Consider the following 57,671-nt stretch of genomic DNA (forward strand, 5'->3'; position numbering starts at 1 on the left):
ACAAACTTGGCACACTATTGAGTTCTCAAACAACAGACACACCCGGCACCACCACAACCACAAGGCCATGGATCGCTCCGGAGCAACTTCCCAAACTTACCCGGTCAACCGGAACTTTGCAAATCAGCGTCTCCGCGATCCAAAACCCCACCAACCCGGGCCCCCGCCCACAAACAGCACGCACAAAAACACGAACCATTTTCAGGATGTTTGTCAGGGGGTCGGTCGCAATCTCTCCGCATCAGCGGCGGCGACTCGAACTACTTTACACACCCCACCGACCACACACAAATCCACCCCCAACCCACCCCCCACACCCCCAAAAACCCCGCCACCACACCAAATTCCGGCAGCCCGGCGCCACGCATCGCACCCAGAGCATGGAATGTCTTACCTATGGAGTGGGTCACACGCCCGCTTCAGCTGGGACCCGGCGACGAACCCCGGTGGCGACGAGGGCACCGTCAAGCGCACCAGGCCAGCTCATCCATGGTGCGCGTGACGATCCTGAAGACGGAGCGGTTACCGCATCCACGCCCCCGGCAGATACCAGGCGTTGGACGTCGAGTACGGTTCGCTGGGCAAATTGCCTGCTTTCCAGGGCTCGGTGGACCGCACCTTGGGGGCGTGGCCGCGGCCGTCCTTCAGGACGGAGCGGAGCGTTCCCGGAATGGCGACGAGCATCGTTCCGGCAAGCAGGGCGATCAGGACTTCCATTGGTGATTCACCTCAAGGTGGTGGGCGGGTTGGTGAACCCAGTGTCGTCAGCCGCCGTGTGAGCAATCGTGTGAGCAAGCAGAAGCCGGATCTGCCGTTTCGGGGCTATTCTCATGGCAGGCCACACTGCTACTTTGGCTGGATGGAACGATCTCTGATGAGGCCAAGGAACCGCAAGATCCTCGCGGGCGTCTGCGCAGCCATCGCTGGCCGCTTCGGCATCTCCGTGACGCTGGTCCGCCTCGGATTCGTGTTCTTCGGCTTTTTCGGCGTCGGTGAACTCGTCTACATCGCGTTGTGGATCCTCATCCCCAAAGCCCGGTAGCTGCCCGGCTCCATGGCGGCTGAGTGCCGGCGCAGGAAACTCCCCTTGAATCCCTCCGGGCCGCGCGTATCGTTTTTTCATGGGACCGATTCGGGCGGTACTTCTTCCTGGCGCTGTTCTTCCCGCGCAGCCGGCGTACAGCGCACTCATCGAGGCCCTCGGACAAGACGTCCAGCACACTGCGGGGCGGTGAGCCGCCGGCCCACCGCCCCGCAAATGTTCGCCGCACCGGCGATGTGGACTGCCTGAAAATTGGCTGGGTCACCGCCTACTGGGCCCGCGAGCCCGGCAGGTACCAGGCCAGGGCCGACGTGAAGGGTTCGCTGGGCAGGCTCCCGGCGCTCCATGACTCCGTGGACCGCACCTTGGGGGTGTGTCCGTGGCCGTCCTTGAGCACGGTGCGGACCGTGGCGGTGCCAGCAATAATCACGAGTCCGAACAGCAGGACTACGAGCAGTTCCATTTTTGATTCCTCGGGGTGGGGCGGATTGGATGACTCCAGTGTCTGCAGCCGCCGTGTGAGCAACCGTGTGAATCCCCGGGACTGAATTTCCCGGGACTCGGGAGGGCACCGCGGCGTAAAATTACTCCTATGGCCGAGACCTGGATCCGCCTGCTCGGTCCGCCAAAGATCGAGTCCCCAGGCACCACTCCCCCACAGCCCAAGGGCCGCAAAGCCTGGGCTGTGCTGGCCTACCTCGCCCTGCAGCCGGACGGCGTCAGCCGCTCCCGGACCGCCACCCTGCTGTTCCCGGACGCCGCTGATCCGCTGGGCGCCCTGCGCTGGAACCTTTCCGAGCTGCGCCGGACCCTGGACGGCGTCTCCATCGCCGGCGACCCGCTTCGGCTGACCCTCCTGCAGTCCTGGCGCTGCGATGCCGTGGAGCTGGTCGGCTCGGCCACCGGCAACGGGATGGACCCGCGGCGGTTCGACGGCCAACTGCTGGAGGGACTCTCCTTCGCGGACAGCCCGGTCTTTGACTCCTGGCTGGCGGAGCAGCGGTACCGGCTGGAGAACTGCATCCAGTCGCTGCTGTATGAGGCGTCGCTGGCCGCCCTCGCCTCGGGCACCCCCGCGGAGGCCGTCGAGCTGGCCTCGCTTGCGCTGCGCCGGGATCCCTTCCAGGCGGACTGCACCGCCGTGCTGGTCAAAGCGCTCGTTGCCCTGGGCGAGCACCGGCGGGCCCGGGAGGAGGTCACCAAATGCGCGGAGCTGTACCACCGGGAGCTGGGCCTGCCGCTGCCGGCGGAGGTCCGGCATGCCCTGTCCGACGTTGCGCCCGCCGCCGACCCCGAGCTCCACGCCACCGCGTCCACCGTCCGGTCCTATCTCGACGCCGGCAGCACCTCCCTGTCGGCGGGCGCCGTGGACCGGGGCCTCGACCAGCTGCGGCTCGCCGTCGTCCTCGCCCAGCGCACCGCCGACCGCCACTTGGTGGCCGAGTCGCTGGTGACGCTAGCCGGGGCGCTGATCCACCAGGCCGGCGGCCGCGGCGCCGAGGTCGCCGATTTCCTGCACCGTGCGCTGTCGGCGGAAGCGCCCGACGGCGTCTCCCGCACTGCCGCCGCGGCCTTCCGCGAGCTGGGCTACCTGTCCGTGCAGCGCGGTGTCCCGGACCGCGCGGCCGGCTGGCTGGCGCGGGCCATGCAGGCGGCGCGGGGCATCCCCGAGGAGCAGGCACGGATCCTTGCGATCCAGGGCATGCTGGCCTCGGACACCGCGCACTACGGGGACGCGGTGGCCGCCTTCGCGGAATCCCGGAGACTGGCCCGGACGGTGCGGAACCGCCGTCAGCAGGCGTTCAGCGAGGCGTTGCTGGGGCGCGTGCATCTGCTGCGCGGGGACCTGGAGCTCGCGGCCGCCGCTCTGGACCGGGCGCTCGACGGGGTGGCGGCGGAGCACTGGACGGCGTTCGAGCCGTTCGTCGCCGGAGTGCGGGGCGAAACCTACCTTGCCGCCGGTCGGCTGGACGCCGCGGCGGACCTGATCGACCGGTCCTGGGTGATGGCCGAGCTGGCCGGCGACCACTGCTACCTGGCTTTGGCCGCCGGCGCCGAGGCCCGGCTGTTCCTGGCGCACGGCGACCTCGCCGCCGCCGAGCACTGGATCGACCGGGGCCTGGAGCCCAGGCCCTGGTATCTCTGGTACACGGCCCGGCTGCTGGATGTCGCGGCGGAAGTCACCATCGCCACGGGCTCGCCACGGGCGTCACAGTTCGTGGAGCGGCTGGCCGCGCTGGCCAGTAAGAGCGGCATGCGGGAGTTCGTGGTCCGGGCGCAGTCGCACCGGGCGGCGCTCGGCGACGAGGCCGCAGCCCAGGCCGTGCCCTGGCTGGCGAAGGAGATCGACAACCCCGCGCTGACGGCGTTCCTGGCCCGGCGGCACAGCGTCTCCCTCTGAGCCTTCCGCGGGTGAGCGGTCCGCAGCCGGGCGGGTCTGCAGCCGATTCCGGTAGCCCTGTCCCGCCGTCGTCCGCGGGACTACCATGCAGCTGTACCGATGGGATTGCCACCTTGCTCACTATTGCGTGGAAGGACATCTGTCATGGAATGCATTACGTGGTTCGCGCCGATTCTGCCCGGGAAACTCGGGGAGTGGAAGGCGAACGTCGAGGAAATAACGGGAGCACGGCGGGAAGAACACGAAGCCTCGCGGGCCCGCATGGGCCTGGTGCGGGAAGTCGCCAGCCTGATGCAGACCCCGCAGGGGGACTTCACGTGCATCTTTCACGAGGCCGAGGATCTGGCCAAGGCCTACCAGGCGCTTGCCGCGTCGGAGCATCCCTACGATGTCTGGTTCAAAGAGCATCTGGCGAGTGTGCACGGGATGAGCACGGAGATGCTGATGGGGCCCATCCCGGCCACGCTGTTCTTCGACTACCGCGCCGCCGGCTGAGCGCTGGCCCGCCCCAACTGACTGGCAGCAGGGGCCGTTCTGAAGGCTCAGAACGTCCACAGCTGCGAGCTACTTGGGACACAGCACAGCTAAGTTAAACAAAAGCAGGGCCCGTCAAAGACGGACCCTGCTCGAAACCTGTAAGGTTCCGGACTCAGAAGAGTTAGCTGAAAGCTAAGTCTTAGAGAGCCTGGATGTTTACGGCCTGGGGACCCTTGGGGCCCTGCTCGGTTTCGAAGGAGACCTTCTGGTTCTCTTCGAGTGAGCGGAAGCCGGAAGAGGCGATCGCGGAGTAGTGTGCGAAGACGTCCTGTGAGGAGTCATCGGGGGAAATGAAGCCGAAGCCCTTTTCAGCGTTAAACCATTTGACGGTACCAGTAGCCATTATTTTTTGTCCTTCGTGAAGGTGGAGGAAAAGTCCCGACTTTCGGGTCCTCCTGTGTGGGGTGCTCAAAACCGCTGCTTCAGAAGAACAAGGTCTTGCAACCTTGCGTACTGCCTGAACTACGAACTGCATAAACACAACAACAGGATCAACACTACAGGAGAAATCCGCGGCGTTTTACCACCGGAGCGGGCACGGTGCCTCCGGCGCCCTTTTTTGGGTCCCTCCGCCGGGATCTCAGCGGACCTAGAATGGCGGCATGACACCGCAGGAATTGGCCAACCTGGCGCACCTGCGCCGGGCCCGGGACCTGATCGACCGCAACTATGCAAGGCCCCTCGATGTGCCCGCGATGGCCGCCGGTGCCCTGATGTCCCCGGCGCACTTCTCCCGCCAGTTCAAGGCGGCCTACGGCGAGACGCCCTACAACTACCTGATGACCCGGCGGATCGAACGCGCCATGGCGCTGCTGCGGGCCGGTGCCAGCGTGACGGATGCCTGCATGGAGGTCGGCTGTACCTCGCTGGGATCGTTCAGCTCGCGGTTCACCGAGATCGTCGGCATGACGCCCAGCGCGTACCGGGCCCGGGAGCACTCCGCGGTGCAGGCCATGCCGCCGTGCATCGCCCGGCTGCGCACCCGGCCGCCCCGCAAACCGAGCAGGATTGAAGAAGCGCCGCCGCAGCCGCTGCAATAGCGTGAGTGACATGAACATTTCACTGCAATACGCACAAATCACCGTCAACGACCTCGACGAGTCGCTCGCCTTCTACCGGGACGTGCTCGGCCTGGAGGTCCGCAACGACGTCGGCTCCGGCGGGCAGCGTTGGGTCACCCTCGGCAGCGCGGCCCAGCCCGACCTGGAGCTGGTGTTGTCCGTCCCGCACGCCGGCCGCTCCCAGGACGACGGCGACGCCCTCCAGCAACTGCTCGTCAAGGGCGCCCTCCCCATCCTCGTGTTCCGCACCGACGATCTCGACGCCACGTTCGAGACGGTCCGGGCCTCCGGCGCGGAGGTCCTCCAGGAACCCATCGTCCAGCCCTGGGGCCCGCGCGACTGCGCGTTCCGCGACCCGTCCGGGAACATGGTCCGCTTCAACCAGGCCTGACGGGAACGCGGCCGCGGACGACGCCGGAGGGGAGCTTGGGACGGCCCCGGCACCGGCCTGACTTATCCCCTGCGCGTCAGTCCGGGCCGAACCTCAGTGACCCCGCCCTCTGCAGGTGCTGTGTCGACGAAATTCCCTGACGAGATCTACCGCTTGACCTGCTCAAGCTCTTCTTTGAGCAGGTCAACGGTGGCACGGTATTTGTCGAAGTCCGCCGTCCGGCGCCTGGCCACGGCGTAACTGCGGCCGGCGGCGAGAATGGCAAGCGGGAACGCCGCCAGCAGGGCCCAGCCGGGCACGGCAAGGAAGTCCAGCGCGATGGGAAGTGCCTGCTTGAATGCCAGGAACTCGTTCACCCCGCCGACCACTCCGTTCAGAGCGGAGTCCAGGGCGCCCAAAAACTGCCCGACTAAAGGCGTTCCGGAAAACGACGGAGCGCTCAGCGGCGGTTCTCCTCCGGCTGACCAGCGCGAATCACCGAAATGGTTCAGGACATAGATCCCGGCACCGGCGTTGAGGGCCGCGAAGAGCAGGACGGAACCCAGCGCAGTCCAATGCAGCCTGCGCGGACGCCAGACGCCGGCCACAAGCGCGAAGACGGCGGCCGCAACCCAAGAATAGATGCGGAGTTCGTCGCGGCTCATGCCGCCCAGTAGATCCACGGAAATTCCCTGCGCCTTCAGTTGGAGTCAATGCTTGTCCGGTCGCAGGCGAGCCTATCCCAGCCGCCCCGGCATGCCGTGGCACATACTGGCGCAGGCTGCTGAAGTCGGCATGTGTCAGCGACGCCTAATTCCCGTAGGTGTAGCGAGTATCAGGCCACCGTTGCCGGAGCATCGGGCTCGCGCAGCGGCCAGGGGCTCCACCCGCCGGCCACGTCCCGCAGCCGAAGCTCCGCGTCGTGAAGGCGCCCGGGGCTGGTGGGGGCGGGTTCGCCTTGACCGCTTTCCGAACCGGAACCGTCAAACGCGGCCAGGGCGTATTCGCTCCACCGCTTGCGGCCCACCGGGTAGCGTTCGCTGTACCCGCCGGCCGCGACCGAGAGCACCAGCCGCTCCAGCCGGTCCGCCGTTGTCTCCACCGTTTCGTCGCACGCATCGCAGCCGCAGACCGGAAACGGGAAGTCATGCAGCACCCCGGCGTGCACCACCACCCCCGGATACCCGGTCAGCACAAACGTCAGTGGCGCTGCTCCGGAAGCTCGCGGCGTGACTTTGACCGCCTGCAGCACGTCCTCACGCTCCCTCAGCAGCACCGCGGCATGGGCTGGATCGTCCTGGACCTCGACGTCGTACACGGCCGTGAGATGGTCGATCAGGGCACGGGCGACGACGTGAATCCCGGCGAACCGCTCGGGGTGGCTATCCACGCTGTAGGATTCCGGGTCGGGTCCTCCCTCGCCCCATTGCCGACCGTAGGGAATGGGCTCCCCGTGGCGGGAGTAGTAGGTTGCCGCCGGCAGGTCCGGCCGTACATAGCGGGGCTGTCCTGCCGCCGGTGGCACCGGAAGGGGCGCCCGTGCCGGAGGCCCGGGCGGCTCTTCCTGCACCCAGTCCGACAGCACGGACACCAGGCCGCGGACCGCATCGTCGTCGGCGCTGCGCAGTGCCTCGAGGAGGCGGTCCACTTCGAACCCCTTGTCCCGGTTTCCCACCGTGGGAGGGGCCCCTTCGTAGGCGGTCCACTCCGCGTCCGGCCGCAGCCCGGCGATGGAGTTTCCGATAAAAACGGCCACCGCGGCACGGAGCGTACTGCTGGCCGCGAGCTCGGCGCCGACCGTGCGCAGGAACCAGATGAGCCGTTCAGGGTCCGCGGCGAGTTCTTCGGCCGACACTCCCTGGGCCGTGCAGAAGTCAAGGAACGGCGCATAGCCGCCCAGGTGCCGGATAACGGCGGGGCCGGGACCTTCCCGGTACAGCGCGGTGCCGCGCGGCATCGGCTCCGGCAATCCGGCGGGCGGCCCTTCAAACATGTCCTCTGCTGTCCCCATACCGCGATCCTAAACCGCGCGGCAGCGCGCGCCGCGGATTCCTTGTGATGCAGGTCAAGAAGCTCAAGGTCGCGGAAAGGCGATGGGCGGCAACTACCTAACCGCGTTGTTGGCGTTCACGCGGCCATGCGCCCAGTAGGTGCCTGTGCCGGGCATAACTTTGTCGGCAGTTGATTCGATGTTTGCGCGGACTGACGTGTTCGTGGCGCCTGCATGAGAGCTCCAGGCGAGCGCGGCAGTGGCCGCGACGATGGGTGAGGACATGGAGGTCCCGTTGCCGACGTCGTAACCGAAGGAGCGATTGTTCTGCGTCCCGAGGACAAACGTGTGGTTCGGGAATGTTGAGTAGATATTGACTCCGGGTGCTGCGACGTCCACCCAGCTGGCTCCGTAGGTTGAGAACGATGCTTTGGCGTCGGTGTTGTCGGTGGCGGCGACGGCAATGACGTTGGGGTAGGCCCCCGGGTAGATCTTGGTCTGGTTGCTGCCGTTGCCTGCTGCGGCAACGAGAACCACGCCCTTATTCCAGGCGTTGTTGACGGCAGTTTCGAGGGTGCGGGATGCCCGCACGCCGAGGCTCATGTTGATAACTTTCGCCCCGTTATTCACGGCCCAATTGATGCCGTTCGCAAGGCTCGAGCTGGAGCCGACTCCGCTGTCATTGAGGACCTTGCCGTCCAGGATGGTGCATCCGGGACACACGCCGGCAACGCCAACCGTGTTGTTAGCGGTGGCGGCGACGATGCCGGCCACGTGCGTGCCGTGCCCGTAGTTGTCTTCACCGGTTTTCCCGTTGGTGAAGTTGGCGCGGGCCACAACCTTGGGGGTGATGTCGGCGTTGTCGCTGGCGACACCTGAATCGAGAACGGCGACTTTGATGCCGCTACCTGTCGTGACGCCCCACGCCTCGACGGCGTCGACATCGGCGTCCGCTGTGCCCCCGGATACAGCCAGGGTGCCGGCAGTGTTGGTGAATTGCTGGCCAATGTTGTGCAGAGCGTACTGGCGGGGGAAATACTCGTCAGCCGATGCGGCGGTAACGGGCTCGTCCGGCTCGGCGTACTCAACTGCGGCGTTCCGGCTCAAGCTCTCTAGCAGCTGGGCTTCCTTGCCGGCCGGTACCTTGACGAGCTGGGCGCCACTGCTGCCGATTCCGGAGCCCTCCGTTAGGCCGTGCTGGCCCAGTACGCCGGCTGCCGAGCCATTGTCGCGGAATTTGACCATGATGTGCCCCGCGCCGGGTGATGTCTGCGTCGCCGCGCTGGTCGTAGTCGCCGCGTTGCTGGGGGCTGCCAACGTGATTGAGCCGCAGCCTATGACGAACGCCGCGAAGCTAGCTATAACGGTTCTTTTCATGGGGAGTATCCTGCTTCAATCTGCACCGGCTAGATAGGGCCTGCCGGCACATTACGTGCAGGCTTCCCCCGGGGGTGACGCCCTGATTCCCCCTCTACTCCAGTTCAGGTGCCCGCGTGGCTCTCTACCCGCGGCGCCCCGACCCCGCCTCAGCCAGAACGCGGACGGGCGGGCTGTCCAGCCTGTCCGGGGCGGCCTGGGTGTCGGAAATGTTCGGGGCGTCGCGGCGGATCCGGCGCCCCACCGCGCGCCCCACGGCCATCGACAGCCGGTGCGACGGCTGTTCCACGTAGCGGTAGAACAGCTCGGCGATCACGAACGAAGCGGCCACGGAGACGGCGAGCGCCAGGGGAAGCGAGATGGATCGGAGCAGAGTGACGCCGGCCAGGATGATCGGAAGGTGCACCAAGTAGAGGCTGAAGGACACGCGTCCCAGCCATTGCGCAGCGGCCGTGTCGCCGAGCCTCTTGGCCGAGCGGCAGGACACGAACAGCAGGACGATCAGGGTCGCTCCCACGGTGACAACGGCCTCGACGGCGGGGATCGGCTGCGCGGGGCTGATCCATTCCGCGTTGGCCAGGAAAATGCCTGCAGCGGCCACGAGGAACCAGACGAAGCCGGGCCAGGACCGGGTCAGTTCGCGGATCCGTTCGCGTTCAACGCCCAGGACGGCCCCGATGGCGAAGATCGGGAGATAGGACAGCCCGTCCAGGTTCTGCAGGGCCCCCACTACGGCCAGCAGAAGCGCAACGCCGATTTTCACGTGCCAGAAGCGCCGCCAGCACAGGGCGATGACCACGTAGGCCGGGAGCAGGAGGGAGAACAGGACTTCCCACTTCAGCGACCACAGCGGGGTGTTGATGGTGCTGGCGTTCAGCAGGAGCAGGCCGTCCTTGAGGACCTGGCCCACGCTGGGGTCGGTCACGTAGATGTCCGCCCAGGGGCTCTGCAGCGGCGACGCCGACCGGGGAATCGCGGTCATCAACGCCACAGCCACCGCCAGGGACGCCCAGGCCGGCAGGTAGAGGCGGAAGAAACGCTTGGCGTAGTACTGCGCCCAGCTCCTGGCCGCGCCCGGCCGGGTGAACGGCAGGACCAGGACGAAGCCGGAGAGCACAAAAAAGACGTGGACAGCCGGGGTGCCGTTCCAGAGGACGTGCAGGGGCGAGAAGACGGCCCACTCCTGCGCGGTGCTGAGCCCCGCGGACCGGTTGCCACTGACTGCACTCCCGATTCCCGGGATCGTCGACACGACGTGGCAGGCGACAACCACCAGGGCGGCGAGCCCCCTGAGGCCATCCAGCTGCGTGACTCTTGTTTGACCAGAATTAGACGGCATCAGCCCAATGTTACCAGTTTGTTACCTTGCGCTCCTGCCCTTCCCGGCGGATTCCGCCGTTGCTACACTTGCTACGGAGGCAGCCATGGCAACCATTCCGCACCGCGAACTGCGCAACCAGAGCAGCAAGATTCTTGAGCGCGTGAAGAACGGCGAAACCATCGATGTCACGAACAACGGCGAGGTAGCTGCCACGCTGATCCCTCCGTCCTCCTCCCCCTTTGAGCGGTTGCGCCTGGCAGGACAGGTGCGGCCGGCCGCCGGCGTCGTTGACTTTCAGGCACTGCCGCGCGTCCGCCAGGCGGCCGGCACGGCCGAAATCCTGGCCGACCTTCGCGGGGACCGTTGATCATCTACGTGGACACGTCAGCCGTCCTCAAACTGGTGGTGGAGGAGAAGGAATCATCCGCCGCCGCCGGCTACCTCTCAACTGCGGCGGTCCGCGGTGACAAGCTAGTGGCGTCCATGCTGCTCCACACGGAAGTGCATTGCGCAGCGCACCGGCGCGGTCTGCCCGGCGGGCTGGTCAACGCCGTGCTTGGCGGGATCAACCTGGTGGATCTGGTGCGTTCTGACCTGATGTATGCCGCCGCCCTGCCCGGCGGTTTGCGGAGCGCGGATGCCATCCATCTCGCGGCGGCCATCCGGCTGCAGTCCGACGTCCTGGTGGCCTACGACGCCGAGCTGCTCGCCGCCGCGGTGGACGCCGGTCTCAACGTCCTGTCCCCGGGGAGCCCGGAATAACGTTTACCCGACGGTACGATCTCCCTAGCTGCAGCGCAGCAGGGTTTCGACCGAACTGAATATCGATGGGGGACGACTGAATGGTGGAACTGAAACGCATCTACTGGAGCCGCCAGGCTCTGCATGCGGCCTATTCGGCTGTGATTTTGTGGTTGAGCGCCTCCGTCTTCCTGGCACTCATGCCGAAGGCGGACCCGGCGGGCAGCCGCAGCGCAGCCACCGCCGCCGACGTCCTGCGCGGCATGGTCGACGGCGTTGTGGCTGCGGTCGCCGTCCCCGGGCTTTTCGTGGTGATCCTGACGATCGTTGCGGCCGTCATCCGCGCCAGAGACATAAAACGCAGGGACCCGGTCCGGCGTTTCAACCGCCAGCAGCGCCGGGAGGGCATGGCACGCGCCGGCGGCCAGTGCGAGATGGAGTCCGGCCTCCGGCAGCGGTGCCCACGGCCCGCTGAGCACGGTGACCATTTCTACCCGTGGTCCAAGGGCGGATCCACCAGCCTGCAAAACTTTGTCGCCGCCTGCGCCAGGTGCAACCGGACCAAGGGCGCGGGGGTTCCCTCGCCCGGTCAGCAGGCAAGGATGGAACGACGGCGGCAGGCGTACCTTGCGCCGGCCGGTCCCGTCAGCGTCGGCGCACGGCAGCCGCTGTCCTGAACGGCGGGGGTCGACGCGGGGGTTCCTTGCTGAAGTAGCTGAAGATCCGACGCCGGTTGTGTGAGGGAACCGGCGTGGAAGAGAAGGCGCTGCCGTTTGCCGGGCTTTCTGGGTTCTTGAGCGACTTCACGCGGCCAGGCTTCCGCCGGTTCAGGCCTTCGGGCGGAAAGACCCCGGCCAGTCCTTGAGCCGGATCCGCTTGAGGTCTTGGATGGTGCCCAGCGTGCCCCACTCGTCCAGGCCCAGCCGGGACAGCGGCTCCAACAGATCGATCCGAGGGTGGTTGCCGTCCAGAACCGTGTCACTCACGGCCGCGTGCGTCACTTCACCGAAAACCAGGACCGAGTCCCCCATCGGCAGTAACGAGTGGAGTCGGCATTCAAGTACCGCGAGCGCTTCCTTGACCCGCGGCGCAGCGACGGTGAGGCTCGGCTCCCGGGTGAGGCCGGCGGCGTCGAACTCACTGACATCGGGCGGAAAATTGGTGCCGGTAGCGTTAACCTCCTCCAGCAGCGCTGCCGGGGCGAGGTTCACCACGAATTCTTTGGACTCGGTGATGTTGCGGAGCGAATCCTTCTCCCCCACCGAGGTGAACTGCACAATAGGCGGATTCGTGGACGCCACGGTGAAGAACGAGTGCGGGGCCAGGTTGTCAACGCCCTCCGGCGAGACGCTCGATACCCAGGCGATGGGCCGGGGCACCACCACCGCGGTGAGCAGCCGGTAGAAATCACTGGTGGACGTGGTTGCGGGATCGAAATCGGTGCGCATACTGCCAGACTAACGGTCAGGGAAGTATGGGAAAGGAAACAGGATATGACGTTCCAGCCATACCGTTCACCGTCAACCGGGTGCGAGGTACGCGCCGTCCTCTTCGACACCTTCGGCACGGTGGTGGACTGGCGCACCGGCGTCGCCCGGCAGGCGGCCGCCTTCGCTGCGACTCAGGGGCAGGATCTCGACGCCGAGGCGTTCGCCGATGACTGGCGCGCCCTCTACCAGCCGGCAATGGAAGCCATCCGCTCCGGATCCCGCGAATTCGCCACCCTGGACACACTCCACCGCGAAAACCTGGACCAAGTGCTCCGCCTGCACGGCTTCGATCCGGACCGGCTGGACGCAAGAACCCTGGAGGAGTTGAACAGCTCTTGGCACCGGCTGCCCCCATGGCCAGACAGCTTGGAGGGTCTGGCCGCCATCCGCCGTGGCTACATCGTGGGCCCCCTTTCCAATGGCAACACCTCGCTGCTGTTGGACATGGCCAGAAACGCCGGCCTTCCGTGGGACGTGATCATCGGTTCGGACATGACGCGCACGTACAAGCCGCTGCCGACGGCCTACCTTCGGACTGCGGAGTTCCTGGACCTCAGGCCCGGCGCTGTGATGCTCGTGGCCGCCCACAACAACGACCTGCGTGCTGCCCGGGAGGCTGGGCTGGCGACGGCGTTCATCGCCCGCCCCACCGAATACGGCCCGGGCCAGGTTGCGGATCTGACGCCGGAGAGCGATTGGGACCTCTCGGCGTCGAGCATCACCGAACTGGCTCACGAGCTCGGGGCCTGAGCTGCATGCAGCAGGCGGCTTCCTGATCTGGACCCTGGGCCGCGATGCCGAGTACATTGCGCAGCACATCGCCGGGGAACATCGCCGCCCGGTGAAGGCGACGTTCCAGAGGCGTGGCTACCCCGTGCAAAGACCGTCGAAGTCCACGGGTGCGGCGAGGCCGGCCGAGCTGAACCATTCCCTGGCCCATACCTGGACCGAGGGCACCTCGAGTTGCTCGGCAACAAACTCCGGCGGCCCGCCGAACACGGACTTCCCCTCTTCCAGAAGATCCCCGGTGCCGCTGCCGGCGAGGAGCCCGAAGAGGGCAGGTTGATCCAGGAAGGGAAGCTTCCCGCCGTCGCCGTCGGTCAGCACGCCCCAGCGCGAGGTGAACAGCGAAAACTCCTCCGGACGTCCCCCGTGGTCCGCCACGAGCGGGCAGGCTTCGCCATCGAGCTGGATCCGCCGGTAGTTGGGCTCCGTTTCGTCGAGGGCCATCAGCTGGACATCGTCCAGCCACGACAGCCAGACCGCTGTGCACTCTCCCAGCAGCGGATACGGGGCGGCGGCGATGTAGCCGGTCTTGCTCACGTGGGCGGAGTGGCCAACGGCGATGTTGTGGAGCTGCCCCCGGACCAGCGGCAGGACCGCGCTGACCGGCTGGTGGTAGCTGGCGAATTTCCGCCGCATCACGTCGGCGCTTGAATTCGAGCCGAAGGAGACCACCAGGGAACGGGCCTCCAGCGGTGCCGCATTGGCCTGCGCTAGGGCTTCATCCAGTCCGGCTGAAAGCTCAAGGGGCCAGAACCCATCGCCGTCCATGACACCCGAGGCCACGGGCGGGTCCCACGGATACAGCAGCGGATCGAGATGCCCGGCGCCGCTGGCGCCGTGCTGGGGACTAATCAAGGTGGCCCGCTTTCGTGGTCGGGACTTCCAGTGTCCCGCATTTTTGGGGGAAGCGGACGTTCGGCGTTTAAAGGAGACCCGGAACCCGGCCCCGGAGATCGACGACGTCTCCATGGACGGTTGGGACGGCTACGCCGCGTCGCGCCACCGCATCCTCCAGCCGAAACCTCGTCCGGCGGTAACCAACCCGCGCATATCAGCCTGACAGCGCTCTCTCGTCGAAGATGACGCGCCAGCCAAGTGGGACGACGCGAGAGAACAGAAACGAAAGAGCGGTCCAGGACAAACCAGCCCAGTACCGCTCGCCCTTGCCCTCATGACAGGCAACCCCTACATATCAGCCGGACGCGTCGTCGAGGAAGGTGGCCTGGATTCCGAGCGAGCCGAACATGCCGGTCAGCATGGCTTTGGTGTTCTCGGCAGCCTGCTTGCGTAGCTCCGACTCCTCCGCGGCGGTGGTCATCTTCGTCTCGGCGAGTTTAAAGAACTGCGCCTGCTGGGGCGAGTCGATCGCGTCGGCGACCCGGTCGAAGATGCCGCGGTCCTGACCAAAAATATAGGACCGGTCATGGTCGATGTTGGGTTTGTCGAGCTGCGGCTCGGGCAGGCGCACCGTAACCGACTTGCCGTCCGCGGACAGCACCAGGTCTTTGTCGGCGAGGCCGGACAGATCGACATAGGTGTTGACGGTGCCCGCCGCGACAAACAGCGTCCGCCGTCCCGCGATGATGGCGGGAATCCACCCGACGTTGTCCTCTACGTCGAGCACGACCTCAAAGTTGCCCACCGCGGCGTGGTACTGGCTGATGTCCTTGATCGACTTCAGCAGCGCGGGCTGGCTCCGGTCGGTTTGGCTCAACTTGAACGGGTTGAACCCAAACATGTTCCCGGCACCAAACACGGCCAGCGCCAGGACGGTCGTGCCCGCTACCAAGAACACGATGAGCTTGAAAAACTTGGCGATGATCGGCCCCCATCGATCCCTTGAAACGACCCGGGGCCGTTCCTATAGTTTGCCAATCGGACGTGTGCCGGTTGGCTAATTCAGGTTTAGTGTAGCGCCTGTGCTTGGCTCGGCTGCCGTGCGCATGCCGAGCTCGCCGTGTTGCGCCCGAGTCGGCCTACGAGCGTGACGGCGGTTTTCGGATTCCCGCTGTCAAGCCGGGCGAGGTCGACCAACTTCTCATAGCCGCATATCGTCTTCACGTCTTGGGCGATGGCCTCAGCGTGGGAATCCACCACGCGGACGTTCCGATTGGGATCGAACAAAGCTGCGACGGATCGCTCGTAGTGTTGCCTGCAGTCGCTGCCTAACCTGTCTCCGAGCGCACCACTGCCGCTGCATCGGCGATGGGTTGGCCTACGGGTCCTAGCGCTGCGAGACCAATATCGCATTGATCTCGCAGCGCCGCCGGATCCCCCACGGAAATGGCCAATTCAACGTCAACGTGGAGCGCGATTTCCCCTGCTTCGTCTGGCTCCATAAGGCATTCTCAGACAGTGCTAATCTCACTTGACGAACCACCGATGATACGGAGCAAACCATGGCTGGAAAAGCAGACAAAGCCGCAGCCCTATTGAAGAGCGGCGGGGATAAAGCAAAAGCCGGTGGCACCAAGCTTTACTCCCTCGTCAAAGACCCCGAGACGCAGGCTAAGGCAATGAAACTGCTTGAGGACGGCAAGGGGATGTATCGAGCAGCGACAAGCCCCGAGGCCAAGCGGGCCTACCGTCACGCAGCGGAATTCATTAACAAGGCGCGGAAGAAGTAGATCGGATTCCTTCACTGGGTCAGCAGCTTCGTGTAGAACGACGACGGCGGGTGTAGGTTGCGTCCGGTAGTTCCGTTGGGGTGCGTGAAAGGCAGCCATGCACCGAGTGGCTGCTAGACGGCTTCAAGAATTTTACCCACGTTGGGACATCGTGGGTCAATAGGTGTTTCTCGCCGAGCGGGACCGCAGCACCGGACAGTCGGAGATCTCCAACGTAGCCGTCCAAGTGGGTGATCTTCTGGGCGAAATCCGTTCCAGCGAAGCTCGACCATCTCGTAGACATCAGCGACACTTCTTGAACGTTGGACCCGAGTGTGGGTCCCCCGTGCCAGAATGCACCAATGAGCGAATCATCTAACGAAGTCGGGATCCATGTCTCCGGGGGCACCGCTGTTCTGGCAGGGGACCCGGACCTGATCAGCACACTCCTTTCGCGGTTGGACATTGACGCCAACCAGGCGAGGAAGGCGGGCAGGGGAACCGCCGATCTGGTCGCGAATGCCACTGGGCTCGGAGCGGTCTTGACGGCTTTGGACGGCAGCTGGGTGCAGCTCACCCCGGAGTCCCACCTGCGGCTCGTTGAACTCGCGAAATTCAACCTCTCCCAAGGGGGCGTGTTCAGCGGAGTGATCCGGGGGACGAAGGGGCAAATAGATTCGTTTGCGCAGTTCACCACCGGGGGCATGAATCCGCTTGTTATGTCCAACCTTGCGACACTGACCGCAACGATGGCACTTCGAAGCGCCGTCGCGCAGCTTGAAGAACTGGCGCAAGCTATGGACGTCAAGCTCGATCGCCTTCTTGAAGACAATCGAGCCCGTGCCCTCGGCGACGTACAAGGCCTCACGCAGGTACTCCTGCGCGCCTTCGAGTTATACGAGGAAACCGGCAGGATCACCGACACGGCATGGTCCCAGATTGCAGGTCACGCCACTGCCCTTGCACAGGCAAGTTCACATGCCTTGGCTCAGATTGAGAACCTCACGGGATCTCTGAATGTTCGCGCCTTCGCCGACAAGGTGAAAGCTGCTGAGACCACCGCAGACAACGAACTGCGCTCATGGCTGGTGATTCTGGCCGCGTGCCAGGCGAATCAGCAGCGCCTCGAAACGCTCGAACTTGTTCATTTGCGCCAGCGCGATCCCGAGGCGGTCGAAGCACATGCCAAATCAATCCAAGGGTCAGCAGCCCGGCGGGAGCATGCCGCTACTAGCCGACTGCAGTCGTTGTTGGACGCACTGACAGCCTCCGCCAACGTCAGCGACTTCAATCGTGTCCGCAGCCCACAGAAGAGTCGCTCACTGCTGGACTCCGCTGAAAGCGCCAGCAGGCTGATCGGAACATTTGCCGAAATCTACGGCCTGGAAGGCCTGCTCCAAAAGGAGGTCGAACGCGAGACTTGGCGGAAGTCCCTATCGGATTTCGCCAAGAACACGTCGACGTCGGTTTCTTCTGTTGCCAAGGCAGTCCCCGTTGGGATCGCAAAGGTGGGCGGCGATGTCGTGATCCGCGCGGCGGGCCAAATCGAGGCGAAGCGGTCGCCGGGTAACGAACTTCCCGAATTGATCTCTGAGAAGCCTGGAGAGGCTCCCTAGCCTCGTTGACGAGGACAGCTCGAATCCTTGGGACCAGGTCTCGGACGAGTCATGAACCACTCTTCAAAATGCCCGGTTGGACGCAGACATTTACGCCAGAAGTTCATGTCCAGCCATGCCGTGTGATGAGTCCTTCTCGGGCGGGCGCCGGCATCTAGTATTGGGGCTAGTTTGTTGCGTGACAGCTAACGCCTGGACGACGAAGAAGTAATGGCTTCTTCAGCCGCTGAGAAAGCACCGGAGAGAGAATTGTGGATCTGAAGGCCGAGAAAAAGTCCCTTAAAGCACTTTTGTCTGTGGAGGAGCAACAGTTCCGCATCCCTCCGTACCAGCGTCCCTATTCCTGGACTTTTGAGCAAGTAGATGACTTATGGGGCGACCTTCTAGACAATGCACCTTCTGGCCATTTTCTTGGATCGATCGTGTTGAGTACAGAAGACTTGGACAGACCGCTGGTCATCGATGGACAGCAGCGCCTGACAACACTCATGCTGCTTCTCGCCGCGCTTCGCGATGAGTGTGACCTGCGCCAGATGACCAAGGACGTCCACCGGATCGAAAAACGACTCACCGCTGACGATTTGGCCGAGGGGGACGCGTACTTCAAATTCAAGACTGGCTCCGCAAACTGGCCGGTCTTTCGGGACTTCGTTCTACGTGGGCCGCATGACCCGCAGCGCAAGCTCCTAGATGACGAGACCTCATTACAGAAAGACGTACGGTCACGCAATAGACCGCTTCTTGCCAACCTGAAGCGGCTGCGCGGCCACATTGCGGGACATCTTCACGGCATGCTTGAAGCGGAGCAGCCCGCGTGGTTGCGGTCTTTTGAGAAGAACCTCATGGAAAAGGTCGACCTCGTCGTCATTGAAGTTCGCGATCTAGCCGACGCCTTCCTTCTCTTCGAGACTCTCAACGACCGCGGCTTGCAGCTTTCTGCGGCTGACCTCCTGAAGAGCCATGTGCTTGGCCAAATTGCCAAATCCTCGTCAGATGAAGACGTCGAGGAGGCGTCTGCCGACTGGGACAAGATGCTGGAATCTCTGGGATCACAGGTAGATGTCAGCCGCTTCTTGCGGCACTACCTCCTAGCCACGGTGCCGTCCGTCCGCAAGGAGGAAGTCTTTGGGCACTTCAAGTCCCTGGTTGGGATTCGAGGCGCAGCGTGGGTTCTCGATGACCTGTCGATTTCGGCCGCCTACTACGGCGAATTCGAGACGCCGAGCAAGGTCTCGTACGAGCCGGCACGAAAAGTACTTACCGACCTCCAGACTCTCCGTGCGCGGTCCTGTTACATCGCACTACTGCCTGCACGCCGGTACCTGTCCGAGGCGGATTTCCTGGACTTTGCCCGCCTCGCGGAGGTCGTGACGTTCCGATACAGCAGTGTCGTGGGCCTTGGTACAAACGATATCGAGAGACGATATCGAGATGCTGCCCAGATGCTCGTGGAAAGCCAGGGCGGGAAACTCGAAGAGGCCCGATCAATTCTCGTCGGCGGCATGCCGGACACTGAACAGTTTCTTGCTGCGTTTCAGACGCTCAAAATGGGTCGGCAGTACCTGCTGCGATACACGATGCAGCGCATAGAGGAATCTCTGTCGTACAACAAGGAACAGCAATTGAAGGATTCCAGCTCGGTGCACATCGAGCACATCATGCCACAAACGCTTTCTGCGGGCTGGCGGCACGACTTGGGCGACGATGAAGACCTGCATGCGGACTACCTAAATCGCTGGGGCAACCTCACCCTTTTGTTCTCTGGGCTCAATATTCCTGCCAGCAACAAGAGTTTTGCCGACAAGAAGGCCCACTACGCTGAATCACAAGTGGCTCTCACCACAGCGCTGATCGACGTTCCTCAATGGGGAGTCGCCGAGATTGAGGAGCGTCAGCGCTGGCTCGGGCAGATCGCCGACGAGGTCTGGCCCAAGCCAACTTCCGCTCGACTTTTCCGCGAGGCTCCGTCAAACGACCCAATGACAGCTTTTCGGGATGACCTGGGCCCGCTCTGGGAGCATGTCGAACCGTACTGTATCGAGACGACAGGCGAAGAGCTCCTACAACTCTCGGAACTTCTCCCGGCTCATCTACAAGGGAGTCGATACCACGGCGATTTGATCCCGGCCCTGGCATCCCGTCTGGAATCGCTGCTCCTCAGCTGGGACGGCATGGACGCAGCGCAAAGGCAGATTCTCAGATCCGCTGCCGCATACTTCCTGGAAGCAAACGATGCGATTGCCGACGACCTTCCTTCAGGGTTACAAGACGACGAGATAGTCATCCGGGCCGCCGAGCGGGCGCTTGGATCCTGACCCGAGCTGGACCCCATCAACTGCGCGCACATCGAAGGAAGATACCTAGTGACAAACCAAAGTGTTCTGGACCCTGCTCGCCGCTTCCTCAATGCATTCCACCGGATCGAGCAGTTGCTAAGGCACCGATCCGGTGCGACCGAGTACGTGAGGTTCTACGAACTTGTGGACGGCTCCAAGTTGCTAACCAAGGAACAGAAAAAGCGCCTCAAGGAACTCGCGGATCTGCGAAATGTAATTTCCCACCATCCCTATAGCGATATGGACGAGCCGTATGCCAACCCCCGTGAGGAAACGGTCCGATGGATCGAAAAGCAGGTTGACTACATCGAAAAACCGCCCCTAGTCATTTCTGCGCTGAAGCTCCAGCCCCCAATAGTTCTAATGGGCCTGGACAGCCTGCCAAGATTTCTTGACATGGTCGGCGTTCCCGCGAACTTCTCCCAGTCGCCTTATAGGAGCGCGAACGGTGAACTTGGACTCATCACCACCAACGCTGTCGCAAGGTGGCTGGCAATGCAGTATCAGGGGGATGGATATCTTGCCGACGACGTGACCATTGAGCAAGTCGTTGAAGTCGGCGCCGAATCGAAGGATAGGGTTCTTCTCAGAAGCAAGTCCTTCAAGGTCGTGGATGCGTTAGCCGCATTTGCGGGCGACAGAGGAGTCGAACCGCCTGCTGCGATTGTTATAACTGATAGTGGTCTTGGCCGTGAAAAGCCAACGGGCATCGTCACGCCTTCAGATATTCCCGCCATGATCAAAGTCCTGACCGCGTAACGCACCCGATGTAGGTCTGATCTGAATTTCGAACTATGCTGCTTGCTGCTGCTCGTCTATTGGCAGACGTACAGCCCGGACCGGGCGCAATGCCAGGCCGTCTACCCCTGCGGCGTTGACAACAGTTGCTGCGCCCATGCATGGAGTCATGCCGCCGGTCGATCGTCCAGGAATCTCGGCCGAGCTCCACAGCGATCCGAATCTGTCGTTCGAACCCTATATTCTTAGTCCACTATGACTAAGAACCCCGTTGCGCCGGCCGCTCCCTACAGTCGTAAGAAGACCGCCAAGTCGATCACGGTTCTTGACCTCTTCGCCGGTGCTGGCGGGTTGACGCAAGGCTTTTACGCTGCCTCCCCCCGGTTCGTCACCGAACGCGCAGTGGAGTTTGAGCCTGCTGCCGCAGCCTCATTCGCTGCAACGTTCGGCGACAAGGTTTACCCGGGTCCGATCCAGGATTGGCTGGTCAAGGACACGGTGCCCGAAGTGGACGTCGTGATTGGGGGACCACCCTGCCAGGGATTCTCTCAACTGGGCAAGCAGGACCCCCAAGACATCAGAAATAGTCTCTGGCAGCCCTATGCAGCAGCGCTCTCCAGGGCCAAGCCAAAATACTTCATTGTCGAAAACGTTCCTGCCTTCAGCAAGTCACAACAGCTCCAAGACTTCAGGGACGCTACCGGCCCGGACGGTCTCATCAAGGACTATGACTTCCAGTGGCACGTCCTAAACTCGGCTGACTACGGGGCTCCCCAGGCTCGGAAGCGGGCGATTCTCATCGGTCATCACAGGGATCTTCCCTTCCCTGGATTCCCCCTACCGACTCACATCGGCCGCCATCGCACCGTTAGACAAGCCTTGCGAGGAATCGATACTCGCGTGACCCAGACGACGCTTCCTGAACGTTCAACGGACTACGCAGGCCGCACCTTCGCGGGAGCTTTCCGCACCTCCGAATTACACCTCAGCCGCGACTACGCCAAGTTGTCGCTTGCCCGATTTGCTGAGATCCCACTGGGTGGCAACCGATTCGACCTACCCAAGGAACTCAAGGCGCCGTGCTGGATAAAGCACGAGACTGGATCTGCTGACGTGATGGGACGAATGCACTGGGACAAGCCTTCGGTGACGGTGAGAACTGAATTCTTCAAGCCCGAAAAGGGCCGCTACCTCCATCCAATCGAGCCTCGAGCCATCACGCATCTCGAGGCTGCCAAGTTGCAGGGCTTCCCTGATGATCGGCTGTGGATCGGTTCAAAAACAGCGATAGCCAAGCAGATCGGCAATGCTGTGCCCACTGCACTTGGGCGGGCCATCGCTTCGCGGTTATTGCAACATTTGTAAGACACTCCGATCGGCCACCGTCACCATCTCCAATAGTGTCTGCATCCAGTGGTAGTAATGATCGGGAACACCCCGGTGTGGGCCGCTAGCATTAATTTCAATTTGGGGGATGGAACCAATGATGGTTCGGGAATCATGGGCTGGGACGGCATCGCCGCTTAGCAAGTTTGTTGCTTCAGAAACTGAGAGCGCGCTCAATGCATATAGGGCCCGCCCGGACCTCATTCGCGAACACAGTAACATCGAGGCCGCCATCTCGCAGGGTGGGTACGGTCGTAAACAGCTCAACGAGCTGATTCAGAACGCGGCCGACGCCATCAACGCGCCAGGAGGCCGAATCCGAGCCGTCCTGACGAAGGACGCGCTGTACTGCGCGAACGAAGGACAGCCCTTCACCGAGGCTGGATTTCGCACCCTCATGCTCTCCCACTCCTCGGAGAAAAGGGATGAAGAGATCGGCCGCTTCGGGTTGGGATTCAAGTCAGTTATCCAGGTAACTGACAGCCCCCAGATCTTCAGCAGGAGCGGGTCCGTCTCATGGAGTCAGGAAAACAGCCGCGAAGCACTCCAGAATCTTTACGCCGGGCTGGCGACGTACCCCATACTGCGCCTAGCAAGTGCCGTCGACCCCTACGTGGAGGCGGAGAGCGACGACGTTCTCCAGGAGCTTTTTCAATGGGCCTCAACTGTCGTCAAGCTTCCGCTGACGGGTAGCGTCAGCTGGCTGTCAGATGAAATGAAAAAATTCCCTGAAGAGTTCCTCCTCTTCTCCGACAAGATTGGCTCGCTGGAATTCGAGGATAGGGTCCAAGACTACTCAGTCACCTGGACAGCCGACCGGGATGAAAACCGTGTCAGCCTCAACAACGGTGTCTCAAACAGCGACTGGCTCATTTTCCGACACAAGCACGAAGTCAGCACCCAGGCTGAGGTCGAGGCAGGAAGTATCGTTGCACGCCAGCATGTTGATGTGACCTGGGCTGTACCAATGACGGGCAACCAGCGCGGCAAGCTGGGACGGTTCTGGAACTACTTCCCGACGCAGCACGAAACTTCGCTGCGCGGGATCGTGAACGCTGCCTTCAAAATGAACGAAGACCGCCACAGCATGCTAGAAACCCTTTACAATCGGGAGATCCTCACCCGGACAATTCCGCGTATGGTGGCCAGCGCCCTCAACGACCTCAGCACTCCGGACGATCCGTCCTTCTTTCTCGATATTCTGCCGTCTCGCGATAAGGAGTCGAATTCGTGGGCCGACTCTGTGATCAACAAACCCATCTTTGAGATTTTGCCATTCGCCCCGTGTCTGCCGGACAGATCAGGCGTACTGCGGCTCCCAAGCGAAATCAAGGTTCAGCCGGTACTGGAAGAAGCCACACGACTCATCTCTCTCTGGGACTCATGGGTTCCAATGGACCGGCACTGGCTTCACGCGTCGGCCTTGCGAGGACGGGAATCACAGGTCGTGCGCATTTTGAAGGAAGCGAATCTCAAGCGCGCGTCCATTGAGGAGTGGCTGGAAGAAGTTGTCGTGGGTGGAGAGCTCCAGGATTACGAGAACGCGCTGCAGATAGCGGCGATGATCGACAAGTCCTACACCGATTACCGGGCCGCAATGCGGCGAAGCCGAATTGTGCTGATGTCCGACGGCAGCGTCGAACCACCAATCATTTCACGGGTCTTCCTTCCCATGAAGGCCGACGACGAGTCGGCCAACGTTGTGTCATACGAACTTATGCATCACGGGAATGCGAACAGCTTCCTTCGTTCGCTAGACCTTCAAGCCCAAGACGGCCGGGGCATCGTCAGCCGGGTAGCTAGCGACGTTGCTCAAGATTACTTAGATCCAGAGCTGGCCGGATCCCTTTGGAAACTAACTCGGTCACTCGCCGTTCCGGAAAGCCTCTCCATACTGAATGAGAGGACGGAACCTGCAAGAATTCTGGTTCGCTGCCGCGATCATAACTGGCGTCAGCTTGGTGATGTTTGGCTACCGGGTGGATTGATTCCCCAAACCAACATAGGGGATGAGCCTGTTCTTGTGGACGACCAGTTTCACGCCAACGACATCGCCCTACTGCGCAACCTGGGCGCACGAACGACCCTTGCGGAAGCGAAGATGATCCGAGCCGGGGGCACATACGATCTGTGGAAAACCCGGGAGGCTGGCCGCCTTTCCGACCAGTCGCGCAATGGACCGGCCCGTCTTTCAGAGGCCGGGATCCGATTCAGCCAGGCCTTGACTACGGATGGTCTTCACCTCTTGGCTGATGCGTCAGCATCGACCCGCGCGAAGGTCACGCGAACTATTCTTAGCCGGCCACAGTACCCAACCAAAGTCGAGTTCAGCAGCGGCTTCCGGGCCGCTGAGACCATCGACGGACCGGACCTTTGGTGGGTCAAGAACCACGGCGCCTTTGATACGCCGCTGGGGCTGGTAGACACCAACAAATGTGTCGGGCAAGTCGAGGGGATTCCCACGGACTATTTGCCCTTTCCTGGTGAGGAGGAAGCGAAAGCGTTAGGTCTACCGACCGACGTACGCAAGATCCAATGGAGTTTCGTCTATTCACTTGCTGAGCAACACCTACCCATGCTGCAAGTCCACGAACTCTATGGGGCTCTCGCTGTCCTCGACGTACGTCCACCGAAGGAGCTTCTAACTCCTCTGAGTGGGGGACGAAACACGCGGTACCTTACTTCAGACGTAGTTCTGGCAGTGGGCCCCGCTTCCCGAGACTATCTCGTAGAGACAGCTGGCGTTCCTGTTCTCTACACCGGTCACCCGGATCTCGATGAAGCGCTCACAGAGCGTTGGGGTCTCAAACCGATCATCGTCGAGTTCCATACCTCAGCCCGCGCCACGCCCATAGAAGGCGAAGCACCAGAAAGTATCAAATCGCGGTTTCCGTTTCTCAAGCGTGCAGCTAGTGAAGTTACGGTTCAGACCTTGTGTGTTCCTTGCGCCTCCGTCGATGAAGTCCGCACGAATAGCTTCGACTCACGTTCCGAAGCCACGCCGAAGGCGTCTTATCTCCAAGACGGGGTGCTGTACTACCGTGCCCCCCAGGGCGAGCAGGCATTGCTGACAACCATACTCGGCGCCTTTGGCAGTAAGAAGATCGCCTCGCAAGTCATGCAGACGATGCGCCAGCTTAAGAAGGATGATGCGGCAAACACACGCATCATCAACGCCAACAAGCAAAAGACGGACGCAGGTAAGATCGCTGAGTTGGTCGGTCGCGACACGCTTCGGAAGCTCATTCCGGACGCGGTTATGAAGATGCTAGACGCACGAGACCTAGAGCTAACAGACGAGCGGATGTTCGAAATCGTCAGTAGATTGCACGGCAGCAGTCTTCTCAAGGTGCTTAAGCCTGCGCTTTCCGAGGCAGGCATCGAAGCACCGGACCAGTTCCGTGGCGGCCGTACAGCCCAGGAGTTCGTGAAGGAGCTCGGGTTCTCCCCGGCCATGGCTGGCGAATCAATCAAGAAGAAGCCGGAACGCGAGGAGTTTGTTGGACCGGTGGGTTTGAACCCACTTCACCAATATCAGGAGACAACCAGCAAGAAGATCGACGACCTCCTCGCCGGGCATACCAAGCACAGCCGCGGCTTGGTTCAGTTGCCCACAGGCGCCGGCAAGACACGCGTAGCCGTCGAATCCGTGATCCGAGATATCAAAGCAACGCCGAAGGATGACCACCGCCTGGTCATCTGGATTGCCCAATCTGAAGAACTCTGCGAGCAGGCCATCGAAACGTGGACGTACGTATGGCAGGCGGCGGGAGCACCCGGCGAGCGAATGGCGGTGAGCCGGCTTTGGGGTGGGAACAGCGCCATCCGAGAAGAAACCAAACTCCATCTCGTCGTCGCAACCATTCAAACGCTCGCCAGCATCCAGCAGAACCGTCGCTCCATGTACGAATGGATGTCTGATCCCGACCTGGTCATCATCGATGAAGCCCATGGGGCGACCGCCACTTCATACACCCCGGTTCTTTCCTGGTTTGGCCGCTCATTCACCGAAAAGTCCCGGTCGCTGCTTGGTCTTTCGGCCACTCCGTACCGGGGTACTAACGAGAAGGAGACTGAGCGACTGGTTGCCAGATTCGGACGTAATCTCATCGAGCCAGATGAGTTCAGCGCGGAGAACGCCCACGAGTACCTCCAAGGCATGGGCGTTCTAGCGAAGGTGAACCACGAAGAGCTGAAGGGTATCGAGCTCAAGCTGAAGGACATGCGCTCGGCAACAGACGAGGATTCCCAAAGTGCCATGCTTGAGGCCCGCATCGACCTCCAGCAAGTAGCGGACAGCACCCAGCGAAACGAAGCCATTCTGGACCACATCAAGGCTTCGGAAACGAAGGGGCCGACCCTGGTCTTCGCCGCTTCGGTAGAGCATGCCGAGGCCCTCGCAGCTGTCCTGTCTGTCGAAGGCATTCCGGCAGCCGCTATCTCCGGCAAGACCGATCTGGGCCACCGGCGTTCAATCATCGAGGACTTCCGCAACGGAAAGATCCGCGTGCTGACCAACTTCGATGTTCTTACCCAGGGCTTCGACGCACCCAAGGTCGACGCCGTGTATGTCTGCCGGCCGACGTTTTCTCCCAACAAATACATCCAGATGATCGGCCGAGGTCTCCGCGGACCGCTCAACGGAGGAAGCGAAGAAGTCCTGATCGTCAACGTAAAGGACAATTTGGACCAGTACGGTCAGCAGCTGGCGTTTACCCAGCTGGACTATTTGTGGAAGAGCGAGGCGATAAGTGCTCGCTGAGATTGAGCTCGACGAAAGTCAGCGAGCAGTCGCGGACGCGGAGCCTGATGCGCGGATGTTCGTCACGGCTGCGGCCGGCCAAGGTAAGACTGAGGTCCTTCTTGCCCGAGTGAAGACCCTGGTAGCAGATGGCCTAAATCCTGCCGACGAAATTCTGGTGTTGAGCTTTTCCCGGGCCGCAGTCGAGGCGGTCAGAAAAAGGGCGCGGATCCATGACCTCGATGGTCTTCAGATCCGCACTTTCGACTCCTTTGCAGCGCAGATTCTGATCGACATGGACGAGGATACTCTGGGCGACAGTTTTGACGCCCAGATTCGAAAAGCCACGAAATACATCGCGGGCGAGGAAACGCCCGATCGAATCACGTACCTGAAGCACATCATGGTGGACGAGGCACAAGACCTCGTCGGCGATCGGGCGGAGCTGGTGAAAGCGCTTTTTTCCGCGGCTGGAGACGAACTCGGCATCACCGTCCTCGGCGACTCCCTGCAAGGTATCTACGACTTCCAGCTGGACGAGTCGGAATCGAAGCTAAGTTCCAACGAGTTGATTCAGTGGCTCATTGACGATTTCGGAGCCCATCACGAAACTCTCGAGCACCACTATAGAGCGGAGACCGAACGGACGAGAGAACTGATTTCTGTTGGTGACGCCATCAGAAGCCTCGACACCCTCGACGGAGTCGACGTTGAGAAGGCGCATAGACTGCTCGACGACTTTCGACTGCAATCGTGCAGCACCTCCGTGCTCCACGAGTCCGGCGCCCTTAGTCCATATGGGGGCGGCACGACGGCCCTCCTATGTTCAACGAACTACGAGGTCCTTGTCGCGAGCGAGCTCCTATGGGAAAACGGCTATCCGCACCTGATCCGGCGCAGGGCACAGGAGATGAGCGTAGCCCCCTGGGTTCACCACGTCTTCAAAGATCTGGAAGATCGGACTTACGACTCAAGCGAGATTAAGTCCAGGCTGCACGAACTATTCGGCGATGATGCGGGCGATCGCTGGCTTGCGCTGAAGACCGCAGAGGGAAATTTCACGGCCTACGACTCACTGAACGTGCCGCAGCTCAGCCAGCGGCTCCGCAGCCGGTCCGTTCCCCTGACCCTGACCGTGGATGACGCATCGCCTCTAGTCATCTCGACCGTCCACCGGGCGAAGGGCCTTGAGTTCACGAACGTCCTCTACCTCCAGCCGCCATCCGGTGCGCCAGCGGCAAAAATAAACTCGGACACGTTGAAACAGAAATACGTGGCTCTCAGCCGTGCTCGCGAAGAGATCATTTCCACCAAGCTCCCAAAAAACTTACTCAAACGGATGGAATCCGTAAACGGGCGCTGGCTGGAGAAGGCGTACGGAAAAACCGGGCCGTACACGGACCGCATGGAATTCACTAATTCGGACATTGATGATCTGTCCCCCTACTACCCGGCAACCGGAGACGCCCAAGGGGTACAGAACAACCTCGTCCTCGATGAACTTCTGGGCGAGATAGTGTCCGGAACTCGCCAGGGAGACGAACCTGGCCCCGGCGAGATCCCGCGGTACGTTCTCACCACCGGCGATGGAAAGGTGCTAGGTCGAACGAGTCAATCGTTCGGATATGACCTCAAAAGATCCTTCGGTTTTAAGTACAGCCGGAACTGGAAATGGCCCGTGGGCTTCACAGGCGCGCGCGTGACCTCGATCGAATGCGCCACCGGGCACCCGGAAGAAACAAGGCTCTCGGGCCTAGGGGCATCGGGCATGTGGCTCGTGCCCCGCCTCACCGGTCTTATCCGCCAGATCCGCGACTAGGAGAATTCATTGTCAGTATTGAACGCCAAATACGCATTTCGACGCGAAATGGTGGACCGCTTGGTCACCGATTTGTACGGCCCAGTATCTCCGGACGAGCTGATCACTGAGCGGCCCCTCGAACGGTACGTCACCGGTGTGTTGTGGCCAGCGGCCGACGAAAGTTACGTTGAGGCGCCAGACGAGCCCGAATCCGTGTCTGCTGTGTCCGGTGAAGCCTCAGTCGACAGCCCGGTGGCGAACGCACGGCTGACCTACCCGAGCAGCGTGGGCATGACGGTCTCCGTCGACACCCGTCTATCGTCCTCACTTCAGGTTTCGCTGGCCGCGGCCCGGTATTCACCCGTGCAAACCGACCGTCAGAGCGGAAGCAAAAAGCGTGACGTGTATGACTGGCAGCGACAGGCAGCCGACCTAGGTCCGGTCGACGTTGATCTGGCTTCCCCAGGTCCCCAGCACCATTTACTCGAGGGGGGTGCGCTTGAACTGTATGCATTGGTCCGCCCGGCGGAAGACAAAGTTGTGACGGTGACCGTAGTTCTCCGAAACACCCAGCCGAAGCCGGGCGCTTCCGAGGACAAAGACGTTGCCTGCTGGTTCCAGGCCGGTCTGACCGTCCGCACCGAGCGGCCCGCGTTGGTTGATCGTTCCAAGCTTCGCCTGGACCTCCCCACGGACCCGGATCTGGCTTCCTCAGAATTGCTCTACCGAAACCACATGGTTTTCGGCGCCGGTCACGGCTGTGCTGTTGAAGTTAAGGACGTCGACGTCGAAAATCGGCTCTGCCAACGCGTCGCCACAACCTTTGTCCCCCGGCAGGACGTCCACCGCTCCATGGCCGGAGGAAGCGACGCCAACCTGTCACTTTCGCTCCTGGGTTCCGCCACTCGGAAAGAGGTCGTTGCTCAACTGACCCAGCTGGCCAAGGACTACTCGTCGTGGATCGAAGCCACTACCGGCTCAATGACCGCCGACGGGCCATCCCATGTCCCTGAGCACCTACGGGGCATTGGTACTGACCACATGAATCGGGCCGCAGAAGCGCACAAAAGAATCGCCGCCGGCATCAGCCTCCTGGCGACGGACGACGATGCCTTCGAGGCATTCCAGCTGGCCAACAAGGCGATGCACATGCAGCGCTCACGCCAGGACTGGGTCCGCAAGGGCGCACAAGGCGAGTTTGCACTTGGCGAACAGTCATGGCGTCCGTTCCAGATTGCATTCGTCCTCATCAACCTGCCATCCGTCACGAATGATCAGCATCCTGACCGCGACGTCGCTGACTTGTTGTGGTTCCCCACCGGTGGCGGCAAGACCGAGGCGTATCTTGGCTTGATCGCCTACCTCCTCCTGCTACGCCGCTTGCGGGACACCAACATACGCGGCGTCGCCGTGATCATGCGCTACACCCTGCGGCTCTTGACCATCCAGCAGTTCGAGCGCGCAGCCATGCTCATCTGTTCACTCGAATCCGTACGACAGCAGAACGAGGGACGCATCGGGAATGAGCCCTTCGGCATCGGGCTATGGGTCGGTGGCGGCGCGACGCCCAACGACATTGGTACGGCCAAGACGAATCTCGCCAAGCTGAGGAGAAATGAAGACGTAGTTGAGGGAAACCCTCGACAGATCGAAGCTTGCCCCTGGTGCGGAACTCGGCTCACCGTGGATGATTACCGGATCGTCAAGGTCCCCTATGAACGCATGATCGTGAGCTGCGCCAACAAGCAGTGCCAGTTCGTGGACGGTCTGCCGGTCCACATCATCGATACCGATGTCTACCGGGAGCGGCCCGAGCTCGTGATCGGGACCGTGGACAAGTTCGCTGGCATGTCCTGGAGGGGTGAAGTCTCTACACTCTTTGGACGCAACTCAGCATCCGACATTGGCCCCGACCTGATCATTCAGGATGAACTTCACCTGATCTCCGGCCCACTCGGATCAACCGTAGGCCTGTTTGAAACTGCGGTCGACCTGGCGGCAGGCGGAATAAATCGTCCCGGTGGTTCGGCTCATCGTAAGCCGAAAATCATTGCCTCCACGGCAACCATCCGCAGAGCAGAGCAGCAAATCCGTTCCGTCTTCAACCGAGGCTCAAGCCTTTTCCCGCCGCCCGGGCTCGACCCGGACGACTCGTTCTTCGCGGAGAAGGCGCCATCAAATGAGTACGGCAGTCGGCAGTACGTCGGGGTCCTGGCCTCGGGTACAAGCCATGCGACGCTGATGGTCCGCACGTACGCCTCGCTGCTCCACTCGGCCACCGTCATCGACGCCGCAGAGGAAGCGGACCGCGACCCGTACTGGACGCTCGTGGGCTACTTCAACAGCCTCCGTGTTCTGGGCTCGGCATATCTTCAGGTCTACGACGACGTTCGCGCCCGGCTGACCCTGCTGGCAAAACGCGATGAACGCAACTCGTCCCGAACCATCCAGCTCAGCGAATTAACTAGTCGCGTCGAAAACCACAAGATCCCTGAAGCGCTCAAGTCCCTCGAGAAAAGTCTGATGAGCGAACTCAAGCCAGAGGACGTTGTGCTTGCCACCAACATGATCTCCGTTGGCCTCGACGTGGACCGGCTGGGCCTCATGGCTGTCATGGGTCAGCCTCAGTCCAGCGCCGAATATATCCAGGCAACCAGCCGGGTCGGACGGCAGCACCCGGGTCTGGTCGTGACAATCTTCAACGCCGCCCGAACCCGGGACCGATCGCACTACGAGTCGTTTAACGACTTCCACGGGGCCCTCTACCGGGCTGTGGAGGCCACCAGCGCCACGCCCTTCGCAGCCCGTTCCCGCGACCGCGGTCTTCACGCCACGTTGGTGTCGGCGCTGCGGATGCTCGTCCCGGAACTCCGAGTTGTGGCTGGCCAGGTACGTGTTGAATCCCATGTTGTCGATCAGATCATGTCCCTAATCGGGGACAGGGTGGAAGCCATAGATCCGGAGGAATCCGAGGCAACGCGCGAAGAACTAGAGCGGCTCCTGAACATCTGGCGGAAGGCCGCTCTTGCCGACGCTGACCTGCCGTATCAGGCAACGAAAAAATCCCCGCAGGCACTACTTATCGATTCAAGCAAGGCCCTTGAGGACCCTGACTTCGTCTACAGCACGAGCACCATCCCATGGCCAACGCCGCGGAGCATGCGCGATGTAGATGCCGAAACGACCCTCCGCCCGGCCCCCCTAAGGAAGGACGCCTCCCTTGGCTAAGAAGACATACGCCGCCCGGCGCAGCCAGCTGATCTCTACGTTCGGCGTCGGAAGCCTCTTCCCAGCAGAAAACAACAGCTTCATGATCACGAGCATCGATCAATGGGACAAGAAGCATCTCAAACCGGTCAGCGAACCTCGTCTGGCCCGGAGTCTGCATGTTTCCCAGCTGCTGCTGCCACCCGCCGGCGCCCGGGGCAAGATTCCGGTCGTGCGCTTTCCCCAGATTCTTATCTGCCCTAACTGCGATCGAATCGGCACGGTCAAACAGCTGCAGGCCTCATACGAGGATCCCAAGTGTGGTCTGTGCAAGTCGCTGGCACCGCTGACGCCATCCCGTTTTGTCATCGCTTGCGAAGACGGGCACATCGATGATTTCCCCTACGCGTACTGGGTCCACGGTTACTCACCAAATGACGATGCCGAGCATCTGCTGAGTCTCGCGTCCGAGGGCCGCACATCCTCGCTGGCCGACATGGTTGTGCGTTGCTCATGCGGCAAATCTCGGACCATGGCGGATGCGTTCAACTCGATCGCGCTCAGGGAAATGAAGTGCCAGGGGAACCGCCCATGGCTTGGATGGGGCTATCGGGAACGGGAGTGCGGGAAACCGCCCAAGACTGTCCAGCGTGGTGCGTCCAACGTCTGGTTTCCCGTTGTTCGTTCTGCAATCTCCATTCCGCCCTATTCCGAGTTTCTGTCCAAGGTCGTCACGGCTAACGCTTCACAGCTAAGCAAACCACAGGCACTCGATCCTGGCTCCACCTGGGTGCTTGAAGGAATCGTAGAGAGCTTTGACGGCCGTTTTTCCGTCGACGAGCTCCGCGCAGAAATAAAGCGCCAGTTCCACGGAAGCGACGAGATCGAGCTGTCCGAGGACCAACTGCGCGAGCAGGAATTCATGGCGCTGATGAACGGCCGCCGAGACAGCCCGGACACAGACTTTGTGGCCGAGAAAGTTGCTGTACCCGAGTCGCATAACCACTGGATCAAGGCAACTCGAAAAGTCACGCGCCTCCGGGAGGTTCGGGCGCTCTATGGCTTCAGCCGGTTGCACCCCCGGAGTGAAGACAACCCCGAGGCCAAGCCTTCTCCGCTGTTTCCCGACGACAACCGTCAGGACTGGCTGCCTGCAATTGAAACCCTGGGTGAGGGCTTGTTCATTGCACTCGACCGGCAACAGGTCGAGGCATGGGCGGAAACAGACTTCGCAGCCGGAAGGGAGAAAACGCTCCGGTACAACGTGAAACGTGCAGCCGAACAACGTGGCCAAGATCCGGTCCCGGTAAGCATCGTGGAAACCCTGATTCATACACTCTCCCACATCGTCATCGACCAGCTTTCGTTGGACGCGGGATATCCAGCATCCTCCATCCGCGAACGCCTCTACGTCGGACAGGATCAGGTCGGCGTGCTGTTGTACACGGCGTCCTCTGACTCCGCCGGCAGTCTGGGCGGCATCGCGGCCCAGGCTGGCCCCGGCCGCCTGGGTGCTGCCCTCGACGAGGGCCTGTTCAGGACATCATGGTGCTCTGCTGATCCTGTCTGCATTGAATCCCGGGGTTCCGGCACGGACGCCCGGAACCTCGCTGCCTGTCACTGCTGTGTGCTGGTCCCGGAAACCAGTTGCGAACTATTCAATTCGAACCTCGACCGCGGAACTCTGTTTGGGGTGCATGGGCAGATCGGTCTCGGGTTCAGAGACTGGGCTGAGCTGAATCCCATTCAATCGTCGGGCAATGCGGCCAATAGTCAGGACGCCGTTGCCGACGGTGTCCCAGAGAGAGTCCGCCAGAGTCCGTGGCTCACTGTTTTTGCTGAGTCTGGCCCAAGCCTGCGCGAGCTCATTTCCGAGCTTGTTGAGGCCGACGTCGATCCCGGCGATTGGGGCGCTGACATCGGCCCGGATAACCAGTGGCAGATCGATCTCTCCTGGGCCGGCGCACGCGTCGCCGTCCTGGAGGACAGAGACGAGGAACGGGACGACTGGCTGGCCGAGGAAGGCTGGACGATCTACCACACCGATGACTTCTCCCCCGGCGATCTAGCCGACAAGCTGGCCGAAAAGGCTTACTGAGGACCCGTGGGGGTCGGACCTCCGACCCCCCACAGCTCCACGTCTTAATCCAGGAAGTACTCGTAGCTCAGCGGCTTCAGATTCTCCGGCGAGGGCCGCCAATCCGGGTAGACGCTCATCGTCCCGTCGTCGGTGGCGATAGAACCATCGAGGTGGCGCTCCCACCGGATATCCGCCACAACAACCAAGTCCGTTAGGCCATAGTCATTCGCGTGCGTAACCTCGTTGCGCGTCAGAATGACCTTCTGGACGTATCCCTGAGAGCCCTTTACTTCTACGTGCCGCTCTTCGTCACCGCGCTTGGCGAGCAAATCGTAAGACCGGTAGGCTCCGACGTCTTCGACGCTGTACCCGGCTGCCTCGTAGTGAGCAGTCGCCTGCCGGACTGCCTGCATCTCAATGGCCTTCTTCAATATCGGGTCAGCACAGAAACCCGCGTAGCGCTGCTTGACACCGTTCTGTCCCCCGACGGGCGGCGCAACGAGCGGAATGTCGAATCCGCCCCAGTCGCTGTCGGGCAGCAGACCATAGACCACTTTGATTACTTCCGAGGGCAGTTTGAAGAGATAGCCTTGATTTGGTTTGAGTCCGCTAGTGGGATGCTTCTGGAACGGAAAGTAGATGGTGAGGCCGGCCGTGTCCGTAAAGTCGCGTTCAAGGTCGCTTTTGACGCCCAGAATGTCTTCCTGGTGGTCCGCCCGAAGGTCTGTCAGCAGGTAGGGCCGGGGAAGCGCGGTGTACTTCGTGAGAGGAATCGTGTTGGCAGGCTTACCGAACCAGTCCCCCGCCCGGGGCTGCAGCTCGCCCGCCACAATCGAGGCGCCGTACATCCCCGATTTGAAGCCCATGGGATTGTTTTTCCCCACCCAGTGAAGAACGACATCGCCAATTCGAACATCGTGCATCAGTTCGTATCGGGACGTATCGGGAGCGATGAGCTCGCTCCCCCAGGTGTCCACGTTGACCAGTTCCATCCAGTAGCGCTGCGAAGCGTCGCCGTCCCACCAACGCGCCTTTTTCCCAACCCCACTAACCGTCATTAGTCCCCCAAATGGTTGTCACTGATATTCGTAAGTATTGAAACTACTTTGTACCAAGCAGCTCTGACGGTTTCCCGCTCCACGACACAACCAAGCCGTCGCGTGCGCGTGTTGCCGCGACATAGAGCAGCGAGCGTTCACGGAGAATTGCGTCGTCCTGCTCGGCTGGCGCCAAGCCCCTGACCTGATAGGACGCCGGTAGCGTTTGGTCCGAAATCCCAAAGAGAACCACCCGCGTGAATTCCATGCCCTTCGACCGGTGCATGGTCATTACTGATGGCACACCAGGCACCGTCGCTGCACCGGCCGTCCTGGCTTCGAGATGGCGTTCATTCAGTCCGTTGATGACTTTACCGATCTGGAAATTGGAGCGGACCAGGATTCCGACAGTCTCTAGCGGCACTCCTTCGTCTTTCCACCTCCGCAGATAGTCAGTAAGGTTATCCAGTTCCTCAGCGATCGAAGCGGACGCTATTTCTTCCGGCGCTGGCCCCACCCGCGAAGAGGTATAGCCATTAATTGACTCCTGATCACCTTCAATATCCGTCACCGGTGCCCCGCTAAGAAGTCCGACGGCGTACGCCAGGTTCTGCTGGGTGGTGCGGTAATTGAGAGTCAACCGGCGTGAACGGCCCACGATGCCGATCCCGAAGCGGGACAACGGGACCTTCTGCCCGTAGATGCGCTGGTGCGAATCCTCGGCGATGAAGAGGTCATCCGGCCCCTGCTGGACGAGCTCCCGCAGAAACAGCCAGTGACCGGCGTGCAAGTCTTGGGCTTCATCGATCAGTACATGATCAACAAGGCGTGCTCCGCTGGCCTCGGCACGCTGGCGAAGCACGAGAGCAGCTAGGTGCGCCAACTCCACGAACGAAGCGTGCATTTCTATCCGGTTGTAGTACCGGTAGGCTTCAACGACTTTCCAGACAGCAAGCCGTTTCGCCCGGTTCAAGGCCGTGCCGCGGCCAGCGCGGGGCACCTTAAGGTATTCGTCCTTGCCGCTGATGAAGTTGGGCAGGATCACCGTCTCGTACTCCTGCTGGAGGAACGTCGGATTGGCGAGCTCGAGCTCCAACGGGTGGTCGACGTCAGCCAGGGCTGACTCCCACTGCTGGCGGGCACTGTCAGCGTCCAGAATCTTCCCCGGGGCAGAGATCTCGAGCCCGAAAAGATCCTTCATGGCGCGGCGCTGCTCGATTTCCTGAGCCCCGCGAAACACTTTGCTGACGAGTGAATCAACTCCGGAAATATAAATTCCGGGTGCTCCTGGCTTTGCCGCCCGTGGAAGGGCGGCATCCAGCTTTGCCAACCCGCTTTCCAGCGAGTCAGCAAGGGTCGTCGTGTAGGTAGTAAGGACAACCCGGGACGCCGGTTCAGCCGCCGCCAGCATCCGGGCGCGGTGAAGTAGGACCACCGTCTTGCCGGTTCCGGCACCGCCCGACAGACGGAACGAGCCGTTGTAATGGCGTTCCGAATAGACACGCTGTTCAGGATGCAGGAACGTGCGCCAGGAATCGAAGTCCCCACCCTCGATAACCTTCTTGAGCTCGTCCGAGTTGTCACCCACGAACGTGAATTGCATCTTCGTGGCGGGATGCTCCAGTGACTTCCGGATCTTCTCCTCTTCTGTCGCCTGCGGGTCGTCCACGTAGCGGCTCAGCGCCAGCTTGTCCTGGACTTCCTGCACGGAGGTGCCGGCAGCCAGTTCCAGGAGCGCAGTCGCCTGCCATTCCGGCGCCTCGTCCAGTACGTCCAGGAGATCTTCGTCCGAGGACGCGGCGAATGCCCGACCCACAAGATCTGCGGCGAGGCCGAGCTCCGAGATCAATCCTGCGGGACTCATGCCGCACCCCAGAAGCGGGTTCGTCCAAGGTTCGGCCGTCTCTCCGCGAGGCGACCCGGGCTCCTCCCCCGGAACCTGAGACTTGACGTCGGGCTCCGGCGCCGGGGCATCAGGAACAACTGGCGCCAATGAAGGAAAGCTCGGGACAGGGGGCGTACCGCCGTCAGGCGTGGATGCCCGGATGACCTCCAGGACGCCGTTCACCGAGTTCACCTGAAGCACGCTGGACCGGGCGATGTCGATTGCCTCGTCGTGTGGCCATGCGCCGTAGTAAAAGTAGTGCGGGATGGTGTCGAAAGCGACTTTGAAGAGCACGGCGCGGTAGTTGAGATCGATCCGGCCCGTCCGCACGCGGGGGTCCGCGGGCGTGTGCATCGGTTCAATGTGAAGCCCGGGCGCGGTGTCGTCCTTCTGGAGCTTCTCGAAGAAGGAGTACACCTTGTTCTTCATGGTGCCGTCGATCTTGTCCTTCTGCTTGATCCATGTCACCAGCGCCATATCAAGCTCCCTTCGTCTTCAACAGTTCGCGAATATCGTCAACGTCAGTCCCCACGGTGGCCCAGCCGGCGGCCTCAAGTTCGGATCGTCCGTCGTCACCGTCTAGAACGACGGCGATCCGGTAGTCCGGCCAGGCTATCGAGACCGGCATGCCGTCCACCTCGAACCCGAGCTCTGGCAGAACCCGGACGTCCGCATTGGCAATAGCCAGCAGCAGAGTCTTCTCGAACTCGGTGGCCTGATCCAGCAGCTCGTTCCAGGCAGGGCTGAGCCCGTCTGACATCTCCAGCCGCGCGGCCTCTTCCTCGACCGATCCGCCAGCGCTGACCGTAGACATCACCGATCCGATCGTCAGACCTATCGGCTTGAACGCCAGGAGGTTGGAGAGCCGCAACCACTCGCGCCAGGACGCCTCGTGCGCGGGCGAACCGACCGCTTCTGCACTGTCGTCCAGGCACAGTCCGACGGCGATCGTGGACAGACTCTTGGGCGACCCGGCCGCCGCGAACCCCAGACTCCCCGAACTGTACGTCCAGGCCGTGACGGTGCCAGCAGGCAGAGCCGGGGTCGCGCCTTGGGACAGCGCCGCCGCGTGCGCATACATCGCCTCCGCGTCGCCGGGCTCGGGCCGCTGCGCCATCAGCATGAGCGGCACAAGTTCCGAGAAGTTCGCCCAGGCCTCGGGATCAGGCCGGTTGACCCATTCCCAGAGCATCGTCATTGCGTCCCTGCCCAGCAGGGCCATGATCGCGGCATTCACGGGATAGTTGGCCATGAGCTGCGCGTTGAGCTTGGCATTGGCCCAGGAAGGCAGCACCACCGGCGCCGAAGGACCGGCTTCGAACGCCTCGACGTCCTGCCACGTCACTGCCCACGGCACCGCGGCCCCGGACAATTCAGAGCTGTGCCGGAGCTTGTCGCGCTTGGTAGCGTCGTCCGCGATTCTGTTGTGTTCCGGGGACGCGTGGAAAGTGAAACCGTCCGTGTAGATCGCCAGCACGGGGAAGTTCGGGTCCGGCGGGCCCTTGAGCAGGAAGTCGGGGCGGGTTCCGGCGACATCCACCTGCGGGATGAGCTGCCATTGGAACTGCTGCCCGGGGATCCGGAAGGTGATGGTGTCGGCCAGCGCACCGGGGGTCACCTTCGTGTGTGCGCCCACTGCCTTCAGCCGATCCATCCAGGCCTTCCGGAACCGCTTTTCCAGCAGCGATTCGATCGAGGTCTCGGCGTCGGGCGCCTCATCGGTGACAGTCCAGTCGGAGAACGACGGCGCGACGGCCACGTCCGTGGCGGCCTCGCCGGAGCGCAGCAGCAGGCCGAGCAGGCGTTCGGCGCTGGCCCGAGCCACCTTGTCCACCGTCCACGGATCGGCGAAGGGAAGCAGGCAGTGGTGGCATGCCAGCCGCTCCTCGAAGCGGCAGCTGCAGTCGCGCACAGTCTGCCACGCGGCATGCAGCAGCTCCCAGACCCGTTCGGGGTTGGCGAACTCGGCCAGGTAGCCGGTGCCGCCGGGCACTTTGTCGTGCAGCATCAGGGCAATCCGGCTCCCGCCGTGCGCCGGATCGTTGATCCGCAGCACTCCCAGATGGTCCGGGGCCCCGCCCAGGACTTTCTGGAGACCCAGCAGCATGGCTGCCTGGAGACTGGGAACGGAGAAGTCGTCGCCGTAGGTCACGTCGAGGGGCAGGTGCAGCACCACGCCCTGGGTGTTCAGTTCCCGGGCGAGCACCACTTCTTTGACGCTTTCCTGGGCTGCCTTGCGGTATTTGCACCAGAACCGGTGCTCGGTGGGCAGATTCTCCTTGGCGGATTGGTCCAGCTGGCCGCAGTAGGAGCACAGCCGGAACATGGGCGTCCGGACGTCGTCGCCGGCGATGGTCCGCACCCCGCCGTTGGATGCTGTTCGTCCGGTGTTGAGCCAGCGGATGTCCACCCGGTTGAAGTATTCGGCACCGAAGTCGTAGCCCTCCACAAACCAGCGCTTCTGCAGGTGCTGCGGGTCAATGTCCGCCGCGGCGACGATCGTGAAGCGTTCCCGCACGCGGTTGTCGCTGCGGTCATTGATCGCTGCCTCATCCCGACGGACTTCGGCGGAGACTTTCTTCATGACCACGACGTCGAGGACCTGGCCCATATCAGCGATGGCCGAGGTGCCGCAGCGCAGACAGTTCAGCACGGCCGCTGCGGCGCCGAGGTCGGTCTTGATCCAGCCGCATTGCGGGCAGACCTGCCATTTTTGGATATGGCTTTGCTGGGGGCCCAGGTCCACGGCGTCGATCAGGATCTCCATGCCCTGGGCATAGAACGTGGCGCCGGGCGCGAATTCGCTCAGGGCCACGGAGGCGCCGCGATTGTAGGTCACCGTGTCAGTGACGAATTCCTGCGTGTCCGCATCCTTCCAGGACAGCCCTACATCCAGGCTGACCGAATCGTCCAGGAGTGTGTAGTTCGGCAGCACGCCGTAGGCTTCCAGGACCGAAATCCAGTACTGACCGCGGAGCTGCTTGAGCTGGTCCCGAATCATCTTGAGCGTGGCTTTGGCCGTCCGAAGGGCCTGGTGCGCGTCGGAGGTTTTGTCGTCCAACCGTTCCGCCTGGGCGGCCGCTGCCTCCAGCTCGGGCAGGGCGTTGCCGACCTCCTTGCGGCGGGTGTCCAGTTCGTCGACGTCGGCCTTCCACTCCCCCGCCGCCCGTACCAGATGACGGGCGAGGCCGCTGGGCTCGCCGTCGTCGTGCCGTGACGCCCACGCTGCCAGGCGGGCGGCGCTGTCCGGGGAAATCCGTTCGCCGAACTGGTCCAGGAACTCGGTGAGATACCCGGTAGCATTCGCCGTGGCGTCCTCGATCAGGTCCCCGATGAACGATCCAGGCGCGACGCTCCCGAGGGCCTGGATGGCGTCAACCGGGTGCGGCCGGCCCGAGGCCCGGGCGAAGCGGTCCGCGACGTGGGCCACGTACTGGCGACCCAGGATTTCTTGGGCGTCCAGGTACGTGGCCGGCGGGCGGACCTCCCCATTGATGACGGAGAGCGGTTCGTGGAGTTTGGGCAGGTGCTCGCCGCGGCCTCGAACGAAGGCGAGGACCAGCGAATTGCCGGTCAGGCGGCCGGCGCGGCCGACCCGTTGTAGGTAGGAGGCTACGGACGTCGGCAGCGAGGCTAGCATCACACAGGAGAGGTCGCCGATGTCGATGCCCATTTCCAGCGTGGGTGTCGCCACCAGGACGTTGGGAGCCTGCGGGTTGTCGGCGCCGGACTTGAACTGGGTTTCGTAGAGAATCCGCGTCGCGTCATCGAGCAGCGAGGTGTGTTCCCGTGCCACGACGCGCTTGCTTTCGCGTGAGGAGTAGAGGTCGCGGTAGAAGTTGCGGGCGTCGGAGGCTTGCCGCTGCAGGGTGCCGCTGCAGCGGACCAGGGTGCAGGGGCCCCCGACCAGCTGGTCGATGACCGTCAGGCTTCCGGGGGTGATGGCCTGGCAGACCTTGCACTGGACGGTGTGGCCTCCTGCGGCCAGATCCTCGGCGTCGGGCACGGAGAGCACGATTTTCTCCGGGTCGAGCCAATAGACATCGGCGCCCGAGTTCGTCTTGGAGCTGTCGAGGGTTCCGTCGTCGGCGAGTGCCGTAATGAGTGCCTTGGCCAGGTAACCGCTGTCGGCGGGGGCGACGCCGAGGCAGCGGGCCGTCCAGCGTGCGTACCAGGACGCCGAAGACGTGACGCCGTCCAGGTTGTCTGTGGCTGCGGCGGCGCTGCCGATCCGGGGGAAGGCCGGCGCGGGGCGGCCGGAGGGGAACGCGGGCATGCCTTCGCCCTTGGGTCGCCCGCCCCAGATTTGCCAGCGTTTGCCGTCGGTCGCCATGTAGCCTTTGAGCCATTCGTGGTTGACGCCGCCCTGGAGGCGGACCCTTTCCACCGTGCCACGAATCCAGTGCAGCATCTGCTGCTGCGTGGGCGCGGTCTCTCCGACCATGGTCTGGTGGAGGGCCGAGTCGTAGGCTTTCCGGGCCACGGAGAGCATGCGGGTGGGGTTGCCGGCATCGGTTTCGACGGCGAGGGACCCGGTGAGTTCCAGTGTCCGGCCGGTCCGGGACTGGAGGCCGAGCTCCAGGAGGGCGTCGAACTGCAGCCGGCGTTTGGCGAAGCGCCTGGCCCGGACGCGTTCCGCCGGGGTGGCCTTTGGGTCCCAGAAGGGCCGGAAGCTTTGCCGGTCCACGAATTCGGGCGCGATGAGCTGGTATCGGTCCCCGGATGTGTCCGCGCGGGCAATCGCGGTGTCCACGAGTTCCGAGAGTGTGGCCGGCTGCTCGCCGAGGGCGCGACGCAGGGCGGTGCGAAGCGTCATGGTGTGGGAGCGGGACTGGACGTATCCGGCCCGGTGCGCGGCGTCCTGGACGCTGTCGGTGAAGACGAGGGCTTTCTTTTCCTCGTCGTTCAGGCCCTCGGCGCCGAACAGGTTGGAAATGCTAACGGAGAGCATGGTGGCGACGGCGCTGCCCATGAAGGCGATGCCGTCCTTGGCCAGGCAGGACGGGCAGACGTCCTTCTTGGACTGGTCGTCCGCGTCCTGACCGGTGAGCATCAGGACGGGAATGATCCGCCCTTCGGCGAGGTCGGCGCTGTCCGCATTCGGGGGCATGGTGGAGAGACCACGGTTGACAGTGTGGAGCCAGTGCAGGCCCTGCACCTGCTCAGAGCCACCCTGGTGGAACTCGATGATGTCCGCCTCGGCAGCGGCCGAGATGAGGGTCCGGAAGCGCGGGTTGTTGGTGACGCGTGCTTCACGGATCTTGGAATCATCCAGCTCCAGGTCCAGGCCGGTGGGGGCCAGGACGGCGCCCCAGCCCGAGCGGCCGCAGTGGCGGCAATAGAGTGCCGGCAGGAACATGTCGTGGGACTGGTCCACCCCGTCGTCGGACCAGCGGAAGCGTGGTGTGGTGTCGACGGCGGCGTCCACGCGGGACATCTCGCGGATCCACAGGTGCGTCTCAACGGTCAGGGCGGCCCTGCCGTGGCGGGCGCGGATGTGGCTGAGGAGTGCGATGACGTGGGAGACGAACTCTTCCGCGGCGTCCGGACTCACCCTGCCGGGCAGCGAATGGGCCGGGAAAATCGCGTTCGTCAGGTCCGAGAGCGCGACGGCGGTGCTCGCATGCGTCAGCAGGGCGGCGGTCAGCGGGTGCGTGCGCATCGCGTCCAAGAGATCCGCGGGGCGATCACCGAAGAGCGTCTCCAGGACGGGCCCGACGACGGATTCAGGGCCGCCGCCGGCCTCGCGCAGTTCCGCGACCGTGTTGTTGGTGCTGGTGACGTCGAGGGCGATTGCGTGCATGTCCCGGCCCTGATTGGTTCCGTTGCCGAGCTCTGTCCAGGCCTCCTGGCTGAGCCGGGCCTCGGTGATGACGGCGTCGGGTGGGAACACCTCGCCGAAGACCGTCTCTGCGAAGCGGAGCATCGCGTCCGGGTCGCCTTTGCTGCCCAGGGTTGCGGACGTGGCGACTGGAGTGGCCCGGCCGAGCGGCCGCGCGCGGTCTTCCTCGCTTAGCCCGTGCGGACGCTCCGTCAGGTCGTCCGGCCAGTAGCTCTTGAGCGTCAGGCCGAGCCGGCGCAGCAGCATGGCCACGTCCGTGCCCTGAGCGCCGTCATAGGTGTGGAATTCGTCCAGGACCACGTACTGCAGGCTGGTCGCGGACTTCTGCCAGAGCGGCGAATCGGCGTGGCGGAGCAGGAGCATGTCCAGCATCTTGTAGTTCGTCAGCAGGATGTCCGGCGGGTCCTGGTGGAACACGTCGCGGTCATTGATCAGACCGTCCGGCGCGACCTTCGTTCGGTTGGTGTCCTTTTGACCGGTGTAGATTCCAGCGGTGACCCCCGACAGCTCCGCGTGGGCGGTCAGCAACTCGGCCAGGCGTTTGGCCTGGTCGTTGGCGAGGGCGTTCATCGGGTAGAGGATGAGCGCCTTGATCCCGGTGATGCCGTCCCGCTTGTCGCGCAGCACGTGGTCCAGGATCGGGTAGAGAAACGCCTCCGTCTTCCCGGAGCCGGTGCCGGTGGTGACCAGGGTCGGTTCGGGGCGACGGCGTGCGCCACCGTGGCCTTTGCTGCTGAGCCGTTGAAAAGCCTTCGCCTGGTGACCGTAGGGCTCGAAGCCGTCGTACCAGTCCAGACAGTCTCGCCAGCCAGGTTCCGCTGTTTCAAAGGGAAGCCGCAGCCGGACATAGGCGCCCTTGAAGAGCCCTTGGTCCGGATCAGCAAGGAAGTCCTTGATGGCGGACTGTGCGTTCCCGTCCGTGAGCGCGAACGTGGTGGCGAGGTAGTCGGAAAGTCCGCGACGCAGGTCCCCGGCCTGGGTGGTGGGCAGAAGCTCAGACATCAGGAATTCTCCTCCAGCATGCTTGAGAAGTGCGCGTATGCCGTCCGCATGTCTTCCTCGCGGTCGAAGCTTTGGAAAGGGAACTCGAACACGTACTCCACGCTGCTCTGCGGGTGCGTCCAAGTTCGTTCTGCGAGCGTCAGGTTCTCGCCGACCTTGCGATAGAGCCGATTCATGTCGCCTGGAACTTTGCGGCCGTTCGCGTCATACAGGTCGTTCTCTTCGTAGCCTCGGAGAACGGGAAACTGAGTTCGATAGATGGTGCACAGTTCATCGATGGACAAGCCCCAGGCAATCGCCACCAAGACGTCTATTTCGATTTCAGTTGCTCGTCGAGATTCAGCAAGTCGGAGACCTGCGTTAGAGTGCCACGGAGTACCTGTGGCGTCTGCCCACAAGGGGGCGAATACTTCTGTCAGACAAACAAGTTGGGCCATTCGGCCCACTAGCTCCCGGGAGATTTCTTCTTGGTTTCTCCCTAGAATCGGGAATCCTTCAACAAACGCTCCGCGTAAGTCCCCTGCTCCGGAAACTTTGAGGAGGAAGTCTGCTGGAACGGAAGCAAACGTTCCGGCGGTACCAAGAATGGACGCTGCGGACAAGTCGGGTCGCCCCGCCGCATGGACTCCATCAACATGTGCGGCTCCCGGTGGCATGACGCTTGCGTGCCACGAGCGCTTACCCGTCGTGGACGACATTCGGCGCCAGGCAATTCGGAAGTAGTCCAGGGGGTCAGCCGCACCGTCCACTGTCATCCACTTCGTATACTCAGCTCTGTACTCCGTGGCCGACATGGCACGCTGATAGCTCGTGCGAGGAATGAAGTCCGCGGGGAGCGCCTCCAAATCAAGTTCCGTCCAATCGAGGTTATTCTTCATAGTCGGGTTGGGTTGCTTGGCAAAAGGGTTCGCCACAGTGAAGTGCGGGCCCTGCAGGATGATGTCCTCCCAGGAGCCAGGCACAGAGGAGCCGACCTCGAAGTACCCCTTCTTGCGGTCGATGGACTCATCCCATCCGCGCGAGTACTGAAGTCCCAGTTCTCGGACTCGGGGCGCCCTGCTCAGTTTTTCGAGCACTCGCGAGCTTGCACGGTTCACGGGATAGACCATCCGCGCCTGGACCGCTGGAGTGCCCAGATCATCGAGGATGTTGGCCCACACGGCCAGGGCAGCTTCGTCCACATGGATGATGCGTTCGAGGTGGGGCCGAGTGTCCCACCTGCCATCGCCGTCTTTTAAACCCGGAACTTCGCCGGATCCGTCGTGAACCTCGGAGCGGGCGATGGTTTCCGGGTGGTATAGAGATGCCGCCATCTTGAATTGTGGAGATTCGCGTCGTGCCCCGTAAACGTGAACGCCGTAAGTCACGTGGTGATCGATCTCGAAAAGTGACAGTTCGTTGATGAACTGCCAGTGCCGGCGCAGACGACGGTAGGTCTCGGCCCTGAGGTGGGCGGCTTTCTTCTCAGTGAAGTGTGATTCAGGATGAAGCAAGGCAATTGACCCGGTCTCAGAGGAGGAACGCCAGGTGCGAACCATAAACGCCCGGTAAAGATCCGGCTGCAGGCCAGCCAACACGGAGTAATCACCGACTGACCCTAGGAATTCCGCGAGGACAGCCGTGGGAATCGCATTCTCAACGAAGTATTCTCGCATTCCCGCTCGGCCCAGAGTCTCTTCGCGCTTGACCTTGATCTGTGCCTGCGTCGGTTTCTCCGCCAACTGCCACCACGGATCGCCTTCGCCCAACAGAGCGGCTTCGTCAGAGCGCGGCCTGACCCACGGCGGGTTACCCACCTGAAGATCGAATCCCCCACGTCCAAACACTGAAGCGAAGTCCAGTTCCCAGTGAAAGAAGCCCTGGTCGGTGGCGACATCTTCACAAACCTGAAGCCAGCCATGTTGCTTCTTAGCGATATCGATGTCGGCCACCAGGGCAAAACTGAGGTCGGCCCGTTCGGCGTCGTTCAGTTCTTCCCAGGTTGAGGAGGCACCAAACGTTTGTTGCCCCGCCATCTTCGATTCCTTGCCCTGCAGTCCAAGAATCATTTCCAGTGCTGCGAGCCAATCGTCCAGTGTGGGAGGCGTTGCCCCGCCGGTCGCCCGCTCGGTAAGAGGCCAGAACCACAGCGCGTTCCACGCATCCATGACCCGGCGGAGGCGCTGGTAGGCGCCGTTCGGATCGTTGAGGGTCTCCTCGATCTGTTCGCGGGTGACGGCTTCAGGCCGAGTTCCTGCATCGCCGGGCGCTACAACCGCAGGGTGTTTGCCGAAGTAGTCGATGTCCCGGCGGGCCTCCGATTCGGCGACCTGAAGCCGGCGCAGCGTGAGCTTCCACAGGGATTCGACCCGACGCCCGAGGCTCACCATACGGTCGCTCTGCGTTTTGCTGGGCTTGGACTTGATCTTGTTGCGCCAGGCCTTGAGCTCCTTCTGGGCCTCCGCTGCAAGATCTTTGACTTCCTTGGCCTCGGCCGCCGCGCCCCAGCCCTCGGCAGGTAGCAGGAAATGATGGATGCGGCCCACCACGTTGGGATCGTCGGACTCGGCATTCATAGCATCGACGAGGCCGGTCACAGGCGCGTCCTGCGGTGCGCTCTTCAGCCATGACTTGTCGTTGACTGACTGCCGTGAAAACGTGGCTCGGCGGGCGCCGATCAGCGAGTTGCCTGGACGCAGGCGAAGCCCGAACCAGGGCGCCTGCAGGTCCTTCACCATGGTGTCGAGCCAGAGGGAGACTTCGGCTAGTTCCACCGCCGTCGAATTCAGGTCCACGCCGTGGACCTGGTGCAGCGCGATCTGGGCCTTGACCTTCTGGAGTTCCTGCGGATATTCGTCCGCGGGGATCCGGACGTCCAGCTCATCCTGTTTGCGTTTCAGGTACTCGTCGGCGAGCTGGCGGACCGCTTCCAGCGCGAACGCGCCGGATCCCAGGGCCGGCTCGCAGACCGTCAGGTTAAGGATGTCGTCGGCCGCGGTCTTCTGGTCGTTTTGGTCCATCAGCTCTTCGAGCGCCTGGGAGACGACGAACTTGGTAAGCACCTCAGGGGTGTAATAAGAGGCAGACTGTTGGCGTTCGCGGCCGGCGAGCCGGAAGACGAACGAGCCTGCGGTGTGTAGGACCGGGCGCCGCTCCCCTGTCCGTTCGTCTTCCTCCACCACGAAGTGCTTGGCGTCAATGGACTCGGACCGGTCCACTGGGACCACCCAGGAACCCTTTTCCGGGTTCCCGTCCCTGGCCACCTCGTGCAGTGGCTCCGTGGCGATGAAACCCGTGTAGGACATCAGGCCCTCATAGACGGCCCCGAGCTGGTTGATGCCCAGTTCCGCGTAGGAAATGAAGCCCCGGTCCTTGCCCTTGGTTTCCTTACTGAGCAACAGGTGCTGGAGGACTCGCTGCAGCTCTGCGTTGCTGAGCTTGGTGCCGTTGATGAGGGACGTTGCGGCGTCGTGGAAGAGGTCGGCCTTGAGCGGTTGGAAGACCAGGCCCTCGTTCTCACCGGAGGCATGGTCGGTCGGGTTTGCTCCTGCCGGAGCGTGGCCGTTGTCCACCAGGCGGAACAGCTGCGCGAGGGATTCGTAGATGTGGGTGCCGCGACGGGACTCCGGGGACTGGATGTTGACCAGGGTTAATTCCCGCAGCCTGTCAAGGCCGTAGCCCTCGTTGTATTCGCCAGCCCCGACGGGGAGGACGCCCATCTCCGGGGAGGCCTCCGCATAAAGAAGGAAGAGGATCCGGTAAAGGAAACGCAGGGACTGGCGGGCCAGGACCTGACCGTCCACGTCCTCGACGCCCAGACCTGCTGCACGGCGGCGGTCCAGGACATCGTTGGCGATGATTTCTATGGAACGCCGGATGCCTTCGCGCAGGTCTTGGGAGACGCCCACGGTGTGTTTGACGGAGGCCTCAAGGACGCCGTCCCACCAGATGGAGCCATCTGGCGTCGGCATAAGAGAGTCGCGGCCGAAGATCGTCAGGAACCGGTCCGTCTCGGCGTTCTTCTTGGTGTCGTTGCGGTCCGCGACCAGGAGCGCGTCCGCGGCCAGGTAGCGGCCCTCGGCCCAGCGTTCCTGTTCGGTCAGCACCAGCCAACGTCCCGCCATGATGACGACAAATTTCGGGGCCTTGTCCGACAGATACGCCTCGGACACGGTCTTCGCCACCGTCAGCGCCGGGGAAGGCTCTTTACCGTCCACCAGAACCCGCCCGAGCGGAAACGCCGTGGACAGGACGTCTTCCAGGGCGTCCGCCGGGGCGGCCTCGAGGAACAGAACCTCTAAGTTCTCCATGGCCCATACGCCGGGGACGAGCGTTTCGGTGCCGCTGCGCTCGAAGGTGACGGCCGCCGTCGTACCCTTAAACCCGAGGGCACCGCGCAGTAGGGCGTAGGCCTCGGACGCACCCGCCGGATCTTCCGAGAGCCCGGCGAGCAGGATCTGGAGGCGTCCGCGGACCTCGGCGAAGCGGGTCAGGGTGGTGAGGTGGCCTTCCTTGCCTGCCTCGTCCCAGCTCTTGCGGAGTTTAGCGACCTCGGCCTGGAAGGATTCCTTGGTGGAGTCCGTGGTGAAGAAGTGCTCGCTAATCCAGTCTTCGCCTACAACGATGGAATCAAAGGACGGCATTACTGGTCAGCACCTTCCGGGACGGCGACAGGGGTTGCGCGGGGAACGACGATCAGGAGGGGGCGGACCAGGCGTTGGGCCGGGGCGAGCGACTCCGCGATGCGCTGCTCCTCGCTGACACGCTCGCGTTGCTTTTTCACTTCCGCCCGCTGCGCGAAGTCGAAGGACAGCTGGGTCCAGCCCGTGGCCCGGTCCTTCCAGGCCAGCAGGCGCTGGTTGGCAGAGTCGGCAGCCGCTTCAAACGTCAGCTGCATGGTCTGCCGGGCGCTCTCCACCGCCTGCGGCAACAGGGCCTGCAGCCCGTTCACCCTGACCGGTCCGGGGTTGGTCGCCTTGGCGTCGACGCCGATGCTGCCTAGGTGCGCACCCAGATCTTCGAGGGGTTCGGAGAGACAGAACGTCGGGTTGGCGGGGTCGGGGAAGTCCACGGCGATGAACGCTTTGGAGACCACCTGCCCGCGGCGGTTCATCAACGTCCCCATGAGCAGGACCTGGGCGGCGTCGACGTCGCCGCGGACCACGAGGACTTCGCTGCGGGACATCGAGGACAGGGCCCGGTCGCTGGCCCAGTCCAGGACGGGGTGGAGCGGGCCGAGGTAGTGGGCCTCGGGCCAGCTCATGTCATCGGATTCGCGGGCGCGGTTCAGTTCCCTGGTGCCGGCGTCGACTGTTGTGGCGAGTTTGAGCCGCTCGGTGACCCGCCGCTCGGCCAGGTAGTTCTGCGGGAGGTAGCCGAGCCGGTGCTGGAGGTCGACGGGCGGGTTGAGTTCGGCGAGGCCGTGTCCGGCGTGGACGGTCCAGCCGAGGACCTTGTGCGGATCGCCGAAGGCCTCGTTAAGGGCTTCGTCAAGGAAGTCCAGGTCCGTGGAGTAGAGACCGAGCGGCTCTTCGACCGGGATGGTCTCGGTTTCCCCGTCATCCTTCAAGGCCTCGAAGTCGAGGAAGTCCCAGAGATCGCCTGAGTCCGGATCGGCGTCGGGATCCCCGACGACGTCCTCGAAGTCCTTCTTGCCGAGCAGAACGTCGCGGATGGCGTCTTCTTCCTGCTTGACGCTGTACTGCCCCATCAGGGACGCGACGTCGTTGAGGACCGTGTGCGCCTCGTACTCGCGTTCCATCAGGCGCGTCAGGACCTTGATGTCGCCTGAGAAACGGGTGTTGAGAGGGTTCAGGAGCAGGGTGGTGATCTGCGGTTTCTGGCGCTGGCCGAACCGGTCGATACGGCCGTTCCGCTGTTCGATCCGGATCAGGCTCCAGGGGATGTCGAAGTGGATCAGGTGATGGCATTCGGCGTGCAGGTTCACGCCTTCGGAGGCGACGTCGCCGGTGACCAGGACACGCAGCGGGCTGTTGCCGCGCTTGAACTGGTCCACGATGCTTTGCTGTTCGACGTCGCTGAGGCCACCGTGAAGGAGGCCGACGTTTTCGGGCTTGAGGCCGAGAGCTTTGGGCAGTGTCTCCTGCAGCCATTTCAGGGTGGCGACGCGCTCGGCGAAGACCACCGCCCGCATCGGGGAGCCCTTGCCGACGCCGATTTTCTTCAGGTAGCTGACGAGTTCCGTGTGCTTGGCGGAGTTGCCTGTGTTGGCCGTCTCGGCGAGCTTGCAGAGCCGTTTAAGGGCTTCGGTTTCTTTGGCCTCTGAGGGGGAATCGGCGTCGAGCTTCCTCAGGCGCTCGGTGACCGTTTCGAGAAGTGCGGCAGGGCTGGAGAGGAACGCCTTGGCTAGGATCCAGGAGAACAGCGCGCCGTTCTGACCCGAATACGGCGCCGGTTTGCCGTCGGGGTAGAGCCACACGTCGGAGAGTTCCTCGGCGATGGCGTTCTCCGCCGCGGAGGCGGACACGAGTCTGTTGTCCGGTTCTTCCCGCTCGGCCCAGTCCGCGCCGACTTCCTGGGCGACCTCAGGGCTGTGCCGGTGCCGGCGGATGATGAGGTTCTCCACGTGCTTGGGGTCGAAAGTGCCATCCGGGCGGACGGCGGTCGGATCCAGCAGTCGCAGGATCTCGGCGAATGACTCGTTGCGTCCGTTGTGCGGCGTGGCGGAGGCCAGGATGAGAGCCTCGGTGTTCGGCGCAAGCACCCGGGCCAGCTCGTTGTTCAGGGCCTGGGTGTTGGTGACGTTGTGGGCCTCGTCGATGACCACTGCGTCCCAATGCAGCTTGCCGAGCTGTGCCCGGTAGCGGGGGCTTTTGAGTGTATCCATGGAGATGATGGCGCGCTTGTAGAAGGTGAAGGGGTTGCGGGTGGCCGGGAGCTTCTGCCGGATCTTCTGGATGCCGGCGGAGTCGAGGCGGACGAAGGGCAGAGCGAAGCGGCACCATAGTTCGTGCTGCATCTGCTCCAGCACATGGCGGGGGGTGACGATGAGGATGCGTTCGCCGCGGCCGCGTTTGACCAGTTCGCTGAGGATCATGCCGATCTCGAGGGTCTTGCCGAGGCCTACGGCGTCGGCGATTAGGATACGTGGCCGGATGTTCTTGGTGTCCAGGGCTTTCGCGACGGCGATCTGCTGGTACTTGAGGTTCCGCGACAGCATGCGGGTGGAGACGGTCAGGTACTCCGCCGACTGGGGTGTCGGCGTCTTGCGGAGGGTGGTCTCCAGGAACAGGCGGGCCCGGCGGTAGTTGGGAGTGTCATCGGCCACGACCTTGGACTTGGCCGGGTCCACGACTTCGATGGTGTCCAGTGCGGAGTAGAAAGCGGCCGTGGTGTCCCTGACAAGCTCGCTGAGGCCCTGGACCCTAATGAGGGTACCGTCGACGGATTTCTCGACGCTGGTGACGAGCCAGTCCTCGTCACGCACACGGACCACCGAACCGGGTGCGACATTGAGTTCCCGGTGTGTGGCTGTAACTGTCAAGACCTGCTCCTGTACTTCGTGGTTCCCCAGCGGGAGCTTTTCGCCGTTGCACGGCCTGATGCTCCCAAGCCATTATGTACGGCTATGTAGCCTCCCGGCGGTCGGTCCGCGGAGTCTTTGAGGACACTTAGCGTCATCCAGGGTCGGTAATGGGCTTCTGGGTCGTTCTGAGCACCCGGTATGAGCAATGGCAAAGAGTCGCAGCCTGCGTGCCCACCAGGTGCCGATGCCATCGTAGTCGCGGTCACGCTAGGGATTTGTCCAAGACTGGCAGTTAGACAGCCGAGAGGGCCCGGTTGAGGTCACAGGTGTTGGATTCACGCCGAACTAGCGAGTTGAGGTACCCCCCATGTGAATACCCACGTCCGCTAATGAACCGAGCAGAAGTTAGAGCAAGTCCGACACACTGCGTCATTCAACTGGAAACAAGTACCCAAACTGAAATCACCTTTATCGGAAGATAATACGAGAAGCATCGACAATTCGCTTCCAATACATTGATGCAGAATAATGCGCCGCAGGATAAGCGCAGCTTTCAAACGTAAAAGGGGAGAAACTGTCGCCTTTGAGTCGCAACTCAAACCACTCCATATTATTTCGGGTGCTCGCCCAATGGATTAACGGCGCCTCAATCGACCGTCGAAAAACACCCGGATCCTGCCACGCATCGTCAAACTGAACGGCTTCCAACATGGTCCGGATCCACTTGAATACGGGGGCATCCACACGCCGGCCACGTTCAGTAAGTTTGAGCATAGCCTTTTCGGCTTTTGCTTCCGCCAGTGATCGGTCACTCCATGCCAAGATCGCACCTTGGTGCTGCATGGCAATTTCCCGACACGAATCAAGAATATCAGAAACTAAGTCAATCCTTGTATCGCGATTAAGTCTGTTCCTATCGATAAGCCGGTAGGAAAAGGTGATAATGCTACCTGCAATGAAAGTGAATATCGCCGCCCAAATAGCTATCGGAATACCATTAAACTCTTGGCCAGGCGCAGCAGGGGTGGCTATATTAGTGATTCAAATTCTCCTCAGTCAGGTTCGGAACCACATCAAATCCGAAGCCATCCACAACCTGCAACTCCCGAATCAGAGCAGGCAGGTTAAAGGAATCTACAAAGACTTTCCACAGAACCTGGTTGCTGACGCTTCGATGCAGCGCATTCTCCCCGAAGAGTATCCATCGACTCGCGGTCTTCGCGACCGACTTCCATAACAAACCCTTCGGCCCCTCATCAAGAAAGCCTTCTGGTTGTAGCAACAAATCACTAAAGTAGGTAGACATCGAAAGAAGTGACACAGACTTGTCGAATCGATCACGATAAGGACTGTCCTCAACTCTGGCGGGCGCCAAATATGTCACTCCCTGGGCATTGGCGATCATCATTTCCGTATTCGACTTTAGATTGATATTCGCACAGCGGCTTTCCAACTCCGCAACGAGTGAGGGGGCAATATCGAAGGCATTTCCGACACCAATATGGAATGCCACAATTTCACGTCTACTGCTGCGCAGCTTTCGCCTGAAGTCAGCATTAGTATCGGGCAGTCTTATCATCATGGAGAACTGCGTAGTAGACTTAGTCTCCAATCCAGGAAAAAGTTTGCTAACGATTTCTCTGAAAATAACTTTTGTAGCTAAGACCTCTTTTGCAACCCTTAACGTTGAAAGCTTCTTTAGTAAAGTCAAAAAATCCGGATCTTCAGACTCGACTTTTACGTTAGCTCGAATTCGTATAAGGGCAGAACCACCAGGATAACGCTCTATCATCACACTCTTGATGGAGCCACTAAGGCCATTCAGGTCGGTTTTTAGTGGCAACCTTGGAATTCCGGGTTGCCCAACCCAATCTGCGGAGTTGGTAATCCTGAGTATTAATCCATCGCTTAGTTTATAACGCTTAATATCAATGTGGTATCTCAAGGCCAACGAGAATAACCCGACCCTTCCATCCCCATCCACAGGCCGAAAAAAACGATTCAATTCAGAATCATCGGCCCATGGAACGTAGGGCTGAAATCGATAATGCCACTCGACCTCGACGTCTACAGCCATTGGGATGCACCGGGGGCTCGAACCCCGTCGCAATTGCTTGCGCCAATCCGCCTTGGGTGCACCTCGGTCACTTTCACTGCTCTAGAGTAACAAGCTCGCTGGATGGCCAGGTACGTTACGACGCAAAGCGATTCGTTCGGCCGAATTGCTACACACAGGATTGCCCCTTTCACAAGTACAAGTCGACGGGCGCTCCTACAGCGTCTACGCCGGCCTGGCCCTGATCTTCGCCTACTGCCTGGCCCCCTTCTACTGGATGGTCTCCAGCCTCCGCCGCACCGCGGACATCTTCGACAACACCCTTCTGCCGGCGCCGTTCTCGCTGGAGAACTACGCCAAGGTTTTCGACGGCTCCACGATGTTCGGCCAGGCGCTGCTCAACTCCCTGATCGTCGCCGGCACCACGACCACCTTCGCGCTGGTCCTGGGCGTGTTCGCCGCCTACGCCATCTCCCGGCTGAACTTCCGCTTCAAGTCCGTGATCCTGGGCGTCATCATCGCCACCTCGATGTTCCCCGGCATCTCCGTCGTGGTGCCGCTGCTGCGGCTCTTCACCGACGTCGGCTGGATCAACACCTACCAGGCGATGATCGTGCCGAACCTGTCCTTCGCGATCCCGCTGGCGGTCTGGAACCTCACCACCTTCATGAAGGCCCTGCCGTTCGACCTCGAGGAAGCGGCGATGATCGACGGCTGCACCAAGTGGCAGGCGTTCCGCCGGGTGCTGCTGCCCCTCGCCGCGCCGGGCGTCTTCACCACCGCGATCCTGACGTTCATCCACAGCTGGAACGAGTTCATCATCGCCCTGTCGATGATCAACGACCCGAAGATCCAGACCGCCACGGTCGCGATCTCCAAGTTCACCGGCGCCACCGAATTCCAGGCGCCCTTCGGCGAGCAGATGGCCGCCGGCGTGATCGTCACCGTCCCGCTGGTCATTATGGTGTTGATCTTCCAGCGGCGGATCGTCGAGGGCCTCACCGCGGGCGCCAGCAAATGAGTCCGGTCGAATCCAGCACCGTCGAGGAAAACACTTTCACGCCCGACGTGCAGTGGTGGCAGTCCGCCGTCATCTACCAGGTCTACCCGCGCTCCTTCGCTGACGGCGACGGCGTGGGCGACCTCGCCGGGCATTCTCGCTGGCTGAACCGGCCGCGGAGCCGTGGCTTCCGCAGCCCGCGGCATGGGGAACCCGCGCGATCGAACTCCAGCAGCAGGACCCGGAATCCTCGCTGGCGCTGGTCACCAAGGCGCTGGACATGCGCCGGCTGCTCTGGAGGAACGAGGTCTTCGGCCCCAACGACGGCGGCACCTGGCGCGTCGAAGCCGGGAACCTGCTGATCTGCGAACGCAGCGCCGACTTCTTCGTCGCCGTCGTCATGGGCACCGAGCCGGTCAGACTCCCTGCCGGGACTGTGCTGCTCAGCGCGGAGCCTCTGGCCGAGAACGGCTGGCTGCAGCCGAGCAACGCCGTCTGGGTGCTGCGGGACTAAGCCGACCGGTGGAACGCGTGCAATGGTCACCTTGGGAGTATGGATTCAGGGGACTAGGGCTTCTCCGGTGAAGTGGGGCCTCCCGATGCTACGCTTTCGGGACGCCTGAAATCGGTCTCAGGGTGGAAGCATCGGGGAGCGTTCTAAAGATGGATTTTGGCCTAGTTTCGGTACTCTTCGACTCCGTTATTCAGGCGTCTGTGATGGTCAGCGAGCATTCAGACCGGAAAAAGCAACAGAAGCGCGATCGCCTCACAACTATCGTCCAGCAGCTTGATGTGGAGGCTGTCTCGACAGCCGTCCGGCCTGCGAGGCTCGCCGGTTACATGCGCGGGGCAGTGGTAGCAGGACTGGTCCGTCCCATCATCGAGAGCCCCTCTTTCCGTGGTCTGATCAAAGAGATGTTCCTTGCTGTGGTAACCGACCACAGTGAGCAAAAGCTGGCCTTGGTCAAAAATTCGATGACTCTCGTTATCACAAATGGCCTCAAGTCGAAGGCGGCTGATTCAGACGTAGAGTATTTCTGCGAAAACGTCGTGCCTGCACTTTCTGAGTCGTGTCAGGCTGTCGTAGCCGCGGTGAGGACCTCCAACCCAGAAACTCTGGTTGCCCTTCAGAGCACAGCCCTCCTCAAACGATTGACTACAGTACTGGAGAACATCGACCGGCACTCGGCATCTCTGGCTTCCTCAACGGAGGATGCTGAGTTGCGCAGACTTTGGTTATCGACATATCGCAGGCTCTGCGAGAAGGACCACGGGTATATCGTTCCGCCCGACTTCGATACCAGCCGCAAGATTCCGATGTCGAAGCTCTACGTGATGCCTACAATCTCCACAGGCGGGCCCAACAGCTACAGGGACGGTACGGCTGTCCCCTTTGAGCATTTTCGGACCACCATCGACCGTACTGTCTTGTTGGGCGACCCTGGCGGGGGAAAGTCAACGCTCTCGAACTATTTGGCTTCCTATTGGGCAACAAATGATGGAGGCGTAGTCCCTTTCCATGTGACCTTGCGTGAGTACGCCAAGCAACCCAGTGAACTTTCGATTGCCGCCTACATTGAGCAGCAACTAGATGCTCATTATCAACATCCTGCGCCGGCGGGGTTTGTTGAGGATCTCTTGGTGTCAGGTGAAGCGGTGGTGATATTTGACGGACTCGATGAGCTGATTGACACCACCAAACGTCGGGCCGTGAGTGCCATGGTGGAGCTATTCGGTATCAAATACCCGCTTGCCGCGATCCTGGTAACTTCTCGACGAATCGGGTACGACCAGGCTCGGTTAGATCCCGACGTCTATCAAGTGCGCGTAATTTCCGAATTCCAGCCGGATGACGTGCGTGACTACGTTCACAAGTGGTTTGCATCGCAGGATGACTACTCGGAACAGCAAGCCGACCGGCTCGCGGGATCATTTATTGCGCAAAGCGAGTCGGTAACCGATCTTCGGACAAATCCACTGATGCTGGCTTTGATGTGCATCATCTTCCGCGGCGAAAACTTTATCCCGAGAAACCGCCCCGCCGTTTACGAGAAGTGCTCTACCCTGTTGTTCGAAAAATGGGACGGACACCGGGCGATTGAGGTGCCGCTTGAAGCGCGAGCACATGTGAACGCAGCGTTGATGCACGTTGCCCACTGGATGCTACTGAGCGGATCCGGCGACGTCGGGGTTTCCTACGAGAAGTTGGTTCGTCAGATGGCGACCTACCTCCGAGGGCGAGCCTTTGAAACAGAGGATAGCGCCACGAGAGCTGCCGCGGAATTTGTTGATTTTTGCAAGGGAAGAGCGTGGGTCTTCGCGGACGCTGGGACCACGGCTGAGGGCGAGCCCTTGTTTACATTTACCCACCGCACCTTTATGGAGTACTTCGCGGCCTTTCACCTCACCCGGATCAACGACACACCCGAGAAATTGGCTCGCGCCCTCCTTCCTAAGGTTGCGGCGGAAGAATGGGATGTAGTCGCGCAGTTAGCGATTCAAATTGAAGATAAAGCGGTGGACCGCGGCTCTGAACGAGCGTTGCGAATTATGATCGACGAGCCGAGGAAGCGTACACTTCACGGGCGCACCAACATCTTGGAGTTTGTTGGCCGTTGTGCTTCCTTTTCGACTTTGTCACCCTCGTTCATGCGCGACTTGACTCATCGCTGTCTCACTCTAATGCTCAAGGATATGGTCGAGACATCGGGTGCAGAGATTTCGATCATCGGCCCTTGGCTTTCAGTGATGCGCGCTGGCCTCATTGCACATAAAGATACTGTTGCTGAGGCTCACAAGGCATACTTAGCGACGGCCCTGGAGCAACCGGATAGTGAGATGTGGAAAGCGGCCTGCGAATTTGTGTTCCTCGGCTTAGGTGTGACATGGCCGTCTGCCGTGCGATCCAATTCACCGTGGTCTACTTGGTGGCCCACCTTTCATGAAATTGCTCAAAACTCCGCCTCGCATCTGCGGGCCTACTCGGCAGATCAGCCCGCTAGTCGCCCGGGTTTGATGGTTAGCGGTGTCCAATCTGTGGATGCCACGTTGAAGGCCTACCACAAGGAGGGTTGCGGCTTTGTTGAAACATTCTTTGGAGGTAATGATTCCCAGTTTCGATATTTCATGATCCCCAATTTGGCCACGATTTTGTGGGAAATAGGCGGAAGCCCACTACCCATGGATGCGCGGCAGGAATTTGCCTGTGGCGAGTCGCTGGCCGAAGCGTTTCTGAATGAGTTCTGGTCCCATACTCCGAAGCGAGTCGGCGATCCCGCTCGGGATCGTCTTACAAGGACCTCCTTTGGTGAAAAGATGGAGCTCCTGCCGAATAAGCCCCAGGCCGTCCTGGATGCTGGCTTTTTGGTAGCTTTGGCTGAGCATGAAGTCTTGACGATCATGTACAACGGGCACTATCCGGGTGAGGTAGAGGGATATATCGGCGATGTGATAAATGTTCGAGAGAAGAGAAATGGGGCTAAAGTGGTCGATCTAACGACTGCTTCATTGTCCCAAAAAGCGACCACATTCGCCGAGAAATGGATGAATGGGGAAGTGGACATATTTGAGGATTCGACTCCCACGCCCTCCGCGGTGGCAGATAGTCATCAAGCGCCGATTATTCTGCGAGCGGGTGCGGAGTAGTCCGGAACCGAGTTAGTTTGCGCCGACCACACGGGACGATTGGTTTCGGATTGCTCTCCGTCGTGTCGGTCCTGTCGGGGGGTTAGAACGGCGCGGGGTCGCCGCTGTTGGT

38 protein-coding genes are annotated in these 57,671 nt (G+C 61.9%); 21 read left to right on the forward strand and 17 right to left on the reverse strand.

What is annotated here, in order from left to right; genetic code table 11:
- Positions 1–522 precede the first annotated feature (522 nt).
- Entirely contained in the window at positions 523–717 is a 195-nt protein-coding gene (locus ACZYZ5_RS05175; RefSeq protein WP_463899720.1) for a hypothetical protein, read from the reverse strand.
- A gap of 142 nt (positions 718–859) precedes the next feature.
- On the opposite strand from ACZYZ5_RS05175, the gene ACZYZ5_RS05180 reads away from it, so the two are divergent.
- Positions 860–1,042, forward strand: a complete 183-nt coding sequence (locus ACZYZ5_RS05180; RefSeq protein ID WP_463899722.1) for a PspC domain-containing protein — start codon at positions 860–862, stop codon at positions 1,040–1,042.
- Between the two features lie 268 nt (positions 1,043–1,310).
- On the opposite strand, the gene ACZYZ5_RS05185 is transcribed toward ACZYZ5_RS05180, so the two are convergent.
- Positions 1,311–1,505: a hypothetical protein gene (locus ACZYZ5_RS05185; protein WP_463899724.1), complete on the reverse strand. Its 195-nt coding sequence runs from the start codon at positions 1,503–1,505 to the stop codon at positions 1,311–1,313.
- 129 nt (positions 1,506–1,634) lie between these two features.
- Here ACZYZ5_RS05185 and ACZYZ5_RS05190 point away from each other — a divergent pair, with 129 nt between their 5' ends.
- Both ACZYZ5_RS05190 and ACZYZ5_RS05195 read left to right on the forward strand, forming a co-directional pair.
- Positions 1,635–3,443 carry an AfsR/SARP family transcriptional regulator gene (locus ACZYZ5_RS05190; protein ID WP_463899726.1) on the forward strand — a complete coding sequence of 603 codons (1,809 nt, stop codon included), beginning with the start codon at positions 1,635–1,637 and terminating at the stop codon, positions 3,441–3,443.
- Positions 3,444–3,587: 144 nt separating this feature from the next.
- Positions 3,588–3,938, forward strand: a complete 351-nt coding sequence (locus ACZYZ5_RS05195; RefSeq protein ID WP_463899728.1) for a DUF6176 family protein — start codon at positions 3,588–3,590, stop codon at positions 3,936–3,938.
- A gap of 181 nt (positions 3,939–4,119) precedes the next feature.
- Here the strand turns inward: ACZYZ5_RS05195 and ACZYZ5_RS05200 are convergent, their stop codons facing one another.
- Positions 4,120–4,323, reverse strand: coding sequence for a cold-shock protein (locus ACZYZ5_RS05200; protein WP_024365339.1), 204 nt, complete (start codon positions 4,321–4,323; stop codon positions 4,120–4,122).
- Positions 4,324–4,582: 259 nt separating this feature from the next.
- Here ACZYZ5_RS05200 and ACZYZ5_RS05205 point away from each other — a divergent pair, with 259 nt between their 5' ends.
- Positions 4,583–5,020, forward strand: a complete 438-nt coding sequence (locus ACZYZ5_RS05205) for a helix-turn-helix transcriptional regulator (RefSeq protein ID WP_463899730.1) — start codon at positions 4,583–4,585, stop codon at positions 5,018–5,020.
- Positions 5,021–5,030: 10 nt separating this feature from the next.
- Positions 5,031–5,432, forward strand: coding sequence for a VOC family protein (locus tag ACZYZ5_RS05210; protein ID WP_463899732.1), 402 nt, complete (start codon positions 5,031–5,033; stop codon positions 5,430–5,432).
- 146 nt (positions 5,433–5,578) lie between these two features.
- Here ACZYZ5_RS05210 and ACZYZ5_RS05215 read toward each other — a convergent pair whose 3' ends face one another.
- The 4 genes from ACZYZ5_RS05215 to ACZYZ5_RS05230 all read right to left on the reverse strand — a co-directional run bounded on the left by ACZYZ5_RS05215 (position 5,579) and on the right by ACZYZ5_RS05230 (position 10,117).
- Entirely contained in the window at positions 5,579–6,076 is a 498-nt protein-coding gene (locus ACZYZ5_RS05215; protein WP_463899734.1) for a hypothetical protein, read from the reverse strand.
- Between the two features lie 170 nt (positions 6,077–6,246).
- Positions 6,247–7,422, reverse strand: coding sequence for a DUF6226 family protein (locus ACZYZ5_RS05220; protein ID WP_463899736.1), 1,176 nt, complete (start codon positions 7,420–7,422; stop codon positions 6,247–6,249).
- Between the two features lie 93 nt (positions 7,423–7,515).
- Entirely contained in the window at positions 7,516–8,778 is a 1,263-nt protein-coding gene (locus ACZYZ5_RS05225; protein WP_463899738.1) for a S8 family serine peptidase, read from the reverse strand.
- A 124-nt stretch (positions 8,779–8,902) separates the two neighbouring features.
- Positions 8,903–10,117, reverse strand: a complete 1,215-nt coding sequence (locus ACZYZ5_RS05230; protein WP_463899740.1) for an acyltransferase family protein — start codon at positions 10,115–10,117, stop codon at positions 8,903–8,905.
- 85 nt (positions 10,118–10,202) lie between these two features.
- Here ACZYZ5_RS05230 and ACZYZ5_RS05235 point away from each other — a divergent pair, with 85 nt between their 5' ends.
- The 3 genes from ACZYZ5_RS05235 to ACZYZ5_RS05245 all read left to right on the forward strand — a co-directional run bounded on the left by ACZYZ5_RS05235 (position 10,203) and on the right by ACZYZ5_RS05245 (position 11,517).
- Positions 10,203–10,466: a type II toxin-antitoxin system Phd/YefM family antitoxin gene (locus ACZYZ5_RS05235; RefSeq protein ID WP_463899742.1), complete on the forward strand. Its 264-nt coding sequence runs from the start codon at positions 10,203–10,205 to the stop codon at positions 10,464–10,466.
- Positions 10,467–10,474: 8 nt separating this feature from the next.
- Positions 10,475–10,861, forward strand: a complete 387-nt coding sequence (locus ACZYZ5_RS05240) for a type II toxin-antitoxin system VapC family toxin (protein ID WP_463899744.1) — start codon at positions 10,475–10,477, stop codon at positions 10,859–10,861.
- Between the two features lie 80 nt (positions 10,862–10,941).
- Positions 10,942–11,517, forward strand: a complete 576-nt coding sequence (locus tag ACZYZ5_RS05245; RefSeq protein ID WP_463899746.1) for an HNH endonuclease — start codon at positions 10,942–10,944, stop codon at positions 11,515–11,517.
- Between the two features lie 150 nt (positions 11,518–11,667).
- Here ACZYZ5_RS05245 and ACZYZ5_RS05250 read toward each other — a convergent pair whose 3' ends face one another.
- The gene (locus ACZYZ5_RS05250; RefSeq protein ID WP_463899748.1) at positions 11,668–12,288 is read right to left on the reverse strand and encodes a flavin reductase family protein; all 621 of its coding nucleotides are present in this window, start codon (positions 12,286–12,288) and stop codon (positions 11,668–11,670) included.
- A gap of 45 nt (positions 12,289–12,333) precedes the next feature.
- Between ACZYZ5_RS05250 and ACZYZ5_RS05255 the strand changes: the two genes are divergently transcribed.
- A complete protein-coding gene (locus ACZYZ5_RS05255) occupies positions 12,334–13,080 on the forward strand; it encodes a haloacid dehalogenase type II (protein WP_463899750.1) in 747 nt (248 codons plus the stop codon).
- A gap of 117 nt (positions 13,081–13,197) precedes the next feature.
- Here ACZYZ5_RS05255 and ACZYZ5_RS05260 read toward each other — a convergent pair whose 3' ends face one another.
- Together ACZYZ5_RS05260 and ACZYZ5_RS05265 are read right to left on the reverse strand one after the other, a co-directional pair.
- Positions 13,198–13,971 (reverse strand): hypothetical protein, encoded by a 774-nt coding sequence (locus tag ACZYZ5_RS05260; RefSeq protein ID WP_463899753.1) that lies wholly within the window; start codon positions 13,969–13,971, stop codon positions 13,198–13,200.
- A gap of 337 nt (positions 13,972–14,308) precedes the next feature.
- Complete coding sequence (locus ACZYZ5_RS05265) at positions 14,309–14,911, reverse strand: DUF4230 domain-containing protein (protein WP_463899755.1); 603 nt, start codon at positions 14,909–14,911, stop codon at positions 14,309–14,311.
- A gap of 604 nt (positions 14,912–15,515) precedes the next feature.
- On the opposite strand from ACZYZ5_RS05265, the gene ACZYZ5_RS05270 reads away from it, so the two are divergent.
- The 9 genes from ACZYZ5_RS05270 to drmB all read left to right on the forward strand — a co-directional run bounded on the left by ACZYZ5_RS05270 (position 15,516) and on the right by drmB (position 33,645).
- On the forward strand, positions 15,516–15,743 hold the full coding sequence (locus tag ACZYZ5_RS05270; protein WP_463899756.1) for a hypothetical protein: 228 nt from the start codon (positions 15,516–15,518) through the stop codon (positions 15,741–15,743).
- Positions 15,744–16,084: 341 nt separating this feature from the next.
- Positions 16,085–17,338 (forward strand): hypothetical protein, encoded by a 1,254-nt coding sequence (locus tag ACZYZ5_RS05275; RefSeq protein WP_463899758.1) that lies wholly within the window; start codon positions 16,085–16,087, stop codon positions 17,336–17,338.
- Positions 17,339–17,589: 251 nt separating this feature from the next.
- Positions 17,590–19,653 (forward strand): DUF262 domain-containing protein, encoded by a 2,064-nt coding sequence (locus ACZYZ5_RS05280; protein WP_463899760.1) that lies wholly within the window; start codon positions 17,590–17,592, stop codon positions 19,651–19,653.
- A gap of 48 nt (positions 19,654–19,701) precedes the next feature.
- On the forward strand, positions 19,702–20,433 hold the full coding sequence (locus ACZYZ5_RS05285) for a hypothetical protein (RefSeq protein ID WP_463899763.1): 732 nt from the start codon (positions 19,702–19,704) through the stop codon (positions 20,431–20,433).
- Positions 20,434–20,667: 234 nt separating this feature from the next.
- Positions 20,668–21,777 carry a DNA cytosine methyltransferase gene (locus ACZYZ5_RS05290; protein ID WP_463899766.1) on the forward strand — a complete coding sequence of 370 codons (1,110 nt, stop codon included), beginning with the start codon at positions 20,668–20,670 and terminating at the stop codon, positions 21,775–21,777.
- Positions 21,778–21,886: 109 nt separating this feature from the next.
- Positions 21,887–26,560: a DEAD/DEAH box helicase gene (locus ACZYZ5_RS05295; protein ID WP_463899768.1), complete on the forward strand. Its 4,674-nt coding sequence runs from the start codon at positions 21,887–21,889 to the stop codon at positions 26,558–26,560.
- Positions 26,550–28,358, forward strand: coding sequence for a UvrD-helicase domain-containing protein (locus ACZYZ5_RS05300; protein WP_463899769.1), 1,809 nt, complete (start codon positions 26,550–26,552; stop codon positions 28,356–28,358). Before ACZYZ5_RS05295 ends, ACZYZ5_RS05300 begins: the two co-directional genes overlap by 11 nt.
- 9 nt (positions 28,359–28,367) lie before the next feature.
- A complete protein-coding gene (locus tag ACZYZ5_RS05305) occupies positions 28,368–31,568 on the forward strand; it encodes a helicase-related protein (protein WP_463899772.1) in 3,201 nt (1,066 codons plus the stop codon).
- A complete protein-coding gene (gene drmB / locus ACZYZ5_RS05310) occupies positions 31,561–33,645 on the forward strand; it encodes a DrmB family protein (RefSeq protein WP_463899773.1) in 2,085 nt (694 codons plus the stop codon). Before ACZYZ5_RS05305 ends, drmB begins: the two co-directional genes overlap by 8 nt.
- Before the next feature lie 44 nt (positions 33,646–33,689).
- On the opposite strand, the gene ACZYZ5_RS05315 is transcribed toward drmB, so the two are convergent.
- The 7 genes from ACZYZ5_RS05315 to ACZYZ5_RS05345 all read right to left on the reverse strand — a co-directional run bounded on the left by ACZYZ5_RS05315 (position 33,690) and on the right by ACZYZ5_RS05345 (position 52,935).
- Positions 33,690–34,619: a protein NO VEIN domain-containing protein gene (locus ACZYZ5_RS05315; protein ID WP_463899774.1), complete on the reverse strand. Its 930-nt coding sequence runs from the start codon at positions 34,617–34,619 to the stop codon at positions 33,690–33,692.
- Between the two features lie 109 nt (positions 34,620–34,728).
- The gene (locus ACZYZ5_RS05320) at positions 34,729–37,026 is read right to left on the reverse strand and encodes a 3'-5' exonuclease (RefSeq protein WP_463899777.1); all 2,298 of its coding nucleotides are present in this window, start codon (positions 37,024–37,026) and stop codon (positions 34,729–34,731) included.
- A 1-nt stretch (position 37,027) separates the two neighbouring features.
- Positions 37,028–43,393: a DEAD/DEAH box helicase gene (locus ACZYZ5_RS05325; protein ID WP_463899780.1), complete on the reverse strand. Its 6,366-nt coding sequence runs from the start codon at positions 43,391–43,393 to the stop codon at positions 37,028–37,030.
- Positions 43,393–48,015: an Eco57I restriction-modification methylase domain-containing protein gene (locus ACZYZ5_RS05330; protein ID WP_463899783.1), complete on the reverse strand. Its 4,623-nt coding sequence runs from the start codon at positions 48,013–48,015 to the stop codon at positions 43,393–43,395. Before ACZYZ5_RS05330 ends, ACZYZ5_RS05325 begins: the two co-directional genes overlap by 1 nt.
- A complete protein-coding gene (locus tag ACZYZ5_RS05335) occupies positions 48,015–50,876 on the reverse strand; it encodes a helicase-related protein (protein ID WP_463899784.1) in 2,862 nt (953 codons plus the stop codon). Before ACZYZ5_RS05335 ends, ACZYZ5_RS05330 begins: the two co-directional genes overlap by 1 nt.
- A gap of 450 nt (positions 50,877–51,326) precedes the next feature.
- A complete protein-coding gene (locus ACZYZ5_RS05340; protein WP_463899786.1) occupies positions 51,327–51,701 on the reverse strand; it encodes a hypothetical protein in 375 nt (124 codons plus the stop codon).
- Between the two features lie 190 nt (positions 51,702–51,891).
- Positions 51,892–52,935, reverse strand: a complete 1,044-nt coding sequence (locus tag ACZYZ5_RS05345; RefSeq protein WP_463899789.1) for a hypothetical protein — start codon at positions 52,933–52,935, stop codon at positions 51,892–51,894.
- 160 nt (positions 52,936–53,095) lie between these two features.
- On the opposite strand from ACZYZ5_RS05345, the gene ACZYZ5_RS05350 reads away from it, so the two are divergent.
- From ACZYZ5_RS05350 to ACZYZ5_RS05360, 3 genes are all read left to right on the forward strand, one after another.
- Entirely contained in the window at positions 53,096–53,935 is an 840-nt protein-coding gene (locus tag ACZYZ5_RS05350; RefSeq protein WP_463899792.1) for a carbohydrate ABC transporter permease, read from the forward strand.
- Between the two features lie 259 nt (positions 53,936–54,194).
- The gene (locus tag ACZYZ5_RS05355; RefSeq protein WP_463899793.1) at positions 54,195–54,428 is read left to right on the forward strand and encodes a hypothetical protein; all 234 of its coding nucleotides are present in this window, start codon (positions 54,195–54,197) and stop codon (positions 54,426–54,428) included.
- 149 nt (positions 54,429–54,577) lie between these two features.
- Positions 54,578–57,559, forward strand: coding sequence for an NACHT domain-containing protein (locus ACZYZ5_RS05360; protein ID WP_463899795.1), 2,982 nt, complete (start codon positions 54,578–54,580; stop codon positions 57,557–57,559).
- The last annotated feature ends 112 nt before the right edge of the window (positions 57,560–57,671 follow it).

It is taken from the genome of Pseudarthrobacter ribosi, assembly GCF_055412865.1.

Excerpts from the sequence above, each read along its gene's own strand:
- ACZYZ5_RS05225 (WP_463899738.1), bottom strand. The coding sequence starts at position 8,778 with ATGAAAAGAACCGTTATAGCTAGCTTCGCGGCGTTCGTCATAGGCTGC.
- ACZYZ5_RS05315 (WP_463899774.1), bottom strand. The coding sequence starts at position 34,619 with ATGGAACTGGTCAACGTGGACACCTGGGGGAGCGAGCTCATCGCTCCC.
- ACZYZ5_RS05245 (WP_463899746.1), top strand. The coding sequence starts at position 10,942 with ATGGTGGAACTGAAACGCATCTACTGGAGCCGCCAGGCTCTGCATGCG.
- ACZYZ5_RS05185 (WP_463899724.1), bottom strand. The coding sequence starts at position 1,505 with ATGGAACTGCTCGTAGTCCTGCTGTTCGGACTCGTGATTATTGCTGGC.
- ACZYZ5_RS05355 (WP_463899793.1), top strand. The coding sequence starts at position 54,195 with ATGCGCCGGCTGCTCTGGAGGAACGAGGTCTTCGGCCCCAACGACGGC.
- ACZYZ5_RS05330 (WP_463899783.1), bottom strand. The coding sequence starts at position 48,015 with ATGCCGTCCTTTGATTCCATCGTTGTAGGCGAAGACTGGATTAGCGAG.
- ACZYZ5_RS05320 (WP_463899777.1), bottom strand. The coding sequence starts at position 37,026 with ATGGCGCTGGTGACATGGATCAAGCAGAAGGACAAGATCGACGGCACC.
- ACZYZ5_RS05220 (WP_463899736.1), bottom strand. The coding sequence starts at position 7,422 with ATGGGGACAGCAGAGGACATGTTTGAAGGGCCGCCCGCCGGATTGCCG.
- ACZYZ5_RS05175 (WP_463899720.1), bottom strand. The coding sequence starts at position 717 with ATGGAAGTCCTGATCGCCCTGCTTGCCGGAACGATGCTCGTCGCCATT.
- ACZYZ5_RS05360 (WP_463899795.1), top strand. The coding sequence starts at position 54,578 with ATGGATTTTGGCCTAGTTTCGGTACTCTTCGACTCCGTTATTCAGGCG.
- ACZYZ5_RS05205 (WP_463899730.1), top strand. The coding sequence starts at position 4,583 with ATGACACCGCAGGAATTGGCCAACCTGGCGCACCTGCGCCGGGCCCGG.
- ACZYZ5_RS05325 (WP_463899780.1), bottom strand. The coding sequence starts at position 43,393 with ATGTCTGAGCTTCTGCCCACCACCCAGGCCGGGGACCTGCGTCGCGGA.
- ACZYZ5_RS05275 (WP_463899758.1), top strand. The coding sequence starts at position 16,085 with ATGAGCGAATCATCTAACGAAGTCGGGATCCATGTCTCCGGGGGCACC.
- ACZYZ5_RS05345 (WP_463899789.1), bottom strand. The coding sequence starts at position 52,935 with ATGGCTGTAGACGTCGAGGTCGAGTGGCATTATCGATTTCAGCCCTAC.
- ACZYZ5_RS05340 (WP_463899786.1), bottom strand. The coding sequence starts at position 51,701 with ATGCAGCACCAAGGTGCGATCTTGGCATGGAGTGACCGATCACTGGCG.
- ACZYZ5_RS05190 (WP_463899726.1), top strand. The coding sequence starts at position 1,635 with ATGGCCGAGACCTGGATCCGCCTGCTCGGTCCGCCAAAGATCGAGTCC.
- ACZYZ5_RS05200 (WP_024365339.1), bottom strand. The coding sequence starts at position 4,323 with ATGGCTACTGGTACCGTCAAATGGTTTAACGCTGAAAAGGGCTTCGGC.
- ACZYZ5_RS05195 (WP_463899728.1), top strand. The coding sequence starts at position 3,588 with ATGGAATGCATTACGTGGTTCGCGCCGATTCTGCCCGGGAAACTCGGG.
- ACZYZ5_RS05250 (WP_463899748.1), bottom strand. The coding sequence starts at position 12,288 with ATGCGCACCGATTTCGATCCCGCAACCACGTCCACCAGTGATTTCTAC.
- ACZYZ5_RS05290 (WP_463899766.1), top strand. The coding sequence starts at position 20,668 with ATGACTAAGAACCCCGTTGCGCCGGCCGCTCCCTACAGTCGTAAGAAG.
- ACZYZ5_RS05235 (WP_463899742.1), top strand. The coding sequence starts at position 10,203 with ATGGCAACCATTCCGCACCGCGAACTGCGCAACCAGAGCAGCAAGATT.
- ACZYZ5_RS05295 (WP_463899768.1), top strand. The coding sequence starts at position 21,887 with ATGGAACCAATGATGGTTCGGGAATCATGGGCTGGGACGGCATCGCCG.
- ACZYZ5_RS05210 (WP_463899732.1), top strand. The coding sequence starts at position 5,031 with ATGAACATTTCACTGCAATACGCACAAATCACCGTCAACGACCTCGAC.
- ACZYZ5_RS05270 (WP_463899756.1), top strand. The coding sequence starts at position 15,516 with ATGGCTGGAAAAGCAGACAAAGCCGCAGCCCTATTGAAGAGCGGCGGG.
- ACZYZ5_RS05215 (WP_463899734.1), bottom strand. The coding sequence starts at position 6,076 with ATGAGCCGCGACGAACTCCGCATCTATTCTTGGGTTGCGGCCGCCGTC.
- ACZYZ5_RS05180 (WP_463899722.1), top strand. The coding sequence starts at position 860 with ATGGAACGATCTCTGATGAGGCCAAGGAACCGCAAGATCCTCGCGGGC.
- ACZYZ5_RS05230 (WP_463899740.1), bottom strand. The coding sequence starts at position 10,117 with ATGCCGTCTAATTCTGGTCAAACAAGAGTCACGCAGCTGGATGGCCTC.
- ACZYZ5_RS05255 (WP_463899750.1), top strand. The coding sequence starts at position 12,334 with ATGACGTTCCAGCCATACCGTTCACCGTCAACCGGGTGCGAGGTACGC.